The organism is Pseudomonas sp. RT4P38, assembly GCF_054897765.1.
This window is the reverse complement of sequence record NZ_CM142703.1, coordinates 1,203,608-1,260,247: the sequence shown is the minus strand read 5'-3', so window position 1 is coordinate 1,260,247 and position 56,640 is coordinate 1,203,608. Positions and strand designations below refer to the sequence as shown.

57 protein-coding genes (2 of these 57 only partly in view) are annotated in these 56,640 nt (G+C 59.5%); 24 read left to right on the top strand and 33 right to left on the bottom strand.

What is annotated here, in order from left to right:
- On the top strand, positions 1-796 hold the 3' portion of the coding sequence (locus ACYZT7_RS05780; protein WP_462040284.1) for a glycosyltransferase family 4 protein. 404 nt of this gene lie to the left of the window's left edge; 796 of the gene's 1,200 nt are visible here — the last part of the coding sequence; its start codon lies beyond the left edge, outside the window; its stop codon occupies positions 794-796.
- 99 nt (positions 797-895) lie between these two features.
- On the opposite strand, the gene ACYZT7_RS05775 is transcribed toward ACYZT7_RS05780, so the two are convergent.
- The 3 genes from ACYZT7_RS05775 to ACYZT7_RS05765 form a co-directional block, all read right to left on the bottom strand.
- A complete protein-coding gene (locus ACYZT7_RS05775; RefSeq protein ID WP_462040283.1) occupies positions 896-1,999 on the bottom strand; it encodes an NADH:flavin oxidoreductase in 1,104 nt (367 codons plus the stop codon).
- A gap of 198 nt (positions 2,000-2,197) precedes the next feature.
- Positions 2,198-2,680, bottom strand: a complete 483-nt coding sequence (locus ACYZT7_RS05770) for a glutathione peroxidase (protein ID WP_449643766.1) — start codon at positions 2,678-2,680, stop codon at positions 2,198-2,200.
- Positions 2,681-2,803: 123 nt separating this feature from the next.
- Entirely contained in the window at positions 2,804-3,289 is a 486-nt protein-coding gene (locus ACYZT7_RS05765) for an FKBP-type peptidyl-prolyl cis-trans isomerase (protein ID WP_007901600.1), read from the bottom strand.
- Between ACYZT7_RS05765 and ACYZT7_RS05760 the strand changes: the two genes are divergently transcribed.
- Genes ACYZT7_RS05760 through ACYZT7_RS05750 form a run of 3 tightly spaced genes read left to right on the top strand, consistent with a single transcriptional unit; the run spans position 3,258 to position 6,662 of the window.
- Positions 3,258-3,596, top strand: a complete 339-nt coding sequence (locus tag ACYZT7_RS05760) for a DUF3565 domain-containing protein (RefSeq protein ID WP_462040282.1) — start codon at positions 3,258-3,260, stop codon at positions 3,594-3,596. The genes ACYZT7_RS05765 and ACYZT7_RS05760 overlap by 32 nt on opposite strands.
- Before the next feature lie 60 nt (positions 3,597-3,656).
- Positions 3,657-5,756, top strand: a complete 2,100-nt coding sequence (gene pta / locus ACYZT7_RS05755; protein WP_282375127.1) for a phosphate acetyltransferase — start codon at positions 3,657-3,659, stop codon at positions 5,754-5,756.
- Complete coding sequence (locus ACYZT7_RS05750) at positions 5,757-6,662, top strand: acyltransferase (RefSeq protein WP_462040281.1); 906 nt, start codon at positions 5,757-5,759, stop codon at positions 6,660-6,662.
- Positions 6,663-6,818: 156 nt separating this feature from the next.
- Here the strand turns inward: ACYZT7_RS05750 and cysN are convergent, their stop codons facing one another.
- The 3 genes from cysN to ACYZT7_RS05735 all read right to left on the bottom strand — a co-directional run bounded on the left by cysN (position 6,819) and on the right by ACYZT7_RS05735 (position 10,550).
- Entirely contained in the window at positions 6,819-8,717 is a 1,899-nt protein-coding gene (gene cysN / locus ACYZT7_RS05745) for a sulfate adenylyltransferase subunit CysN (RefSeq protein ID WP_462040280.1), read from the bottom strand.
- A 9-nt stretch (positions 8,718-8,726) separates the two neighbouring features.
- Entirely contained in the window at positions 8,727-9,644 is a 918-nt protein-coding gene (gene cysD / locus ACYZT7_RS05740; RefSeq protein ID WP_283182974.1) for a sulfate adenylyltransferase subunit CysD, read from the bottom strand.
- A gap of 147 nt (positions 9,645-9,791) precedes the next feature.
- On the bottom strand, positions 9,792-10,550 hold the full coding sequence (locus ACYZT7_RS05735; RefSeq protein WP_462040279.1) for a Nif3-like dinuclear metal center hexameric protein: 759 nt from the start codon (positions 10,548-10,550) through the stop codon (positions 9,792-9,794).
- Positions 10,551-10,652: 102 nt separating this feature from the next.
- Between ACYZT7_RS05735 and algW the strand changes: the two genes are divergently transcribed.
- From algW to ACYZT7_RS05720, 3 genes are all read left to right on the top strand, one after another.
- Positions 10,653-11,813, top strand: coding sequence for a Do family serine endopeptidase AlgW (algW, locus tag ACYZT7_RS05730; RefSeq protein ID WP_462040278.1), 1,161 nt, complete (start codon positions 10,653-10,655; stop codon positions 11,811-11,813).
- Between the two features lie 86 nt (positions 11,814-11,899).
- Positions 11,900-14,005 carry a TonB-dependent siderophore receptor gene (locus tag ACYZT7_RS05725; protein ID WP_462040277.1) on the top strand — a complete coding sequence of 702 codons (2,106 nt, stop codon included), beginning with the start codon at positions 11,900-11,902 and terminating at the stop codon, positions 14,003-14,005.
- A gap of 12 nt (positions 14,006-14,017) precedes the next feature.
- Positions 14,018-14,737 (top strand): DUF4198 domain-containing protein, encoded by a 720-nt coding sequence (locus tag ACYZT7_RS05720; protein ID WP_462040276.1) that lies wholly within the window; start codon positions 14,018-14,020, stop codon positions 14,735-14,737.
- A 124-nt stretch (positions 14,738-14,861) separates the two neighbouring features.
- Here ACYZT7_RS05720 and hisC read toward each other — a convergent pair whose 3' ends face one another.
- From hisC to ACYZT7_RS05670, 10 genes are all read right to left on the bottom strand, one after another.
- Positions 14,862-15,914 (bottom strand): histidinol-phosphate transaminase, encoded by a 1,053-nt coding sequence (gene hisC / locus ACYZT7_RS05715; protein ID WP_462040275.1) that lies wholly within the window; start codon positions 15,912-15,914, stop codon positions 14,862-14,864.
- A gap of 2 nt (positions 15,915-15,916) precedes the next feature.
- Positions 15,917-17,254, bottom strand: a complete 1,338-nt coding sequence (gene hisD / locus ACYZT7_RS05710; RefSeq protein ID WP_462040274.1) for a histidinol dehydrogenase — start codon at positions 17,252-17,254, stop codon at positions 15,917-15,919.
- A 124-nt stretch (positions 17,255-17,378) separates the two neighbouring features.
- Positions 17,379-18,014: an ATP phosphoribosyltransferase gene (gene hisG / locus ACYZT7_RS05705; protein ID WP_007901570.1), complete on the bottom strand. Its 636-nt coding sequence runs from the start codon at positions 18,012-18,014 to the stop codon at positions 17,379-17,381.
- A gap of 127 nt (positions 18,015-18,141) precedes the next feature.
- Positions 18,142-19,407 (bottom strand): UDP-N-acetylglucosamine 1-carboxyvinyltransferase, encoded by a 1,266-nt coding sequence (gene murA, locus ACYZT7_RS05700; RefSeq protein ID WP_046045865.1) that lies wholly within the window; start codon positions 19,405-19,407, stop codon positions 18,142-18,144.
- A gap of 22 nt (positions 19,408-19,429) precedes the next feature.
- Positions 19,430-19,669, bottom strand: coding sequence for a BolA family protein (locus ACYZT7_RS05695; RefSeq protein WP_007912386.1), 240 nt, complete (start codon positions 19,667-19,669; stop codon positions 19,430-19,432).
- A gap of 114 nt (positions 19,670-19,783) precedes the next feature.
- On the bottom strand, positions 19,784-20,089 hold the full coding sequence (locus tag ACYZT7_RS05690; protein WP_449643234.1) for an STAS domain-containing protein: 306 nt from the start codon (positions 20,087-20,089) through the stop codon (positions 19,784-19,786).
- Positions 20,086-20,742, bottom strand: coding sequence for an MlaC/ttg2D family ABC transporter substrate-binding protein (locus ACYZT7_RS05685; protein ID WP_462040273.1), 657 nt, complete (start codon positions 20,740-20,742; stop codon positions 20,086-20,088). The genes ACYZT7_RS05690 and ACYZT7_RS05685 overlap by 4 nt, the downstream gene beginning before the upstream one ends.
- 11 nt (positions 20,743-20,753) lie before the next feature.
- A complete protein-coding gene (mlaD, locus tag ACYZT7_RS05680) occupies positions 20,754-21,221 on the bottom strand; it encodes an outer membrane lipid asymmetry maintenance protein MlaD (RefSeq protein WP_282375100.1) in 468 nt (155 codons plus the stop codon).
- Positions 21,221-22,018 carry a lipid asymmetry maintenance ABC transporter permease subunit MlaE gene (gene mlaE, locus ACYZT7_RS05675; protein ID WP_008150745.1) on the bottom strand — a complete coding sequence of 266 codons (798 nt, stop codon included), beginning with the start codon at positions 22,016-22,018 and terminating at the stop codon, positions 21,221-21,223. The genes mlaD and mlaE overlap by 1 nt, the downstream gene beginning before the upstream one ends.
- Positions 22,018-22,827 (bottom strand): ATP-binding cassette domain-containing protein, encoded by an 810-nt coding sequence (locus ACYZT7_RS05670; RefSeq protein ID WP_059403257.1) that lies wholly within the window; start codon positions 22,825-22,827, stop codon positions 22,018-22,020. Before ACYZT7_RS05670 ends, mlaE begins: the two co-directional genes overlap by 1 nt.
- Positions 22,828-23,103: 276 nt before the next feature.
- On the opposite strand from ACYZT7_RS05670, the gene ACYZT7_RS05665 reads away from it, so the two are divergent.
- From ACYZT7_RS05665 to ACYZT7_RS05620, 10 genes are all read left to right on the top strand, one after another.
- The gene (locus tag ACYZT7_RS05665; protein WP_462040272.1) at positions 23,104-24,078 is read left to right on the top strand and encodes a KpsF/GutQ family sugar-phosphate isomerase; all 975 of its coding nucleotides are present in this window, start codon (positions 23,104-23,106) and stop codon (positions 24,076-24,078) included.
- Positions 24,078-24,602: a KdsC family phosphatase gene (locus ACYZT7_RS05660; RefSeq protein WP_282375095.1), complete on the top strand. Its 525-nt coding sequence runs from the start codon at positions 24,078-24,080 to the stop codon at positions 24,600-24,602. The genes ACYZT7_RS05665 and ACYZT7_RS05660 overlap by 1 nt, the downstream gene beginning before the upstream one ends.
- A gap of 7 nt (positions 24,603-24,609) precedes the next feature.
- Positions 24,610-25,182 carry an LPS export ABC transporter periplasmic protein LptC gene (gene lptC, locus ACYZT7_RS05655; RefSeq protein ID WP_462040271.1) on the top strand — a complete coding sequence of 191 codons (573 nt, stop codon included), beginning with the start codon at positions 24,610-24,612 and terminating at the stop codon, positions 25,180-25,182.
- Positions 25,169-25,717, top strand: a complete 549-nt coding sequence (lptA, locus tag ACYZT7_RS05650) for a lipopolysaccharide transport periplasmic protein LptA (protein WP_449643231.1) — start codon at positions 25,169-25,171, stop codon at positions 25,715-25,717. The genes lptC and lptA overlap by 14 nt, the downstream gene beginning before the upstream one ends.
- A complete protein-coding gene (lptB, locus tag ACYZT7_RS05645) occupies positions 25,717-26,442 on the top strand; it encodes an LPS export ABC transporter ATP-binding protein (protein WP_282375090.1) in 726 nt (241 codons plus the stop codon). The genes lptA and lptB overlap by 1 nt, the downstream gene beginning before the upstream one ends.
- A gap of 183 nt (positions 26,443-26,625) precedes the next feature.
- The gene (locus tag ACYZT7_RS05640; RefSeq protein ID WP_282375089.1) at positions 26,626-28,119 is read left to right on the top strand and encodes an RNA polymerase factor sigma-54; all 1,494 of its coding nucleotides are present in this window, start codon (positions 26,626-26,628) and stop codon (positions 28,117-28,119) included.
- Between the two features lie 73 nt (positions 28,120-28,192).
- On the top strand, positions 28,193-28,501 hold the full coding sequence (gene hpf, locus ACYZT7_RS05635) for a ribosome hibernation-promoting factor, HPF/YfiA family (protein ID WP_007941242.1): 309 nt from the start codon (positions 28,193-28,195) through the stop codon (positions 28,499-28,501).
- A gap of 12 nt (positions 28,502-28,513) precedes the next feature.
- A complete protein-coding gene (gene ptsN, locus ACYZT7_RS05630; RefSeq protein WP_449643230.1) occupies positions 28,514-28,978 on the top strand; it encodes a PTS IIA-like nitrogen regulatory protein PtsN in 465 nt (154 codons plus the stop codon).
- A gap of 2 nt (positions 28,979-28,980) precedes the next feature.
- Positions 28,981-29,838 carry an RNase adapter RapZ gene (gene rapZ / locus ACYZT7_RS05625; protein ID WP_462040270.1) on the top strand — a complete coding sequence of 286 codons (858 nt, stop codon included), beginning with the start codon at positions 28,981-28,983 and terminating at the stop codon, positions 29,836-29,838.
- Positions 29,839-29,853: 15 nt separating this feature from the next.
- A complete protein-coding gene (locus ACYZT7_RS05620; protein ID WP_462040269.1) occupies positions 29,854-30,129 on the top strand; it encodes an HPr family phosphocarrier protein in 276 nt (91 codons plus the stop codon).
- Positions 30,130-30,137: 8 nt separating this feature from the next.
- On the opposite strand, the gene ACYZT7_RS05615 is transcribed toward ACYZT7_RS05620, so the two are convergent.
- The 6 genes from ACYZT7_RS05615 to pmbA all read right to left on the bottom strand — a co-directional run bounded on the left by ACYZT7_RS05615 (position 30,138) and on the right by pmbA (position 35,377).
- Positions 30,138-31,031 carry a ZIP family metal transporter gene (locus tag ACYZT7_RS05615; protein ID WP_462040268.1) on the bottom strand — a complete coding sequence of 298 codons (894 nt, stop codon included), beginning with the start codon at positions 31,029-31,031 and terminating at the stop codon, positions 30,138-30,140.
- A gap of 30 nt (positions 31,032-31,061) precedes the next feature.
- Positions 31,062-31,673, bottom strand: a complete 612-nt coding sequence (locus ACYZT7_RS05610; RefSeq protein WP_462040267.1) for a superoxide dismutase — start codon at positions 31,671-31,673, stop codon at positions 31,062-31,064.
- Positions 31,674-31,675: 2 nt separating this feature from the next.
- Positions 31,676-32,104, bottom strand: coding sequence for a hypothetical protein (locus ACYZT7_RS05605; RefSeq protein ID WP_462040266.1), 429 nt, complete (start codon positions 32,102-32,104; stop codon positions 31,676-31,678).
- Between the two features lie 26 nt (positions 32,105-32,130).
- Positions 32,131-33,507, bottom strand: coding sequence for a class II fumarate hydratase (locus tag ACYZT7_RS05600; protein ID WP_462040265.1), 1,377 nt, complete (start codon positions 33,505-33,507; stop codon positions 32,131-32,133).
- A complete protein-coding gene (locus tag ACYZT7_RS05595) occupies positions 33,500-33,895 on the bottom strand; it encodes a FagA protein (protein ID WP_462040264.1) in 396 nt (131 codons plus the stop codon). The genes ACYZT7_RS05600 and ACYZT7_RS05595 overlap by 8 nt, the downstream gene beginning before the upstream one ends.
- Positions 33,896-34,030: 135 nt before the next feature.
- Positions 34,031-35,377 carry a metalloprotease PmbA gene (gene pmbA / locus ACYZT7_RS05590; protein ID WP_462040263.1) on the bottom strand — a complete coding sequence of 449 codons (1,347 nt, stop codon included), beginning with the start codon at positions 35,375-35,377 and terminating at the stop codon, positions 34,031-34,033.
- Between the two features lie 108 nt (positions 35,378-35,485).
- Between pmbA and yjgA the strand changes: the two genes are divergently transcribed.
- Complete coding sequence (yjgA, locus tag ACYZT7_RS05585; protein ID WP_347803536.1) at positions 35,486-36,010, top strand: ribosome biogenesis factor YjgA; 525 nt, start codon at positions 35,486-35,488, stop codon at positions 36,008-36,010.
- A 48-nt stretch (positions 36,011-36,058) separates the two neighbouring features.
- Here yjgA and tldD read toward each other — a convergent pair whose 3' ends face one another.
- The 8 genes from tldD to mreB form a co-directional block, all read right to left on the bottom strand.
- Positions 36,059-37,501 (bottom strand): metalloprotease TldD, encoded by a 1,443-nt coding sequence (gene tldD, locus ACYZT7_RS05580; RefSeq protein WP_033058018.1) that lies wholly within the window; start codon positions 37,499-37,501, stop codon positions 36,059-36,061.
- A 5-nt stretch (positions 37,502-37,506) separates the two neighbouring features.
- The gene (locus tag ACYZT7_RS05575) at positions 37,507-38,367 is read right to left on the bottom strand and encodes a carbon-nitrogen hydrolase family protein (protein ID WP_462040262.1); all 861 of its coding nucleotides are present in this window, start codon (positions 38,365-38,367) and stop codon (positions 37,507-37,509) included.
- Positions 38,368-38,450: 83 nt separating this feature from the next.
- Positions 38,451-42,254, bottom strand: a complete 3,804-nt coding sequence (locus tag ACYZT7_RS05570) for a YhdP family protein (protein ID WP_462040261.1) — start codon at positions 42,252-42,254, stop codon at positions 38,451-38,453.
- A gap of 75 nt (positions 42,255-42,329) precedes the next feature.
- Positions 42,330-43,787 carry a ribonuclease G gene (gene rng / locus ACYZT7_RS05565; RefSeq protein ID WP_449643221.1) on the bottom strand — a complete coding sequence of 486 codons (1,458 nt, stop codon included), beginning with the start codon at positions 43,785-43,787 and terminating at the stop codon, positions 42,330-42,332.
- Positions 43,788-43,844: 57 nt separating this feature from the next.
- Positions 43,845-44,441 (bottom strand): Maf family protein, encoded by a 597-nt coding sequence (locus tag ACYZT7_RS05560; protein WP_462040260.1) that lies wholly within the window; start codon positions 44,439-44,441, stop codon positions 43,845-43,847.
- A 43-nt stretch (positions 44,442-44,484) separates the two neighbouring features.
- Positions 44,485-44,976: a rod shape-determining protein MreD gene (gene mreD, locus ACYZT7_RS05555; protein ID WP_461968548.1), complete on the bottom strand. Its 492-nt coding sequence runs from the start codon at positions 44,974-44,976 to the stop codon at positions 44,485-44,487.
- Positions 44,976-46,088, bottom strand: a complete 1,113-nt coding sequence (gene mreC / locus ACYZT7_RS05550) for a rod shape-determining protein MreC (protein WP_462041744.1) — start codon at positions 46,086-46,088, stop codon at positions 44,976-44,978. The genes mreD and mreC overlap by 1 nt, the downstream gene beginning before the upstream one ends.
- 142 nt (positions 46,089-46,230) lie before the next feature.
- Complete coding sequence (mreB, locus tag ACYZT7_RS05545) at positions 46,231-47,268, bottom strand: rod shape-determining protein MreB (RefSeq protein ID WP_002555108.1); 1,038 nt, start codon at positions 47,266-47,268, stop codon at positions 46,231-46,233.
- 214 nt (positions 47,269-47,482) lie between these two features.
- Between mreB and gatC the strand changes: the two genes are divergently transcribed.
- The 6 genes from gatC (at position 47,483) to ACYZT7_RS05515 (ending at position 52,645) form a co-directional block, all read left to right on the top strand.
- A complete protein-coding gene (gene gatC, locus ACYZT7_RS05540; RefSeq protein WP_008026876.1) occupies positions 47,483-47,770 on the top strand; it encodes an Asp-tRNA(Asn)/Glu-tRNA(Gln) amidotransferase subunit GatC in 288 nt (95 codons plus the stop codon).
- A 16-nt stretch (positions 47,771-47,786) separates the two neighbouring features.
- Positions 47,787-49,238, top strand: coding sequence for an Asp-tRNA(Asn)/Glu-tRNA(Gln) amidotransferase subunit GatA (gatA, locus tag ACYZT7_RS05535; protein WP_462040259.1), 1,452 nt, complete (start codon positions 47,787-47,789; stop codon positions 49,236-49,238).
- A gap of 10 nt (positions 49,239-49,248) precedes the next feature.
- Positions 49,249-50,694, top strand: a complete 1,446-nt coding sequence (gene gatB, locus ACYZT7_RS05530) for an Asp-tRNA(Asn)/Glu-tRNA(Gln) amidotransferase subunit GatB (RefSeq protein ID WP_462040258.1) — start codon at positions 49,249-49,251, stop codon at positions 50,692-50,694.
- 87 nt (positions 50,695-50,781) lie between these two features.
- The gene (locus tag ACYZT7_RS05525; protein WP_462040257.1) at positions 50,782-51,156 is read left to right on the top strand and encodes a septal ring lytic transglycosylase RlpA family protein; all 375 of its coding nucleotides are present in this window, start codon (positions 50,782-50,784) and stop codon (positions 51,154-51,156) included.
- A gap of 50 nt (positions 51,157-51,206) precedes the next feature.
- The gene (locus ACYZT7_RS05520; protein WP_462041743.1) at positions 51,207-52,268 is read left to right on the top strand and encodes a calcium/sodium antiporter; all 1,062 of its coding nucleotides are present in this window, start codon (positions 51,207-51,209) and stop codon (positions 52,266-52,268) included.
- Entirely contained in the window at positions 52,265-52,645 is a 381-nt protein-coding gene (locus ACYZT7_RS05515) for a carboxymuconolactone decarboxylase family protein (protein WP_462036457.1), read from the top strand. Before ACYZT7_RS05520 ends, ACYZT7_RS05515 begins: the two co-directional genes overlap by 4 nt.
- 132 nt (positions 52,646-52,777) lie before the next feature.
- On the opposite strand, the gene ACYZT7_RS05510 is transcribed toward ACYZT7_RS05515, so the two are convergent.
- From ACYZT7_RS05510 to ACYZT7_RS05500, 3 genes are all read right to left on the bottom strand, one after another.
- Positions 52,778-53,719 carry an AEC family transporter gene (locus ACYZT7_RS05510; RefSeq protein ID WP_462040256.1) on the bottom strand — a complete coding sequence of 314 codons (942 nt, stop codon included), beginning with the start codon at positions 53,717-53,719 and terminating at the stop codon, positions 52,778-52,780.
- A 183-nt stretch (positions 53,720-53,902) separates the two neighbouring features.
- Positions 53,903-55,456: a galactarate dehydratase gene (gene garD / locus ACYZT7_RS05505; protein ID WP_462040255.1), complete on the bottom strand. Its 1,554-nt coding sequence runs from the start codon at positions 55,454-55,456 to the stop codon at positions 53,903-53,905.
- 11 nt (positions 55,457-55,467) lie between these two features.
- On the bottom strand, positions 55,468-56,640 hold the 3' portion of the coding sequence (locus ACYZT7_RS05500) for an MFS transporter (RefSeq protein WP_462041742.1). Its footprint extends 285 nt past the window's final position; only the last 1,173 of its 1,458 coding nucleotides appear in the window; its start codon lies beyond the right edge, outside the window; the stop codon is at positions 55,468-55,470.

The following is a 56,640-nucleotide window of genomic DNA, read 5'->3' as shown; positions in this document are numbered from 1 at the left end:
GTACTCCAGCCAATATGGGTTTGGATTGCTGACACGTTTGCTGACTCACTATCTGCGCTGGTTTCACAATCGCTCGACCCTGACCCTGGTGCCCAGCGTCAGCCAGCGGCTGGAACTGGAGCGCCGGCATTTCGAGCGTCTGGCGTTGCTGTCGAGAGGGGTCGATAGCCAGTTGTTTCACCCGACCAAACGGATTAACGCCCTGCGTGAGAGTTGGGGGGTGGGTAACGACGACATTGCTGTCATCCACGTAGGACGCCTGGCACCGGAGAAAAATCTGGGCCTGCTCAAGCACAGTTTCGACGCGCTGAAAGCGACTTATCCACAGCGAACAATAAAATTGATCGTGGTCGGCGACGGCCCGCAACGAGCGGCACTTGAGAAGGAACTGCCCGAGGCGATTTTCTGTGGTTCACAACGCGGCGAAGCCCTGGCCAGTCACTATGCATCGGGGGATGTGTTTCTGTTTCCGAGCCTGACCGAGACTTTCGGCAACGTGGTGCTTGAGGCGCTGGCTTCGGGCTTGGGTGTGGTGGCTTACGATCAAGCGGCGGCGGCTCAGCACATCCGCCATGGCTACAACGGTGTGCTGGCGATGCCGGGGGACGAAGAGGCGTTCTGCGATGCGGCGTGTTGGCTGCTGGAGAAGCGCGAAACCTTGCGCTGCGTGCGGCTTAATGCGCGTCAGCATGCGAGTCGTCAGGGTTGGGCAGCGATTATCGAGCAGTTTGAAGGGCAGTTGCGCGGGGCTTGTGCTGGGGAACAGGTGGTTCCTGGTGCAGCGACATTGCCCTGAATTCTTTGGCTATATCAAGTAAGTCATCGCGAGCAAGCTCGCTCCCACAGTCGAATGTGGGAGCGAGCTTGCTCGCGATAGCGTCGGTGCAGTCGCTGCTTAAACCAGGGTCATCAACGCCTCACGGCTGAACGGCAGGATGTCTTCTTCCCGGCCATCGCGCACTTTCTGCGCCCAGTCCGGGTCCACCAGCAGCGCACGACCTACCGCCACCAGATCGAACTCATCATTGTTCAAACGCTCCAGCAGTTTTTCCAGACTGGCCGGCTGCGCGATCTTGTCGGTGTTGACCATGAACTGCAGGAACTCGCCGTCCAGGCCGACACTGCCCACCGTGATGGTCGGCTTGCCAGTGAGCTTGCGGGCCCAGCCTGCCAGGTTCAACTCGGAACCGTCGAATTCCGGCTCCCAGAAACGACGTGTCGAGCAATGGAAAATATCCACGCCGGCGTCGGACAACGGTTTGAGGAATTCGCCCAACGCTTCGGGTGTTTGCACCAGACGCGCGGTGTAATCCTGCTGCTTCCATTGGGAGAAACGAAAAATAATCGGGAAGCCTTCGCCGACCGCTGCACGCATCGCCTGGATCAGTTCAATGGCGAAACGCGAACGGTTGGCCAGGCTGCCGCCGTATTCGTCGGTGCGCTGGTTGCTGCCTTCCCAGAAGAACTGGTCCACGAGGTAGCCGTGGGCACCGTGGATTTCCACGCCGTCCATGCCGATGCTCTGGGCATCTTTGGCGGCCTGGGCGAACGCGGCGATAACGTCCTGGATATCTTGTTGGGTCATGCCGTGAACCACGACCTGACCGTCCTTCAATTTCTCCGACGGGCCATAACCCGGCACGCTGGCGTCGGGCTCGGTGCCGATGCGGCGCACGCTGCCGACATGCCACAGCTGCGGAACGATCTTGCCGCCTTCAGCATGAACCGCGTCGACCACTTTCTTCCAGCCGGCCAGCGCTGCTTCACCGTAGAAGTGCGGCACGTTTGGGTAGCCGTTGGAAGCCTTGTGGTCGACGGTGGTGCCTTCGGTGATGATCAGACCGACGCCTGCGGCGGCGCGACGACGGTAGTACTCGATCACTTTGGAATTGGGAACGCCACCCGGCGAAAACGAGCGGGTCATCGGCGCCATGACGACGCGAGTCGGCAGTTCGAGGGTGCCGAGGTGGAACGGTTTGAACAGGACTTTGACGGGCATGGGACGCTCCACGGGACATAGATTATGACGGTGATAATATGGAGAGTTGCCAGCCTTGAACAGCACTATTGATTTAAGTGATTTAGGATCAAAAGACAGTAGGAGCGAAGCTTGCTCGCGAAGGCGTCAGGTCAGTCGATATCAATGTTGAATGACATGACGCCTTCGCGAGCAAGCTTCGCTCCTACAGAGGGGGGTTCAGCTCAGCGCTTTTTCGATCGCCTGAACGACAGACGGATCGTCTGGAGGTGTGCGTGGCGAGAACCGCGCCAGCACACGCCCGTCCTTGCCCAGCAGGAATTTTTCGAAGTTCCAGGTAATGTCACCGGGAAATTCAGCGCCCTCGCCCGCCAGCAGACGGTACAGCTGATGACGATCGTGACCGTTGACTTCCAGCTTGCTGGACAACGGAAACGTCACGCCATAGTTGAGGTTGCAAAACTCCTGGATCTCTTGCTCAGTACCCGGTTCCTGCCCGGCAAACTGGTTGCACGGCAAGCCCAGCACGCTGAAGCCTTTGTCCTTGTATTGCTGGTAGAGGTTTTCCAGCGCCGCGTATTGTGGGGTCAAGCCACATTTTGAGGCGACGTTGACCACCAGCACGACGTTCCCTTTAAAAGGCGCCAGCGGTAGCTCCTGACCATCCAGGGCTGTCAATTTAAGGTCGTGAAAAGCACTCATGACGTACTCCAAATTCCCGTGTTCTTCTCGAAACAGCCACTTGGCGGTGTCACCAGGGACAGCCGCGGACTAAAAAGGCGCCCTCGGGCGCCTCTCCAGTTCTCGAAAGCTTAGCGCAGAAAATCAGTGGTGATGGCCACCTTCGCCATGGACGTGACCATGAGCGATTTCTTCCTGGCTGGCGTCACGGATGTCGATGATCTTGACCTGGAAATTCAGGCGCTGACCAGCCAACGGGTGGTTGCCGTCGACGGTGACATCGTCGCCGTCCAGATCGCGAATGGTGACGATCTGCATCTGGCCGTCTGGAGCGGATGCGTGGAACTGCATGCCCACTTCCAGCTCGTCGACGCCTTCGAACATGCTGCGGCTCAACGTGCTGACCAGTTCGGCAGCGTATTCGCCATAGGCATCTTCAGGTTCTACGGCAACCGTCAGTTCGTCACCGACTGCTTTGCCTTCCAGAGCCTTTTCCAGGCCCGGAATAATGTTACCTGCGCCTTGCAGGTAGACCAGCGGCGCGCCGCCGGCGGAGCTGTCGATGACCTCACCAGCGTCGTTGGTCAGGGTATAGTCGATGGAGACAGCCTTATTGGCGGCGATCAGCATGGGGCGAGACCTTTTGCATAAGAATGAAGAATGGCCAAGTTTAGCGAAGCAATCGTCCGAAAGCGAACACAACCCGGACAGACGGAACGCGGCGAAAGGCTCGACGGTCACAGGTTTCCATCAGGATGAGGACGGGCACTGGGTGGCCGAGCTTTCCTGCGGTCACACCCAGCACCTGCGCCACCAGCCACCCTGGCAATCGCGCGCCTGGGTGCTGGACCCCGCGCAACGTATTGAACAAATAGGCCGGCCCTTTGATTGCGGTTGGTGCGCACAAGGCTCGGTTAGCGATAACCTTGGCGACTGAATTTCGGTAGATCGTCAGACATAGATGATCGCCACTGCCATGCACCTCCAGAGAATTCGCATGCAAACTTTTTTTATCGCACCCACCGATTTTGGTGTGGGTCTGACCTCCATCAGCCTCGGGCTGGTACGTACCCTTGAGCGAGCCGGCCTCAAAGTCGGCTTTTTCAAACCGATTGCCCAGCCGCATCCGGGTGATACAGGGCCTGAACGCTCCACCGAACTGGTGGCGCGCACTCACGGCTTGAAGCCGCCTCAGCCTCTCGGTCTGGCACACGTCGAACGCATGCTCGGCGACGGTCAGCTGGATGAGCTGCTCGAAGAAATCATCACCCTCTATCAGCAGGCGGCCGTCGGCAAAGATGTGCTGATCGTCGAAGGCATGGTCCCGACCCGCAGCGCCAGTTATGCCGCGCGGGTCAATCTGCATTTGGCCAAGAGCCTCGACGCTGAAGTGATCCTGGTCTCGGCGCCGGAAAACGAAGTGCTGACCGAACTGTCTGGCCGAGTGGAATTGCAAGCGCAGTTGTTCGGCGGCCCGAAAGACCCGAAAGTCCTCGGTGTGATCCTCAACAAAGTCAAAACCGACGAGAGCATGGAGGCCTTCGCTTCGCGCTTGAAAGAGCATTCGCCGTTGCTGCGCAGTGGCGATTTCCGTCTGCTGGGTTGCATCCCGTTCCAGCCGGAATTGAACGCCCCGCGCACCCGCGACGTCGCCGACCTGATGGGCGCGCAAATTCTCAATGCCGGTGATTACGAAACCCGGCGCATGACCAAAATCATCATCTGCGCCCGCACCATGCGCAACACAGTGGAGCTGCTCAAGCCCGGCGTGTTGGTGGTAACGCCCGGTGATCGCGACGACATCATCCTCGCCGTCAGCCTCGCGGCCATGAACGGCGTGCCCCTGGCCGGCCTGTTGCTGACCAGCGACACCCTGCCCGACCCGCGCATCATGGACCTGTGCCGTGGCGCGTTGCAGGCTGGCCTGCCGGTGTTGTCGGTGAGCACTGGCTCCTATGACACCGCCAACCAGTTGAACGGTTTGAACAAGGAAATCCCGATCGACGACCGCGAGCGTGCGGAAATCATCACCGATTTCGTCGCCAGCCATCTGGACGCGAACTGGCTGCACCAGCGCTGCGGTACGCCACGGGAAATGCGCTTGTCGCCCGCCGTGTTCCGCTATCAATTGATTCAGCGTGCCCAGGCCGCCAACAAGCGCATCGTTCTGCCCGAAGGCAGCGAGCCGCTGACGGTGCAAGCCGCGGCGATCTGTCAGGCGCGTGGCATCGCTCGTTGCGTGTTGCTGGCGAAACCTGCGGATGTCGAAGCCGTCGCCCGCGCCCAAGGCATCGAGTTGCCGCCGGGGCTGGAAATTCTCGACCCGGACCTGATCCGCGAGCGCTACGTCGAACCGATGGTCGCCCTGCGCAAAAGCAAAAGCCTCAACGCGCCGATGGCCGAGCAGCAACTGGAAGACACCGTGGTGATCGGCACCATGATGCTGGCGCTGGATGAAGTCGACGGCCTCGTGTCCGGGGTCATTCACTCCACCGCCAACACCATCCGCCCAGCCCTGCAACTGATCAAGACCGCGCCGGGCTGCACGTTGGTGTCTTCGGTGTTCTTCATGCTCTTTCCCGAGGAAGTGCTGGTCTACGGCGACTGCGTGATGAACCCGCACCCGAGCGCCAGCGAACTCGCCGAGATCGCGCTGCAAAGCGCCGACTCGGCCGCCGCATTCGGCATCACCCCACGCGTGGCGATGATCAGCTACTCCAGCGGTGAATCGGCCAGCGGCGAAGAAGTCGAGAAGGTTCGCGAAGCGACATTGCTCGCCCACGAACAACAGAACTCGCTGTTGATCGACGGCCCGTTGCAGTACGACGCCGCCGCCAACGAAACCGTCGCCCGGCAACTGGCGCCGAACAGCCAGGTCGCCGGTCGCGCCACAGTGTTCGTATTCCCCGACCTGAACACCGGCAACACCACCCACAAAGCCGTGCAGCGCAGTGCCGATTGCGTCAGTCTCGGCCCAATGCTGCAAGGCCTGCGCAAACCGGTGAACGACCTGCCGCGTGGTGCGCAAGTTGACGACATCGTTTACACCATCGCATTGACCGCGATTCAAGCTGCCAACCGACCTTTGGACCTTTAAATGCTGGATTCCCTACCTGCACCGCTGCGAGGCGTGATTGCCTCGTTGTTGTTGGCACTGAACACGATTGCCTGCTGCACACCGCTGTTCATCGTTGCGATTTTCAAACTGTTGCTGCCCTTCCCCGCCGCCCAGCGCTTTACCGATTGGCTGATGGGCCACATCCACGAAGCCTGGATCAGCAACAACAAAGCGTGGATGGACTTGCTCGGGCACACGCGCTGGAAGCTCAGCGGCCTCGAAAGCCTGGACTATCAGCACTCATATTTGATCACCAGCAACCACCAGAGCTGGGTCGACATCATGGTGCTGCAGTACGTGCTGAACCGCCGCATCCGCCCGCTAAAGTTCTTCCTCAAACAGGAACTGATCTGGGTACCGGTGATTGGCCTGGCGTGGTGGGCACTCGGTTTTCCGTTCATGAAACGCTACTCCAAGGCCTATCTGGAAAAGCACCCGGAGAAGAAAGGCAAAGACCTGGAAACCACCCGCAAGACGTGCGACAAGTTCCGCAATAACCCGGTGGGGATTTTCAACTTCGTCGAAGGCACACGCTTCACCGAAGCCAAGCATGCGCAGCAGAAATCACCGTTCCGCCACTTACTCAAACCGAAGGCCGGCGGCATTGCGTTTGTGCTGGACGCCATGGGTGAGCAGTTGGAAGCCATCGTCAACGTGACCATCCACTATCCGGCCGGGCGCCCTGGTTACTGGGATTTGCTCTGTGGGAATGTGAAGGATGTGGTGGTGCACTTTCAGGAACTGAAGATTCCGCCGCAGTTCATCGGCAAGAACTACGACCAGGATGGGGAATATCGACTGCAGTTTCAGGGCTGGATTAATCAGCTGTGGGAAGACAAGGATGCGCTGCTTGCGCAGATGCATCGTGAGTATCCAACCAAGTAATCAGGTGCCTGTGCCGGCCCCTTCGCGGGCAAGCCTCGCTCCTACAGGAATCTCGCAATCGGTAGGAGCGAGGCTTGCCCGCGAAGGCGTCCGACCAGACACAAAAAAACCCGCCGATGATCACTCATCGGCGGGTTTTTTGTTAACGGCTAACGCTTAGATCGCGCCACGCTTACGCAGCAGATCCAGCACTTGCTTGACGCTTTCTTCCAGCGACAGCGACTGGGTGTCGACCACGAGGTCGGCGTCCAGCGGCACGTCGTACGGGAAGGAATCGCCCGGGATGTTATCCCCGGCCGCCGCGTACAGGCCTTGTGGATCACGCTCGGCACAGACCGTCGGAGAGGCCTGGACGTAGACCGTCAGCAGACGCTCCTTGCCGATCAGGTCCTTGGCCTGCTCACGACCTTCGGCACTCGGCGCAACGAAGGCGGCCAAGGTCAACAAACCGGCTTCGTTGAACTGACGGGCAACATGCGCCGCGCGACGCCAGTTCTCGGTACGCCCGGCGCGGTCCTGTGGCAGACCTTTGTTCAGGTCGTGTCGCAGGTTCTGACCATCGAGTACAAACACCGCACGGCCCATGTCGAACAGCTTGCGTTCAACCGCGTAAGCCAGGGTGCTTTTGCCGGCGCCCGACAAGCCGCTGAACAACACGGTGGCCGGTTGCTGGCCGAAACGCTGGGCGCGTTCTTCGGTGGCGACGTGAGCCAGTTTGCCGTGATGCGTGCTGGTGCCATGGCTCAATGGCTGAGCGATGATCATGCCGGCCGCAACGGTGCCATTGGTCAAACGATCGATGACGATGAACGAACCGGTGGTGCGGTTGCTCGCGTAGCCGTCCAAAGCGATGGCTGCGTCGAGGCTGATCTTGACCCGACCGATTTCGTTCAAATGCAACGAACTGGCCGGACCTTCTTCGAGGGTGTTCACGTCAACGCGGTTGACGATGCTGGTGATCGAACCCGGCACGTAAGTGGTGGCGCGCTTGATGTCGTATTTCTTGCCCGGCAGCATCGGCTCTTCGGCCATCCACACCAGCATGGCGTCGAAGGCATCAGTCACTTGCGGCTGGTTATCGGCGTGCACCAGCAAGTCGCCGCGGGAGATGTCGATCTCGTCTTCCATGGTCAGCGTGACGGCCTGACCTGGACCAGCGTGCTCCAGCTCACCTTCGAAGGTAACGATGGATTTCACGCGGCTGCTCTTGCCCGACGGCAGCACAACGACTTCGTCGCCCTTGTGCACGACGCCGCTGGCCAGGGTACCGGCGAAACCACGGAAGTTCAGGTTTGGACGGTTGACGTACTGCACCGGGAAACGCAGGTCGGTGTAGTTGCGGTCGTTGGCGATCTCGACGGTTTCAAGAATCTCCATCAGCGACTGGCCGGTGTACCACGGCGAGCGCTCGGACTTGTTCACCACGTTGTCGCCCTTCAGCGCCGACATCGGCACGAAGGCCATGGTGGTCGGTTTGAACGCGATACCTTCAGCGAACTTCAAGTAATCGGCCTTGATCGACTCGAAGACTGTTTCGTCGAAGCCGTTGAGGTCCATCTTGTTGATGGCGACAACGATGTGCTTGATGCCGAGCAACGAGGCAATGAAGCTGTGGCGACGGGTCTGGGTCTGCACGCCGTAGCGGGCGTCGACCAGGATGATCGCCAGGTCACAGGTGGACGCACCGGTGGCCATGTTGCGGGTGTACTGCTCATGGCCAGGGGTGTCGGCGATGATGAATTTGCGTTTGGCGGTGGAGAAATAACGGTAAGCGACATCGATGGTGATGCCCTGCTCCCGCTCGGCCTGCAGGCCGTCGACCAGCAATGCCAGGTCGATGTCATCGCCGGTGGTGCCGACTTTTTTCGAGTCGCGGGTAATGGCTTCCAGGTGATCTTCGTAGATCATTTTGGAGTCGTGCAGCAGGCGCCCGATTAGGGTGCTCTTGCCGTCGTCGACGTTGCCACAGGTAAGAAAGCGCAGCATTTCCTTGCGTTCGTGCTGGCCCAGATAGGCGAGGATGTCCTCGCTGATCAACTCAGATTGATGCGACATGACAACCCCTTAGAAATAACCCTGACGTTTCTTTTCTTCCATCGAGCCGGCGCCATCGTGATCGATGACTCGGCCCTGGCGTTCGGAAGTTCGCGTCAGGAGCATTTCCTGAATGATGTCGGTCAGGCTGATGGCCTCGGATTCGACCGCACCGGTCAACGGGTAGTCGCCGAGTGTACGGAAACGGACCTTCTTCTTGACGATACGCGCCTTGTCTTCATCGCTCAGGTGATTGAGCAGGCGTTCGTCGTCGATCATGATCCAGGTGCCATTCATCTCGATGACGTCGCGCTCGGCGGCGAAATACAGCGGCACAATCGGGATGCCTTCGAGGTAGATGTACTGCCAGATGTCCAGCTCGGTCCAGTTCGACAGAGGGAACACGCGGATCGATTCGCCCTTGTTGACCTTGCCGTTGTAAACGTTCCACAACTCGGGACGCTGGTTTTTCGGGTCCCAGCGGTGCTTGGTGTCGCGGAAGGAATACACGCGCTCTTTGGCACGGGATTTCTCTTCGTCGCGACGGGCACCGCCGAAAGCGGCATCGAAACCGTACTTGTCGAGGGCCTGCTTGAGGCCTTCGGTTTTCATGATGTCGGTGTGCTTGGCGCTGCCGTGGGTCAGCGGGTTGATGCCCTGCGCGACGCCATCGGGATTCACGTGCACGATCAGGTCCAGGCCGAGTTCTTCGACCATGCGGTCGCGGAACGCGTACATTTCCTTGAACTTCCACCGGGTGTCGACGTGCATCACCGGGAACGGCAGTTTGCCCGGGAAGAATGCTTTGCGCGCAAGGTGCAGCATCACGGCGGAGTCTTTACCGACGGAGTACAGCATCACCGGGTTATCGAACTCGGCGGCGACCTCGCGGATGATGTGGATGCTTTCGGCCTCCAGCTGTTTCAGATGCGTCAGTTTGTCGACCATGGCTACTCACGAAAACGATCTTATGGACGGCCAGCGGGCCGTGTTCGAGCGGGGAATGCTAGCACAGCGACCTCTTCTAATCAGGACGCCGACTAGATCGAAAGGGTATATGAATATACCCCCTCGTTTGGGCTGCGATCCCGTAGGTCAGATGGGGTTCGGGCAATCGATGAAGATGTGCTCAAGGGCAAAACGCCGCGCCAGATAATCCCCCAACGCCTGAACGCCATAGCGCTCGGTGGCATGGTGGCCGGCGGCGATGAAGCTGATGTTGTTTTCCCGGGCGCTGTGGAAGGTCTGCTCGGACGCCTCACCGCTGAGGTACAAGTCGACGCCAGCCAGCACGGCCTGATCGATGTAACCCTGACCGCCACCGGTGCACCAGCCAACGCGGCGGATCATCTCGCTGCCTTCAATCAGTAACGGCTCGCGTCCCATGACTTCTTGTACGCGACGGGCAAAATCGCGGGGCGTCACTGGCTCGTTCAATGAACCGACCAGGCCGACAACTTTAAGGTTGTCCGGGTCCAGCGGGCCTTCGACGGTGATGTCCAGCTGACGTGCCAGCTGCACGTTATTGCCGACTTCCGGGTGCAGATCCAGCGGCAGATGGTAGGACAACAGGCTGATCTCGTGCTTGAGCAGGGTTTTTAACCGACGCTGCTTCATGCCGGTGATGCACGGATTCTCACCCTTCCAGAAGTAGCCGTGATGCACCAGCACCAGATCGGCGTTGGCTTCCACCGCGGCGTCGAGCAGCGCCTGGCTGGCGGTGACGCCACTGACGATGCGCATCACCTGCGGCCTGCCTTCGACCTGCAACCCGTTGGGGCAGTAATCGGCAATCTTTGCACTGCTAAGGTAACGGTCGGCTTCTTCGACCAGGGTGCTCAGGGCGACGGCCATAAAAGACTCCTAAATATCCCGTTCAGAGGCACGCTTCGCCTCGTATAATGCGCGACATTATGGGCGGTCTCATACCGCCTGCAACCTCTCAGGACGTGCTTAATGCTTAAGGCGCTGCGTTTTTCCGGCTGGCCGCTGTTGGCCGGCGTGCTTATCGCTCTATTGATAATCCAGCGTTACCCGCAGTGGGTCGGGCTCCCAAGCCTCGACGTCAACATGCAGCAAGCCCCGCAAACCACCACGATGCAACAAGGCCCCGTGTCCTATGCCGACGCGGTGACCACGGCGGCGCCGTCGGTGGTCAACCTGTACACCACCAAAGTCATCAACAAACCGAACCATCCACTGTTTGAGGACCCGCAGTTCCGCCGCTTCTTCGGCGACAACTCGCCCAAGCAGAAGCGCATGGAATCGAGCCTCGGCTCCGGCGTGATCATGAGCCCGGAAGGTTACCTGCTGACCAACAACCATGTGACCAGCGGCGCCGACCAGATCGTGGTGGCGCTCAAGGACGGTCGTGAAACCTTGGCCCGTGTAATCGGCAGCGACCCGGAAACCGACCTTGCGGTATTGAAAATAGATCTGAAAAACCTGCCATCGATCACGGTCGGGCGTTCCGACAACATCCGCATCGGCGACGTAGCCCTGGCTATCGGTAACCCGTTCGGCGTGGGCCAGACCGTGACCATGGGCATCATTAGCGCCACCGGGCGTAATCAGCTGGGCCTGAACAACTACGAAGACTTCATCCAGACCGACGCCGCGATCAACCCAGGCAACTCCGGCGGTGCGCTGGTGGATGCCAACGGCAACCTGACCGGCATCAACACGGCGATCTTCTCCAAGTCCGGCGGCTCCCAGGGCATCGGTTTCGCGATCCCGGTGAAACTGGCCATGGAAGTGATGAAGTCGATCATCGAGCATGGCCAGGTCATTCGCGGGTGGCTCGGTATCGAAGTGCAGCCGTTGTCTCAGGAGCTGGCGGAATCTTTTGGTCTGTCGGGGCGTCCGGGCATTGTGGTCGCGGGAATTTTCCGCGACGGGCCGGCGCAGAAGGCCGGCCTGCAATTGGGCGATGTGATTCTCAGCATTGACGGCGAGCCGGCTGGCGATGGGCGCCGCTCGATGAACCAGGTCGCGCGGATCAAACCGACCGACAAGGTCACGATCCAGGTGATGCGCAACGGCAAAGAGCTCAAGCTGACCGCAGAGATCGGTTTGCGTCCACCACCGGCGCCAGTTAAAGAGAAAGAAGAAGACTAACGCTGGCCCGAGACTATCGGGCTAACAGCAGACATTCTCATTAGACATGTTATATTGTTTCAATATCTATATTGGAACAACATAACATGTCGTCTCGAACAATGGCTTCCGTGGCAAGTCTTGCCCTCGGCCTGCTGGGGGATCCGGTCTTCGCCGAAGAGTCCGGCACCCTCGAACTGGACGCCATCAGCGTCACCTCCGACTACGAATCGCCCACCGGCCCGGTCAAGGGTTACCGCGCTACGCATTCTTCCAGCGCGACCAAAACCGACACCGCGATCCGCGATATACCGCAATCCATCAGCGTCATTCCCGTCAGTGTGCTTAACGATCTGGGCAGCACCAGCGTCGAGCGTGCCCTCGATTTTGCTGGCGGCGTGTCGAAGCAGAACAACTTCGGCGGCCTGACGCTTTATGAATACAGCGTGCGCGGCTTCACCACGTCGGAGTTCTACAAGGATGGCTTCAGCGCCAACCGTGGTTACCCGAGCACGCCGGACGTGGCCAACATCGAGCGCATCGAAGTGCTCAAAGGCCCCGCCGCCAGTCTCTATGGACGTGGCGATCCGGGCGGCACGGTAAACATCGTCACCAAGAAACCCCAGCCCGAAGCCTTCACCACCCTGCAAACCAGCGCCGGCAGTTGGGATCGTTATCGCACCGCGCTGGACATCAACACGCCGCTGGATGACGACGCCAACGTGTTGTCTCGAATCAACCTGGCCGTCGAGGACAACCACAGCTTTCGTGATCATGTGAACAGCCAGCGAGTGTTCGTCGCGCCCTCCTTCAGTTGGCAACTGAACCCGGACACCAACCTCTTGGTGGAGAGCGAATTCGTGCGTCACAGTTCCACGTTCGATCGCGGCATCGTCGCGCCTAACAATAAATGGAGTGGCGTTTCTCGCTCGACTTTCCTAGGCGAACCCAACGATGGCGACATTGATAACCACAACAACAGGCTGCAAGCTGCGCTCGAGCATCATCTCAACGACAGCTGGAAATTGCGTCTGGCCAGCCATTACAAGGAAGGCCAACTCTGGGGTTACGCCTCGGAAAATCGCCCGCTGAATGCCGACGGCCACACCGTCAATCGACGTTATCGCGAGCGCGATACCAATTGGCACGACAGCATCACCCAGCTCGAATTGCGCGGTCTGTTCGACCTCGGTAGCTGGCAGCACGAACTGCTGATTGGCAGCGAGTACGAGAACTTCCGCAAAAACGAACGGGTCACGACCATTGCCGGCGGTCCCTACGCCATCGATATTTATCAGCCTGTCTACGGCCAGCCGAAACCCAACGGCACGCGCTCCGGCACGAATTTTTTTGAACACGTCGAAAGCCAGGCGCTGAACCTGCAGGATCAGATCGTCTTCACCGACAAACTGCGCGGCATGCTCGGTGCACGTTTCGAACACTTTGAGCAAAGCATCGATGATCACAGCCGCGGCGCCACCAGCCGCCAGAACCACGACGCGTTGACCCAACGGGCTGGCCTGCTCTACCAACTGACACCCGAAGTGGGGTTGTTCGCCAACGCCTCCACTTCGTTCAAACCGAACAACGGCCTGGATTCCGCTGGCAAATCCTTCGACCCGGAAGAAGGCGTCGGTTATGAAGTCGGGATCAAGAGCGAATTGTTCGACGATCGTCTGAGTACCACCCTCGCCGCCTTCCAGATCGAAAAGGAAAATGTCCTGGCGCTCGACCCGAGCACCGACTCCAGCCGCGCCATGGGCAAGGCCCGCAGCCAGGGATTCGACCTGCAAGTCACCGGGCAAGTGACTGACGCCGTGCGGGTGATCGGTGCCTTCGCCTACATCGACGCCGAGGTCACCGAGGGCGACAAGGTGATTCCCACAGGCAGCCGAATCCTAGGCGTCGCCCAACGCAGCGGCAGTCTGCTGGGGGTTTATGAATTTCAGGACGGCCATTTGCGCGGTTCGGACCTTGGCGCAGCGTTCACTTATGTCGGCGATCGTTCGGGTGAAGCCGGCGGCGAATTCGAATTGCCGGCTTACCACACCGTCGACCTGCTAGCCCATTACGAGGCCAGCGAAAATGTCACCGTGGGCCTGAACCTGAACAACCTTTTCGACGAGAAATACTACGAGCGCTCCTACAGCAACTACTGGGTCAACCCCGGCGAGCCGCGCAATTTCACCGTCAGCCTGACACTCAATCTGTAAAAGGACGTCACCATGCAACACCTCAAACCTCTGGCACTGCTCGGCCTGCTTTTCGCCACCCAGGTCTCAGCCCATGGCCTCTGGACCGAACAACGTCGCGGCAATATCGAAGTGATTTACGGCCACGGTGCCGAAGACAACGCCTTCAAGGCGCAGAAAATCAGCGGCGCCTGGGCGTATGACGTCAGCGGCAAAATGATCCCGGTGACCGTGCAGCGCTTGGCTGATCACGCACGTCTGCAACCGCTGAAGCCGCCCGCCGTGATGGCGGTGGCGTTGGACAACGGCATGTGGTCGCAGACGGCGGATAAAAAATGGATCAACGAAGGACGCAGCAAAGTGCCAGGGGCCATCGAGTCGACGCAGACCTTCAAATACAGCCTGGCGATTTATCAGCCGGGGGCGAAGTTGCCGAAGCTTGATCAGATGAAATTGCTGATTCTGCCGGAGATTGATCCGCTGACGGTCGGGCCGGGCAAGTCGTTGCCGGTTCGAGTGCTACTGGATGGCAAACCAGCGGCGGGTGTGAAGTTGATTGGTGACTATCGCAGCGCGCCGAACACGTTGAGCACCGAGACGGATAAGGACGGCCGGGCGCAGGTGGTAGTGCGAAATGAGGGGTTGAATGTGATTTCGGCGCAGATGGAGATTGTGCTGAAGGACAATCCGGATGTGGCGACCCGCGGGGTGTTTAGTTCGTTGACGTTCCTCGGCGAAGCGCATCACGAATAAAAGCCCCCCCAAAACAACTGTGGGAGCGAGCTTGCTCGCGATGAGGCCATAACATTCAGCATCTATGTTGAATGTCAGACCGCCATCGCGAGCAAGCTCGCTCCCACAGGATCGGGGGGTATCTTTAGAGGTCGCCGAGGCCGTCGATCAACGCCTGGTTCTGCTCCGGTGTGCCAATCGAAATCCGCAGGAACTGGGCAATCCGCTCCTGCTTGAAGTGCCGAACGATCACGCCTTGCTCGCGCAACTTCGCCGCCAGTCCTGCCGCATCGTGTTTCGGATGACGCGCAAAAATGAAGTTCGCCGCTGACGGCAACACTTCAAAGCCCTTCGCTTCCAATTGCGCAACGACCTTTTCACGATGCTCGATGACCAACCGGCAGGTCTTGTCGAAGTACTCACGATCTTCAAACGCTGCGGCTGCACCAACATTCGCCAGACGATCCAGCGGATAGGAGTTAAAGCTGTTCTTGATCCGCTCCAGCGCCTCGATCAGGTCCGGATGCCCCACCGCCAGCCCCACCCGCAGGCCGGCCAGTGAACGGGACTTGGACAGGGTCTGGGTCACCAGCAGGTTCCGATAACGGTCCACCAGGCTGATCGCCGTCTCACCACCGAAGTCGATGTAAGCCTCATCGACCACGACCACCGAATCCGGGCTGGCCTTGAGGATTTGCTCTACGGCATCCAGCGACAACAGGCAACCCGTCGGTGCATTCGGATTCGGGAAGATGATCCCGCCGTTCGGCTTGGCGTAGTCCGCCGGGTTGATCTGGAACTGCTCGTCCAGCGGCACCGCGTCGAAGGTGATGCCATACAAGCCGCAGTAAACCGGATAGAAGCTGTAGCTGATGTCCGGGAACAGCAGCGGCTGATCGTGTTGCAGCAAACCGTGAAAGATGTGCGCCAGGACTTCATCGGAACCGTTGCCGAGGAACACCTGATTGCCCTGCACGCCGTAATACTTGGCGACCGCTTGCTTGAGCAGGTCGCTGTTGGGGTCCGGGTACAGACGCAAGCTGTCATTCAGTTCGGTCTGCATGGCCGCCAAGGCTTTTGGCGATGGGCCGTACGGGTTTTCGTTGGTGTTGAGCTTCACCAGTTTCGCCAGCTTCGGCTGCTCGCCCGGCACGTAAGGCACCAGATTCTTGACGAACGGGCTCCAGAATTTACTCATGTTCAGTTCCCCTGCCCTTGCGGAAAATCTTCGTCAACGATGCGGTATTCGGCGCTACGGGCGTGCGCAGTCAGCGACTCGCCACGGGCCAGCACGGAAGCGGTTTTGCCCAGTTCGGAGGCACCCTGCTCGGAGCAGAAGATGATCGACGAGCGTTTCTGGAAGTCGTAAACACCCAGTGGCGAAGAGAAGCGCGCGGTGCCGGACGTCGGCAACACGTGGTTAGGACCAGCGCAGTAGTCGCCCAGGGCTTCGGACGTGTGACGGCCCATGAAGATCGCGCCGGCGTGACGAATCTGCGGCAACCAGGCCTGCGGATCGGCAACCGACAACTCCAGATGTTCTGGCGCAATGCGATTGGCCACTTCGATGGCTTGGTCCATGTCACGAACCTTGATCAGCGCGCCACGACCGTTGATCGAGGTTTCGATGATCTCGGCGCGCTCCATGGTCGGCAGCAATTTGGCGATGCTCGCTGCAACCTTGTCGAGGAACTCGGCGTCCGGGCTGACCAGAATCGCTTGGGCGTCTTCGTCGTGCTCGGCCTGGGAGAACAGGTCCATGGCAATCCAGTCCGGATCGGTCTTGCCGTCGCACACCACGAGGATCTCGGAGGGGCCGGCGATCATGTCGATGCCGACCTGGCCAAACACGTGGCGCTTGGCCGTGGCGACATAGATGTTGCCCGGACCGACCACCTTGTCGACCTTCGGCACGCTTTCGGTGCCGTAAGCCAACGCAGCGACCGCTTGAGCGCCGCCGATGGTAAACACGCGGTCGACGCCAGCGATGCAAGCTGCGGCCAGTACCAGCTCGTTGATTTCACCACGAGGAGTCGGCACCACCATGACCACTTCGGTCACGCCGGCCACCTTGGCCGGAATTGCGTTCATCAGAACCGAGGAAGGATAAGACGCCTTGCCACCCGGTACATACAGGCCGGCGCGATCCAGCGGCGTGACCTTCTGGCCCAGCACGGTGCCGTCGGCCTCGGTATAGCTCCAGGAATCCTGTTTCTGTTTCTCGTGGTAGCTGCGTACTCGAGTCGCGGCTTTTTCCAGCGCTTCACGCTGAGGCACGGTGATTCGGGTCAGGGCCAGTTCCAGACGTTCGCGAGGCAAGATCAGGTCCGCCATGGACGCGACTTGCAGGCCATCGAACTTCTGAGTGAACTCCACCAGCGCCGCATCGCCACGCTCACGCACGGCCTTGATGATGTCCAGCACTCGCTGATTGACCGAGTCGTCAGACACACTTTCCCAGCTCAGCAGATGATCCAGATGATGTGCGAAATCCGGGTCAGCAGCGTTGAGTCGGCGAATTGCAGTCGGTGCGGTCATAGCGAGAGCCTCATAGGAATGGCGAAAACTCAGGTACCCGAAGCTACCATCGATCCGCTTGGGCACCTGAGAATTCTGGCTATGAGGCGGATAGACGGGCGCGACTTAACGTCGCGCAGGTAAATCAGCCGCGGTGTCGAGACTCCACTGCCTTGCGCAGGGTGTCGATCAACGCCTGGATACGGGCGTGCTGCATTTTCATCGAAGCTTTGTTCACGATCAGCCGGGAGCTGATGTCGGCAATGAAATCCTGGGGTTCCAGGCCATTGGCGCGCAGGGTGTTGCCGGTGTCGACCACGTCGATGATCTTGTCCGCAAGACCGATCAGCGGCGCCAGTTCCATCGAGCCGTAAAGCTTGATGATGTCGACCTGGCGGCCCTGTTCGGCGTAGTAGCGCTTGGCAACGTTGACGAACTTGGTCGCCACCCGCAAACGGCCCTTGGGCTCGACATCGCCGACACGACCGGCGGTCATCAGCTTGCAGAGGGCAATTCGCAGGTCTAAAGGCTCATACAAACCTTGGCCGCCATATTCCATCAGCACATCTTTACCGGCGACGCCCAGGTCAGCGGCACCATGCTCGACGTACGTCGGCACATCGGTGGCGCGCACGATCAGCAGCCGCACATCGGCCTGAGTCGTGGGGATGATCAGCTTGCGGCTTTTGTCCGGATTCTCGGTCGGCACGATGCCCGCTTCAGCCAGAAGCGGCAGGGTGTCGTCAAGGATGCGGCCCTTGGACAGTGCGATGGTCAACATGGGAAACGTCAGTCCTTATCAAGGTACTCATGCCCGGTCGCAAATGGCGCCGGACACACATCGAGCCGGAAACCGGCTCGACTTCAACAAATCAACGGGCGCGTCCCTGCGCCCATGCAGCAGAAAACTAGCCCGGTACGCGGCGGATCTTGGCGCCGAGCATCTGCAGTTTCTCTTCGATGCACTCGTAACCACGGTCGATGTGGTAGATGCGGTCGATCAGGGTGTCACCTTCGGCGATCAGCGCCGAGATCACCAGGCTGGCCGAAGCACGCAGGTCGGTGGCCATCACTGGCGCGCCCTTGAGCTTTTCGGTACCGGTGACGATGGCAGTGTTGCCTTCGACCTGAATCTTAGCGCCCATACGGTGCAGTTCGTAAACGTGCATGAAGCGGTTCTCGAAGATCGTCTCGATCACGGCACCGGTGCCTTCGGCAATGGCGTTGAGGGAGATGAACTGCGCTTGCATGTCAGTCGGGAACGCCGGGTACGGAGCGGTCCGCACGTTAACGGCTTTTGGCCGCTTGCCGTGCATGTTCAGCTCGATCCAGTCTTCACCGCAGGTGATTTCGGCACCCGATTCCTTGAGTTTCTCAAGAACGGCTTCGAGGATGGTCGGATCGGTGTCCTTGACCTTCACACGACCGCCGGTCACAGCGGCTGCGACCAGGTAAGTGCCGGTCTCGATACGGTCAGGCATCACTTTGTAAGTGGTCGGGTGCAGACGCTCGACGCCATCGATGGTGATGGTGTCGGTGCCGGCGCCAGTGATCTTGGCGCCCATGGCGATCAGGAAGTTCGCCAGGTCAATGACTTCAGGTTCGCGAGCGGCGTTTGCCAGAACGCTGCGGCCCTTGGCCAGAGCGGCCGCCATCATGATGTTTTCGGTACCGGTCACACTGACGGTGTCGAAGAAGAAGTGCGCACCGCGCAGGCCACCTTCAGGTGCCTTGGCCTTGATGTAGCCGCCTTCGACGTCGATGACCGCGCCCATGGCTTCGAGGCCACGAATGTGCAGGTCAACCGGACGCGAACCAATGGCGCAACCGCCAGGCAGTGCGACTTCGGCTTCACCAAAACGCGCAACCATCGGGCCCAGCACCAGGATCGACGCACGCATGGTTTTAACCAGTTCGTACGGTGCGATCAGGGTCTTGATGGTACGCGGGTCGATTTCGACGCTGAGTTTCTCGTCGATCACCGGCTCAATACCCATGCGACCGAACAGCTCGATCATGGTGGTGATGTCGTGCAGGTGCGGCAGGTTGGCAACGGTAACCGGGCCATCGCACAGCAGGGTTGCAGCCAGGATCGGCAGGGCAGAGTTCTTTGCCCCGGAGATGCGGATTTCGCCATCAAGACGAACGCCACCGGTAATAATCAATTTATCCATAAGAATCTCGACGCCCTTGGGCTCAGGTGCGCTCGGCCCAGGCCGCGCTGCTGAAAAATTTCATAGTGACCGCATGGATGCTGCCATCGGTGATCCATGGGTTCAAATGGGCATAGATCTGCTGCTGACGCTTCACCGGGCTCAACGCCGCCAGTTCATCGCTAATCACGTTCAGCTGAAAGTTGCAGCCTTCGCCCTCGACTTCTACTAGGGTTCCTGGCAGCTTTCCTTCAAGGAAGCTCTTCACTTCTACGGCCTGCATGCTCAACCTCAATCGGCGCCCTGTGCGCGCGGGTCGGACATCATACAAAAAAGCCCCGCGCCTGCGAACCCCGCGAAGCAGGACTCTGACGGGGGGCTTCTTTATTGATGCTGGTTAGGGATGCGCCAACAGCTCGGTCAATTCGCTGACCTGAGCTATTTCGCGCATGTCTTCTGGCATTCCACGGATGCTCAGCGCCTTGCCGGCCTCCTCTGCATCACGCATGAAGCACAGCAGCAGCGACAAGCCGACACTGCTGGACTTCAACACCGCCGAGCAATCGACCACCAGTGCAGCGGCCTTGCTGGACTTGATCAGCGCCTGCCCCTGCTTGCGCAAGCCCGGGCCGGTGCGGTAATCCAGCATGCCGCTCAGCGTCAGCTCGCCGGATTCGCTCATGCGAATGGCCGATACACTCATTGAGCTTGCGTCTCTGTGGTTTGCTTCTGGCTGGCGTCCTTGGCTTTGGCGACTTCTCCGGCCCAACCATTGATGGTCTTGTCCAGGTCGTTGCCATTGCGCTGCATCGCATCAGCGAACTGATCACGGAACAGCTTGCCGATGTTGATGCCGTTGATGATTACGTTGCGCAGCTTCCACTCGCCATTGATCTTTTCGAGCGTGTAAGACACAGGATAGACCGCGCCATTGCTGCCTTTGACCGTCATGGCAACGCTTGTACGGTCTCCGGACTCATCCTTGGCAGGGTCGACGACGATCCCCTGATTGTTGTACTCGAGCAAAGCGTTGCCATAGAACTGGAACAGACCCTTTTTGAAGTTTTCTTCAAAGGTCTTCATCTGCGCAGGCGTGGCTTTGCGTGAATACTTGACCGTCATGATGCTTTTGGAAATGCCCTCGGCATCCACCACAGGTCCGACGATGGTGTTCAGCGCCGTATAAAAGTCTTGCGGGTCTTGCTTGTACTTCTCTTTATTGGCCGACAGATCGGCAAGTAACCGAGTGGTGGTGTCCTGCACGATATCGTGCGCCGAGGGCGCTGCCACAGCGTTAGCCATCAACGGCAGGGCCGCGAGTAATACCAACAGGCCACGTCGCAAGGTAGAGATCATTCAAAAGCTCCTCATTTGGCGTCTTTACTAACGGTATTGAGCAGAAATTTACCGATCAGGTCCTCAAGTACCAGCGACGACTGCGTGTCGTGGATGGTTGAACCATCCTTGAGCAAGGTTTCTTCCCCGCCCACGCTGAGACCGATGTACTTCTCGCCCAACAGACCAGCGGTCAGGATAGATGCAGTGGAGTCAGTCGGCAGGTTATCTACGCGCTTTTCCAGCTGCATGGTCACTCGACCGGTGAAACTGTCGCGGTCCAGATCGATCGCCGTGACCTTGCCGATGGTCACACCGGCCATGGTCACTTTAGCTCTGACAGTCAAACCGGCGATATTGTCGAAATACGCATAAGTTTTATAAGTATCGGTGGTTGCGCTCGGGGACAGACCACTCACCCGCAACGCCAGCAACAGCAAAGCCAGGATGCCAGCCAGCAAGAAAAGGCCGACACCGATTTCCAGGGTGCGGTTTTGCATCAGAAATCTCCAAACATCAAGGCGGTCAGAATAAAGTCCAGGCCAAGTACAGCCAAAGAGGCATACACCACGGTCTTGGTAGTGGCACGACTGATCCCCTCGGAAGTGGGTTCGCAGTCATAGCCTTGGAATACGGCGATCCAGGTCACGACAAAGGCGAAAACGATGCTTTTGATGATGCCGTTGAGCACATCATCAGCAAAGGTCACGCTGTTCTGCATGTTGGACCAGTAGGAACCTTCATAGACACCCAGCCAGTCGACGGCCACCCACGAACCACCCCAGATTCCCACCACGCTGAAGATCATCGCCAGCACCGGCAGGGAAATGAAGCCGGCCCACAGGCGCGGGGCAATGATGTACTTGAGCGGGTCGACACCAATCATTTCCAGACTGGACAACTGCTCGGTGGACTTCATGTTGCCGATTTCGGCAGTCAAGGCCGAACCGGCGCGCCCGGCGAACAACAATGCCGTGACCACGGGGCCCAGTTCGCGCAACAGCGTCAGCGCAACCATCTGGCCGACCGCCTGCTCCGAACCGTAGCTGGATAGAATATTGAAGCCTTGCAGCGCCAGCACCATGCCGATGAATACCCCGGAGACCACGATGATCACCAGGGACATCACGCCCACTGAATGCAGTTGCTTGATCAGCAGGCCAAAACCGCCACCAATGCCACCACGACCGAGCAAGGCATGAAACAGGAATATCGCCGAACGGCCGAACACCCCCAGCACGTCAATGCCAGAGTGGCCGAACCGGCGAACCCGCTCTATTAGTGAAATCTTGCGCATCAACGCTTCCCCAGAAGATCTGCGCGGTAATCCGTCGCTGGAAAGTGATAGGCGACTGGACCGTCCGGCTCACCTGTCATGAATTGACGGATGCGTGGCTCCTGCGAGTTCATCAGTTCCTCGGGAGTACCCTGCCCCAACACCTGGCCTTCGCCGACGACATAGATGTAATCGGCGATGCTCGCGGTCTCGGCCAGGTCGTGGGAGACCACGATACTGGTGATGCCCAGCGCATCGTTGAGCAGGCGGATCAGGCGCACCAGCACGCCCATGGCGATGGGGTCCTGGCCGACAAAGGGCTCGTCATACATGAGGATTTGCGGATCGAGGGCAATCGCCCGGGCCAGAGCGACACGACGCTTCATGCCGCCGGACAACTCGTCAGGCATCAGGTCGATGGCGCCACGCAAGCCCACGGCCTGCAATTTGAGCAGGACAATGTCCCGGATCATTTCTTCCGGCAGTTCGGTATGAACGCGTAGCGGAAAGGCAACGTTCTCGAACACATCGAGATCGGTGAACAGTGCACCGCTCTGAAAAAGCACGCCCATGTGCTTGCGCGCATCGAACAGATCACTGCGCGACAGCTTCGGCAGGTTCTGCCCGTTGACCCAGACTTCGCCTTTGGTGGGCCGCAACTGTGCACCCATCAGCCGCAACAGCGTAGTCTTGCCACAGCCGGAAGGCCCCATGATGCCGGTAACCTTGCCGCGCGGGATACGTATATCGACGTTATTGAAAATGCTGCGCGCACCGCGCTTGAAGGTCAGTCCCTTCAGCTCGACCGCGTAGGCTTTATCGGCACTCATCTAAACTCCTTGCGATGCAGCCTCTCACTCGGACGCCTGACTTTCTGACGAAAGCACATACCTCCCGGGCAGGCCGAACTGGCGGCGAACTATATCACTGCAAAGGCCAAGCGCCCAAGGCCCACGCCGGGCCATGTTCAGCAACATGACAAGGTAAAAGCTTCTATTCAGGGGTATTCGGTAACAGGGAATGACAAAGCGCGACGAACTTGCGTGAGGGTTTCGAGCATTACCGTTATAATCGCCGACTTTTCATCAGGCTATACGATTTCTGACATGAGCCAATCCAGCGATCTGATTCAATCTGCCCAACGCACCATCCGCCTCGAATTGGAAGCCGTACAAGGCTTGCTGCCCCGTATCGACGCAGATTTCGTACGCGCTTGCGAGATGATTCTGGCCAGCAAAGGCCGCGTGGTCGTGGTCGGCATGGGCAAGTCCGGGCACATCGGCAGCAAGATCGCCGCCACCCTGGCCAGCACCGGCACCACGGCCTTTTTCGTGCACCCGGCCGAAGCCAGCCACGGCGACATGGGCATGATCACCCGCGACGACATCATCCTGGCGCTGTCGAACTCCGGCTCCACCAATGAAATCGTTACCCTGCTGCCACTGATCAAGCGTCTGGGCATTCAATTGATCAGCATGACCGGCAACCCTGAATCACCACTGGCGAAGGCTGCCGAGGTCAACCTCAACGTGCGCGTCGAGCACGAAGCCTGCCCGCTTAACCTGGCACCGACCTCGTCGACCACTGCCGCGCTGGTCATGGGCGACGCCCTGGCCGTTGCGCTGCTGGAAGCCCGCGGCTTTACCGCTGAAGATTTCGCCTTTTCCCATCCGGGTGGCGCGTTGGGCCGACGCCTGCTGCTGAAAGTGGAAAACGTCATGCACGCCGGGCAAGAGCTGCCGCAGGTTCAGCGCGGCACCCTGCTCAAGGACGCGCTGATGGAAATGACCCGCAAGGGCCTGGGCATGACGGCGATCCTCGAAGCCGATGGCAAACTCGCCGGGATCTTCACCGACGGCGATTTGCGTCGCACTCTGGACCGAACCATCGATATCCACCACGCGACCATCGACGAGGTCATGACTATTCACGGCAAGACTGCCCGTCCCGAGATGCTCGCGGCCGAGGCTCTGAAAATCATGGAAGACCATCGAATCAACGCGCTGGTGGTGGTGGACAAGGAGGACCGACCGATCGGCGCCTTCAACCTCTCCGATCTGCTGCGCGCAGGAGTAATGTGATGAGCACCGACCTGTTGCAACGCGGCAAGAACATCAAGCTGGCGATTTTCGACGTCGATGGCGTACTGACCGACGGACGCCTGTACTTCCTCGAAGACGGCAGCGAATTCAAGACCTTCAACACCCTCGACGGACAAGGCATCAAGATGTTGATGGCAGCCGGTGTGCAGACCGCTATCATCAGCGGCCGCAAGACCCCGGTGGTCGAGCGACGAGCGAAGAACCTCGGCATTCCACACCTGTACCAGGGGCGCGAAGACAAACTGGTGGTGCTCGACGAGCTTCTTGCCCAACTCAACCTAAGCTATGAGCAAGTCGCCTATCTCGGCGACGACCTGCCGGACCTGCCGGTGATTCGCCGCGTCGGCCTGGGCATGGCGGTGGCCAACGCTGCCAGTTTCGTCCGTGAACACGCCCACGGCATCACCCAGGCTCGTGGTGGCGAGGGTGCCGCTCGCGAATTCTGCGAATTGATCCTGCGCGCCCAGGGCCGCCTCGATGCGGCCAACGCCGCGTACCTGTGAGCCAACTATGCTGAGTAAAACGATTCGCAAATTCCTGGTATTCGGTTGCATCGCAGCGATATTCGCGGCGGTCGGCTACTGGAACATCAGCCCGGAACGCTTCCTCGACCAGCCAGTGGCAAAGGTCGATGAAACCGCGATCGACTATTACGCGGTCAACGCCCACAGCGTGCAGTACCTGCCGGACGGTAAACTGCAATACGAAATGACGTCCGACAAGGTTGAACACCTGAAGGCGACCGAAGTGACGCTGTTGACCAATCCCGACCTGAACCTGTTCCGCGGCACCGAGTTTCCCTGGCACGTCCAGAGCGAGCACGGCGAAGTGAACCCCGACGGCACTCAGGTCGAACTGATCGACTCGGTGCGCATCACGCGTTTCGACGAGAAAAACCGCAAGACGCTGATTACCACCACCCGCATGACAGTGTTCCCGCAGCAGCAATATGCGCAGACCGATCAACCCGTTAGAATCGACGGCGCTGGTGGTGTCTCGACTGGCAAGGGAATGAAGGCGTATTTGAAAGAAAGCAGGATACACCTGCTATCGAACGTAAGAGGACAGTATGAGGCTCGTTAAAACCCTCCCTATTTTGCTCGGCCTGAGCGCAGCACTGGGAAGCGTGAGCGCCTGGGCTCTGCCGGACGATCAACAGCAGCCTATCCGCATCCAGGCGGACGATGCCCAACTGGACGACAAGAACGGCATTGCCACCTATAAAGGTGACGTGATCATCACCCAGGGCTCGATGAAGGTCACCGGCAATACTGTGACCATGACCCGCACCCCAGCCGGCGATATCGACGTAGTGACTTCGGTGGGCAACCTCGCCTACTTCGAGCAACTGCAAACGGCAGGCGATACAAAGCCGGTTCAAGGCTATGGCGTCACTATCCAGTACCACGCCTCGCAAGACCGTGTCGTGCTGATCGACCGCGCCAAAGTCATCGACAAGGACGGCAACGTGACCCAGGGCGAGAAAATCGTCTATGACACCAACAAAAAGCTCGCCAGCGCCGGTCGCGCTACGGGCAGTAAGGTCACCGAGTCGCGTCCGCGGATCGACATGGTGATCCAGCCGAAAAAGAAAACCGAAGAGCAAAAGGCCCCGTAATGGCAACTCTGAAAGCTCAGCATCTGGCCAAGAGCTACAAGAGCCGTCAGGTCGTGCGCGACGTCAGCCTGTCGATCGACAGCGGTCAGATCGTCGGCCTGCTGGGTCCCAACGGCGCCGGCAAGACCACCTGTTTCTACATGATTGTTGGCTTGGTACAGGCCGATCAGGGCCGCGTACTGATTGACGATCTGGATGTCAGCCACCAGCCCATGCACGGTCGTGCGAAGGCCGGTATCGGCTATCTTCCGCAAGAAGCATCGATCTTCCGCAAACTCTCGGTAGCCGACAACATCATGGCAATCCTCGAGACCCGCAAGGAGCTCGACAAGACCGGTCGTCGCAAAGAGCTGGAAAGCCTGCTGCAGGAATTCCACATCAGCCACATCCGCGACAACCTCGGCATGAGTCTGTCCGGCGGTGAACGCCGCCGCGTGGAAATCGCCCGGGCACTGGCGACCAACCCGAAATTCATCCTCCTCGACGAACCGTTCGCCGGCGTGGACCCGATTTCGGTGGGCGACATCAAGCAGATCATCTATCACCTCAAGGCCAAAGGCATTGGCGTATTGATCACTGACCACAACGTCCGTGAAACCCTGGATATCTGCGAAACCGCTTACATCGTCAACGATGGCCAACTGATTGCCGAAGGTGACTCTGCCACCATCCTGGCCAACGACCTGGTCAAGGAAGTGTATCTGGGCCATGAGTTCCGCCTGTAAGCACTGAGGTGCCTGGCTAGTCGACCGAGCGCTAGTCTCGATAAAAATGAATACTTTTTTATTGTTACAGCGCTCTAGGCAAACGTTGCAGTTTCAGGCATATAATTTGCTTATGTTTGGCGCTCCGGCGCCCTGTAGTGGATGGCGCATGTGCGCCGGCGAATAAGGTGTTAAGCCCCTGCCATGAAACCATCGCTAGTCTTGAGAATGGGCCAGCAGCTGACGATGACACCGCAGCTGCAACAGGCCATCCGCCTGCTCCAATTGTCGACCCTGGACCTGCAACAGGAAATCCAGGAGGCCCTGGAGTCCAATCCGATGCTCGAACGCCAGGAAGAAGGCGACGACTTCGATAACGCCGACCCCTTGGCCGACAAAGCCGAACAGCCTCCCAACGCCGATGTTTCGGAACCCTCCTACCAGGAAACCGCCCCGACTGTAGACAACCTCGAGGAAGGTGACTGGAACGAGCGCATTCCCAACGAACTGCCCGTCGACACCGCGTGGGAAGACGTCTACCAGACCAGCGCCAGCAGCCTGCCGAGCAACGATGACGATGAGTGGGATTTCACCACCCGTACATCGGCCGGCGAAAGCCTGCAAAGCCACTTGCTGTGGCAACTGAACCTGGCACCGATGTCCGACACTGATCGCCTGATTGCCGTGACCCTGATCGACTGCATCAACAATCAGGGCTACCTGGACGAAACCCTCGAGGAGATTCTCGAAGCCTTCGATCCGGAACTGGACATCGAACTGGACGAAATCGAAGCCGTCCTGCACCGCATCCAGCAATTCGAACCCGCTGGCATCGGCGCCCGTAACCTGGGTGAATGCCTGCTGCTGCAATTACGTCAGTTGTCCGCCAAGACCCCTTGGCTGGTCGAGGCCAAACGCCTGGTCACCGATTACATTGACCTGCTCGGCAGCCGCGACTACAGCCAGCTGATGCGTCGCATGAAGCTCAAGGAAGATGAGCTGCGCCAAGTGATTGAACTGGTCCAGAGCCTCAACCCGCGCCCAGGCTCGCAAATCGAGTCCAGCGAAGCCGAATACGTCGTTCCCGACGTGATCGTACGCAAGGACAACGAGCGCTGGCTGGTGGAACTGAACCAGGAATCCGTGCCGCGACTGCGGGTCAATGCTCAATACGCTGGTTTCGTGCGCCGCGCCGACACCAGCGCCGACAACACCTTCATGCGCAATCAGTTGCAAGAGGCCCGCTGGTTCATCAAGAGCCTGCAAAGCCGCAACGAAACCCTGATGAAAGTAGCCACTCAGATCGTCGAGCATCAGCGCGGCTTTCTTGAATACGGCGACGAAGCCATGAAACCGCTGGTCCTGCATGACATCGCCGAAGCGGTGGGCATGCATGAGTCGACGATTTCACGGGTGACCACGCAAAAGTTCATGCATACCCCACGAGGCATATATGAACTGAAATACTTTTTCTCGAGCCACGTCAGCACCTCCGAGGGCGGTGAATGCTCGTCCACGGCGATCCGCGCGATCATCAAAAAACTGGTTGCCGCGGAAAATCAGAAAAAGCCGTTGAGTGACAGCAAGATCGCTGGTTTACTGGAGGCACAAGGCATTCAGGTGGCTCGCCGCACCGTCGCCAAGTACCGCGAATCCCTCGGGATCGCGCCTTCGAGCGAACGCAAGCGGTTGATGTAGAGCCACGCCACAGCGTTCCAGCGGCAGGCATTTCTGCCTGCCGCTTTATGCACTGGCAACGAAGGAGAGCTGTATGCAAGTCAACATCAGTGGACACCAACTGGAAGTGACCGAACCTCTTCGCACCTACATCGGCGAAAAACTCGAACGATTAGAGAGGCATTTCGACAAGATCACCAACGTGCAAGTCACGATGACGGTCGAAAAGCTCAAGCAGAAAATCGAAGCCACGCTGCATATTCCCGGCAATGAAGTGGTCGCAAACGCGGAGCATACCGATATGTACGCGGCGATCGACGCACTGACCGACAAGCTGGATAAACAACTCAAAAAGCATAAGGAAAAGACCCAAAGCCTCCTCCAGGGCGCGACCGGTCGTTAACACTCCCAACCCATGATCCGACTTGAAAGCATCCTGACCCCCGGCCGTTCCCTCGTGAACGTGCCGGGCGGCAGCAAAAAGAAAGCCCTCGAGCAAATTGCCAACCTTATCCACCGCGAAGTGCCGGATCTGGAGATGCAAGATGTCTTCGAGGCTCTGATTGCCCGTGAAAAACTCGGTTCGACCGGTTTTGGCAACGGCATCGCCATCCCCCACTGTCGCCTGAAGGGCTGCAACTCGCCCATCAGCGCCTTGATGCACCTCGACGCCCCCATCGATTTCGACGCCATCGACGGTGCTCCGGTTGACCTGCTGTTCGTTCTGCTGGTCCCGCAAGCTGCCACCGATGCGCACCTGGAGCTACTGCGCCAGATCGCCAGCATGCTCGATCGCAAGGAAGTGCGCGAAAAACTGCGCAGCGCTCCGAGCAATGAAGCCTTGTATCAGGTTGTCCTGGACGAGCAAAACGGTCACTAATCATGCGTTTGATCATCGTCAGTGGCCGCTCCGGCTCAGGTAAAAGTACCGCCCTCGATGTACTCGAGGATAACGGCTACTACTGCATTGACAACCTTCCCGCCGGCCTGTTGCCGGAGCTGGCCGAACGCGCGCTGATTCACACCGAGCTGGCACAACCGCTGGTTGCCGTGTCCATCGATGCGCGCAACTTGCCAAGTCACTTATCGCGGTTTCCCGAGCTGCTGGAAGAAGTGCGCAGCCGGCATATCCAGTGTGATGTGCTTTATCTGGACGCCGACGAAGAAACCTTGCTCAAACGCTTCTCGGAAACCCGCCGGCGCCACCCGCTGAGCAATGCCAATCGTTCGCTGGCGGAAGCGATCAACGATGAGACCGCCTTGCTCGGGCCGATTGCGGACCTCGCCGACCTCAAAGTAAACACCACCAACCTGAACCTGTATCAGCTGCGCGATACCATCAAGCTGCGCCTGCTGAACCAGCCGGAACCCGGTACCGCGTTTCTGGTGGAGTCTTTTGGTTTCAAGCGTGGCATGCCGGTGGACGCCGATCTGGTGTTCGACGTGCGTTGCCTGCCCAATCCCTATTGGAAGCCGGAGTTGCGCGATCATTCCGGGCTCGATCAACCGGTCGCCGATTACCTGGCGGCCCAGCCGGATGTCGAAGAGATGTACCAGGACATTTCCACGTACTTGCTCAAGTGGCTGCCACGCTTCGCCGCCAGCAACCGTGCTTACGTCACCATTGCCATTGGCTGCACCGGCGGACATCACCGCTCCGTCTACCTGACCGAACGTCTGGGCCAGGCCCTACAAAAAACCCTGAAGAACGTCCAGGTTCGCCACCGCGACCTCAGCTAAAGGATTCACACCGCGATGCCTGCTCTGGAAATCGAAATCATCAACAAACTGGGCCTGCATGCCCGTGCTTCTGCGAAATTCGTCGGCGTCGCCGGCGAATTCAAGGATTGCACGATCCGGGTCGGACGTACTCCCGAGTCCATGGTAGACGGAAAAAGCATCATGGCGATGATGATGCTCGCTGCCGGCAAGGGAACAATAGTTCACCTGAGTACCGAAGGTGAGCAAGCTGACGAAGCCTTGCAGGCGTTGGTGGATTTGATCAAGGACTACTTCGGCGAAGGTGGTTAAGCACTCGCCTAGGCGAGCGCTGTATCCATCACCATCATCAAACAAAACCCGATCAGCAGCCCAAGACTTGCAAGTTTGTCGTGACCATTGCGGCGCGACTCGGGAATGACTTCATGGGTGACGACCAGCAACATTGCCCCGGCCGCCAGTGCCAACCCCAAGGGCAACAACAATTCCGCCAGGCTAACCAGCCAAGCGCACAACAGCGCGAAGACCGGTTCGACCAGACCTGATGCAGCACCGATCAGGAACGCCTTGACCCGCGACATGCCTGCCCCGGCCAAGACCAGCGCGATCACCAGACCTTCCGGCACATCCTGCAAAGCGATGCCCATGGCCAGGCTATCAGCGTCGGGCATGCCACCACCCGCCGACACACCAACCGCCATGCCTTCGGGGATGTTGTGGGCAATGATCGCAAACAAAAATAACCAGATTCGCGGCGGGATGACCGGTCGTTCCAGCGTGCCTACGAGCATTTCCGGCGACGCACCTGACACCTTGCGATCAACCAGGAACAATCCAAATGCACCCAGCATGATGCCGAAACTGATCAGTCCGCTGGCCGCCCAAGGCGTCAGCCCCAGGTTTTCAGCGGCTGAGATCCCGGGAACGATCAACGAAAACGCTGTCGCCGCGAGCATCACCCCGGCCCCGAAGCCAAGCAGTGAATCACTGACCGCCTGGGGCATCCGCCGAATCACCAGCACAGGCACCGCACCCAAGGCAGTGCCCAAGGCGCAGATTGCCCCGCCTTGCAGCGCACGCAGCAGTTTCGGCTCAAGGTCCAGCCATGCCAGCCCCTGGACAACCAATAACGTCATGCCCGCCAGCAGTAACAGCGATCCGAATGCGTAACGAAACATTCGTCCACTTCCGATCGCCAGTGTTTCAGTGCCCATAGCCAGCCTTGGATTGTTTTTGTAGAAGCCTTAAACCAGTGCAGCCTGATAGCGCGTAGCGACTTCAGGCCAATTGATCACGTTGTAGAACGCGTTGATGTATTCCGGGCGGCGGTTCTGATAACGCAGGTAATACGCATGCTCCCAAACATCCAGGCCGAGGATTGGCGTATTACCCTTCATCAACGGGCTGTCCTGATTACCGCTGCTTTCAACGACCAACGTCTTTTGCGGCGTCACACTGAGCCAGGCCCAGCCGCTGCCGAAACGCGTCAGCGCGGCTTTGGTGAAGGCATCCTTGAAACTGTCGAGGCCGCCGAGCTGTTCTTCAATTGCGCTTGCCAATTCACCTTCAGGTTTGCCGCCGCCGTTGGGCGCCATCACTTCCCAGAACAGCGAATGATTGGCGTGACCGCCGCCCTGATTGACTACTGCCGCGCGAAGTTTTTCCGGCAATTGCTGGATGCTGGCCACCAGTTTTTCCACCGGCCACTCGGCAAACTCGGTGCCTTCGACCGCAGCGTTGAGGTTGTTGATGTAGGTCTGGTGGTGCTTGGTGTAGTGGATTTCCATGGTCTGCGCATCGATGTGCGGTTCCAGGGCGTCGTAGGCGTATGGCAAGGCAGGCAGCGTAAAAGCCATTATCAACGAACTCCATGATGTAGAGGCGTAGGCGATACGGCATCGATATGCAGCAAACGATGGGTGCGCGGATACTCGCCGTGTTCGCTGATGAAATTCAGCAGTTCGACGTAGGTCTTGCTGCTCTGGCGCAACGCTGCTTCGCGCAGGGCCGGTGCCAGTCGTGGGTCCTGCATGGTCTGCAACAACCGCTGATGGATGGCGCACAAGTATTCGGCACTCTCCTCCGGCTGGTTCAGACGCAAGTGAAGATCTGCCAGGTTGTGATGGGAAATCACGCAGGCCGCCACCGCCTCGTCGGCATCCGCCCAGCGCTCGAACAACACCTGAGCCAAGGCCAATGCCTGCAAGTAAGCCTCGCGGGCATCGACCAATTCGCCCAGCATGAAACAGCGATTAGCCCTTTCGATCGTGCGTTTCCAGTGCTCCATGTGAGCCTCCAAAGCGGTTGCGGTGATTACACGCCGCCTGCGGTGAGCTTTTCCGGGTCCAGCAAAACCTCAAGCTGGCTGCGGGTCAGGTCGGTGTGTTCCAGAGCCACATCGATCACCGGACGGCCTTGCTGATAGGCCTGCTTGGCGATCTCTGCGGCTTTTTGGTAACCAATGATCGGGTTGAGTGCGGTGACCAGGATCGGGTTGCGCGACAGCGCTTCCTTGAGCCTGGCCTCGTTGACCTTGAAGCTGGCGATGGCCTTTTCACCCAGCAGATAGCTGGAGTTGGCCAGCAACTCGATGCTGCTCAGCAGGTTATGGGCGATGATCGGCAGCATCACGTTCAGCTCGAAATTGCCCGACTGACCGGCGATGGTAATGACCGTGTCATTGCCGATGACCTGAGCGGCAACCATGGCGGTCGCTTCCGGGATCACCGGGTTGACCTTGCCAGGCATGATCGAAGAACCCGGCTGCAAAGCTTCGAGTTCGATTTCACCAAGGCCTGCCAGCGGGCCGGAGTTCATCCAGCGCAAGTCGTTGGCGATTTTCATCAGAGAAACCGCCGTGGCCTTGAGCTGACCCGAAACACTGACTGCCGTGTCCTGGGAGCCGATCAGTGCAAACAGATCCTTACCCGGTTTGAATTGCACCTGGGTCAGCTTGCTCAGGTGCTCACTGAAACGCGCCGCGAATTGCGGATGAGCATTGATTCCGGTGCCCACTGCCGTGCCGCCCTGAGCCAGGGATTGCAGACTCGGCAGCAGATCTTGCAAATGAACGATGTTGGCCTTGAGCTGCTGCGCCCAACCGTTGAGCACCTGACTCATGCGCACCGGCATGGCGTCCATCAAGTGGGTGCGGCCGGTTTTGACGTGGTGATGAACCTCTTCGGCCTTGCGCTCGATCACCTGTACCAGACGCACCAGCGCCGGCAACAATTGCTCGTGCAACGCAAGCGCAGCACTGACGTGAATGGTGGTCGGGATGATGTCGTTGCTGCTTTGGCCGCAATTGACGTGATCGTTGGGGTTCACCGGTTCACCCAGCAGACGGCTGGCCAGGGTGGCGATCACTTCGTTGGCGTTCATGTTCGAACTGGTGCCGGAACCGGTCTGGAAGATATCCACCGGAAAATGCTGCATGAAGTCGCTTTGGAGCAGGCCCAGTGCCGCATCGACGATGGCTTTGCCCTGGGATTCGCTGATTTGTTTGAGTTCGACGTTGGCTCGGGCAGCGGCGGCTTTGGCCAGGATCAGCGCGCGGATGAACTGCACCGGCATCGGTTCTCCACTGATCGGGAAGTTATCCACAGCACGCTGGGTCTGTGCGCCGTAGAGGGCGTCCACTGGCACTTGAAGCTCGCCCATGCTATCGCGTTCGATACGAGTTTTACTCATCGGGAAATCCTTGCACCAGTTCTATGAGAGGAATCGAGGGCTGCAACTCGCAGGTCGCCAGTTGCCAGGTGTAGCTCTGCCAGCGCTTGAGGCGGCATTTACACAGAGAGAGGCGCTCCAGATCGCGCAACGGGCGCCAGGACTGGTCCAGACAAAAGGTGCGCCAGTGCCAGGGCAGTGCGACATCGGCGGCGGTGTCGAGCAACAAACGCAAAGAAGTTTCGGCGATGGTCCAGGGAGACGTTGCCGTGCAGCAGGCGAGATACCGACCTTCGGCCAGGTAATGTTCGATCAGACGAGGCTCGTCAGGGTCCATTGCGCAACGGATCTGGCGACTCATCCAGCGCCAGCTTTCGAGGTAAGGCTGCTCGTGCAAGGCAGAACTCATGATCCGGGCTCATTCGGTAATGAGATTTATTATTAGATGATAATGAGAAACAAAACAACCTCGAGAAAATCAACGCACAAAAAAGGCGCGCCGCCCAACGATGGGTGACGCGCCTTTTTGCGTAACGGTTAAGCGTTAGCTACCCGCCACCGTCATCCGCTCGATCAGCACCGAACCTGTACGAATGTTGCTGCGCAGTTCCAGGTCATTACCGACGGCAACGATCTGTTTGAACATGTCACGCATGTTGCCGGCGATGGTCACTTCCTGAACCGCAAACTGGATTTCGCCATTCTCGACCCAGAAACCCGCCGCGCCTCGGGAGTAATCGCCAGTGACCATGTTCAGGCCCTGGCCCATCAACTCAGTCACCAGCAGGCCGCGGCCCATGCGTCGCAACAAGGCTCCCTGGTCTTCGTCGCCATGGGTGACGAACAGGTTGTGCACCCCGCCGGCATTGGCAGTGCTCGGCATCCCGAGCTTGCGGCCGGAGTACGTGCCGAGAATGTACGACACCAACTCGCCTTTTTCGACGAACGGTTTGGCGTAGGTCGCCAAACCGTCGCCATCGAACGCCGAACTGCCCATGGCGCGCATCAGGTGCGGACGCTCATCGATGGTCAGCCATTCCGGGAACAGCTTCTGCCCCAGCGTGCCTTCAAGGAACGACGATTTGCGATACAGACTGCCACCGGAAATCGCCGAAAGGAAACTGCCGAACAAACCACCGGCCAGTTCCGCGGAAAACAGCACCGGCACTTCGCAGGTCGGTACCGGACGCGCACCCAGACGGCTCGCCGCCCGTTGCGCGGCACGCTGGCCGATGCTCACCGGGTCGGCCAGCAAGTTGCCCTGACGGTTCACGTCGTACCAGTAATCGCGCTGCATCTGGCCATCGGCCTCGGCAATCATCACGCAGCTCAAGCTGTGACGGGTCGACGCGTAGCCGCCGATAAAACCATGACTGTTGCCGTAAACGCGGCAGCCCTGGTGGGTGCTGAGGGTGGTGCCGTCGGCGTTCTTGATCCGACTGTCGGTGGCAAACGCCGCCGCTTCACAGGCCAGGGCCTGCTCGATGGCTTGTTCCGGGGTGATGTCCCATTGATGGAACAGGTCGAAATCCTGCAGATCCTTGGCCATCAGCGCGGCGTCCGCCAGGCCCGAAGCTTCGTCTTCGGAAGTGTGCTTGGCGATGGCCAATGCGGCGGCGACGGTTTCGCGAATCGCCTCCGGACCGCTGGCGGACGTGCTCGCCGAGCCCTTGCGCTGGCCAGCGTACAAGGTGATGCCAAAACCCTGATCGCGGTGGAATTCGACGGTTTCGACTTCACGCTGACGCACCGTGGTGGACAGGCCCTGCTCCAGGGACACCGCCACTTCACAGGCACTGGCACCCTGGCGCTTGGCTTCAGCGATGATCTGCTCGACTTGTTCTTGCAGTGCCGGCAACGCTTGTGGGCCGACGCTTTCAACTGCACTCATGCTGTTCTCCACTCAAATTCTGCTTTCGGCTGGGGCCTTCGAGCGACCGGGCCGGACAAGCGGCCCCCGACTGGTTATCATGGCGGCGTTTCTTTGCGGACTGCCACCATGGTTGATTCTTACGACGACTCCCTCGATACGGGAGAAAAAAGCAAATCCCAGGTTAAACGCGAGCTTCATGCTCTGGTTGACCTTGGCGAGCGCCTTACAACGCTCAAGCCTGACTTGCTGGCAAAGCTGCCGTTGACCGACGCTTTGCGCCGGGCTCTGGGCGATGCCTCCAAGCACACCGCGAATATCGCGCGTAAACGGCACCTTATGTTCATCGGCAAACTGATGCGCGATCAGGACACTGACGCCATTCTGACTCTGCTCGATCAACTCGATGCCTCCACTCGGCAGTACAACGAACGTTTCCATGGCCTGGAACGCTGGCGCGATCGCTTGATCGCGGGCGACGATGCGGTCCTGGAGAAGTTCGTGGTCGACTACCCGGAGGCTGATCGTCAGCAATTGCGCTCCCTGATCCGTCAGGCCCAGCACGAACTGGCGACCAACAAGCCACCGGCATCGAGCCGTAAAATCTTCAAGTACATCCGTGAGCTGGACGAGACTCAACGCGGTTTGCGTTAAATCTCGAATCGGGTGAGCTGCATTGCAGTTCACCCGAAGCTCCATTCGTCAAGATCCTGTGCCACCCACAGTGATCGCATCGATTTTCAGCGTTGGCTGGCCGACACCCACCGGCACCGACTGCCCATCCTTGCCACACGTCCCCACGCCGCTGTCCAGCGCCAGATCGTTACCGACCATCGACACCTTGCTCATGGCCTCCGGCCCGTTGCCGATCAACGTCGCGCCTTTGACCGGGGCAGTGATTTTGCCGTCTTCGATCAGGTACGCCTCGCTGGTGGAGAACACGAATTTGCCGCTGGTGATGTCCACCTGACCGCCGCCGAGGTTGGCGCAGTAGATGCCCCGCTTCACCGAGGCGATGATTTCTGCCGGGTCGCTTTCGCCAGCCAGCATGTAGGTGTTGGTCATGCGCGGCATCGGCAGGTGCGCGTAGGATTCGCGGCGACCGTTACCGGTACGGGCCACGCCCATCAGGCGGGCGTTGAGTTTGTCCTGCATGTAGCCTTTGAGTACGCCGTTTTCGATCAGCGTGGTGCACTCCGTCGGCGTGCCTTCATCATCGACACTCAGGGAGCCGCGACGACCGGCCAGCGTGCCGTCATCGACGATGGTGCAAAGCTTGGACGCAACCATCTCGCCCATGCGGCCGCTGTAGGCGGAACTGCCCTTGCGGTTGAAGTCGCCTTCCAGGCCGTGGCCGACCGCTTCGTGCAGCAACACGCCGGACCAGCCCGAACCCAGCACCACCGGTAATGTACCGGCCGGCGCAGGGATGGCTTCGAGGTTGACCAGAGCCTGACGCAACGCTTCACGGGCATAGCCCATGGCACGGTCATCGCTGAGGAAATAGCGGTAATCGGTACGACCGCCACCGCCATGACCGCCGCGCTCACGGCGACCGTTCTGCTCGACGATCACGCTGACATTGAAGCGCACCAACGGCCGTACATCGGCGGCCAGGCCGCCATCAGTGGAAGCCACGAGGATTCGCTCCCAGACGCCGGCCATGCTCACGGTGACTTGCTGGATACGCGGATCGAGGGCGCGAGTCGCGACGTCTATGCGTTTGAGCAATTCGACCTTCTCGGCACGGGTCATCACTTCCAGTGGGTTGTCCGGCCCGTACAACTGGGCGACATCCTGAGTGGTGAACGCTTGCACCGTGCCGTTCTGCCCGGCGCGGGAGATCGAACGCGCGGCACGGGCCGCAGCGCCAAGGGCTTCGAGGGTAATGGCATTGCTGTAGGCAAAACCGGTTTTCTCACCCGATTGCGCTCGCACACCGACACCTTGGTCGAGATTGAAGCTGCCTTCCTTGACGATCCCGTCTTCCAGCGCCCAGGATTCGGAGATCTGCCCCTGGAAATACAGGTCGGCGGCATCGATGCCCGGGCCGGCCAAATCGCCGAGCACACCTTGCAGGCTCTCGATCGTTACGCCGCCGGGCGCCAAGAGGTGTTCACTGACTGAGGACAACAACTCGCTCATATGCTTTACGCCTTAAATTCGTCGTTCCGGGCAGGTCGCTGTGCGCCCTGCGAGAAAAAGCGCCGGTGACTGGACACCGGCATCCGCGCCCGGATGGACGCCTGTTCGCTGCTATCGCGTTCGGCCAGCAGCACGGCCTCACCTTGGTCCTGCTGCGCCAACACACGTCCCCACGGGTCGATGATTGCCGCATGACCCCAGGTTTCTCGCGGCCCCGGATGGGTTCCACCCTGAGCGGCCGCGAGCACATAACATTGAGTCTCGATGGCCCGCGCGCGAATCAATACATCCCAATGCGCCTCGCCGGTCACCGCGGTAAAGGCCGACGGCGCGGTAATCAACTGCGCACCGGCAGCGCGTAATTCGCTGTACAGCTCCGGGAAACGCAGGTCGTAACACACGGTCAGCCCGACTCGACCGACGGGCGTGTCCGCCACCACCACCCCACTGCCATAAGCATAGTCATCGGATTCGCGATAACGCCCGCGATTGTCCGCCACATCGACGTCGAAGAGGTGCAATTTGTCATACCGTGCAACGGTTTCGCCGTGGTCATCCACCAGCAGCGAGCAGGCGTGCACCTTCGCCATCGGCTGGTCTACCGGCGGCAACGGCAACGTGCCGGCCACTATCCATAACTTGAGGTCGCGGGCGGTCTGTTTCAACCATGGCAGGATCGGGCCTTCGCCCGACGCCTCGGCGCGGCCGATGTCGCCAATGTCGCGACGGCCCATGGCGGCGAAGTTTTCCGGCAGAACGGCGAGCTGCGCACCACCGGCCGCGGCCTGCTCAAGCAGACGACGGGCCTGGGCCAGGTTGGCCAGCACATCGCTCTGGCTGACCATTTGAATCACCGCTACAGACATGGCGCGCTTCCTTCATCGCTTTTTATAAGGGTAGGCCGCCATGCTACTCCATAGGCTTGAGGAGTGTGTTTTCAAAAAGAGAGTCAAAAAGGCTTGTCGAAGGTGATTTTCGGCTCTTTCCATGGCCCCTTGACGGTGTATTGGACGCTAGCGAAACGCGCCACACGGTCACCGATCAGCTTATCGATCAGGAACAGCGCACCGCCGATAGCCGGTGCACCGACGATCAGCGCGGCAATCGGCAGGTTGTTGGTCACCGGCAACGTCACCAGCAACTTGGCATCGATCTTATCGCCCACCAGGTCCAGCGTCCCGTTGAGTTCGATGTTGCTCGACGGACCGGTCAGCCGGATCGGCTCACGCGTCACGTATACGCCGTTGGTCCCGACCAGCAGGCCTTTGACCCGGTCGTAACTCAAACCTTTGCCGAACAGATCGGAGAAGTCCAGACGCAGCCGGCGGCCAATGGAGTTGAAGTTCAGCAAGCCAAACACGCGCAACGCCTGGGCGCTGCCCTCGACCTCAACGAACTGGCCTTTATTCAGCGAAGCATCGAGGGTTCCAGAGAAGCGCTTGGTGGCCAGCCATGCTGGCGAACCAGGCCAGCGACCATCGACATCCATATGAAATTCTTCACTGGTGACACTCGGCGCAAAGCCCCAGCCCTTCAATACATCGGCGAGATTCTTGCCGCTGATCCGGCCCTTGTACCAACTGCTGCTGGAACCGGGCGTACCTTCCCAACCGCCGCTGCCCTGCAGGAGAATGCCCTTGAGGCCCAGATCCAGCGTATTAAACGCAATGCCTTTGGCGATCGGACGGACTTTCAGATACCAGGCCCCGACGAGGTCCTTGCCCTGGAACAGCTGATTGATGGTGATATCCAGTGCCGGGATCTTCGTCGGATCCACCGAGGCCAGCGGATCCGGCGAGTTTTCGTCGGCCAGGACCGTCGGGTCTGGCGCCGGCAAACGTACGTATTGCAGATTGATCGCAATCGGCGCGGCTTTCGCATCGGGGATGCTGGCGCTGCCCTTGACCTGTTGGCTGTCGAGTTGCAAGGCCCACGCGGTCGGTTTGCGGTTCAACTGCACCGACGCCTGATCGAGCGTGGTACCGATACCGCTGAGCTTTCCAATCTTGAAATCCGCACCGCTGAGCAACTGTTTGGCGTTGCCGCCCGGATCCTGGCCGGCGTACTTGTCTACCAGGTCCTTCCAGGGGCGGACATCCAGCTCCGACAGCACACCGCGCACCCGCAGGCCTTTGGCGCCGGGTAGCACGGCATTACCGCCACCCAGGAACAACTCGCCACGACCGTCGGCAAAATTGCCGGGCGGTGCCGCAAACGTAAAGTTAGCCAGCTCACCATAATTGACCCAGTAGCGCCGCTCCGCCCCCTGCAGGGTCATGCGGAACGTGGTGTCGCGGCCGACGTCGGGCGCCATGCCGAACGGCGCCGGCAAATCGATTGCTACACCCTTGAGGTTGGAGCTGACCATCAATTGACTGTCGGCACCCTCAAGGTTCAGTTGCAGTTGATAAGGGATCACACCGGACACTGGCAACGGCTGCGTAACACTCAGCCAGTCAGTCAGTTTCTTGACCTCGACCTGCCCCGAAGCGGTGACGCGAGTCTTGAGGTTGCCGGGGCCGCCATCGGCGTAAATCTGTGCGGTGACAGGTTTGTCGAAGGCGCGTGCGGTGATGTTTTTCCCGCTCAACCCCTTGGTGCTGTCGAAACGGAAATCGCCCTTGAGCTGAGTCAGTTCCAGGGTTGGCTCGGCCAGTTTCAGACGGGCTTTGGCGGTCTTGAAGTCGACGAGGATCTTCGGCTGCTCGCCTTTGACCAGCGGAACATCCAGTTTCAGTTTGCCCCGCAGATCGCCCTCGCCTTCCCAACCGGCAAAGGTGGCTGCGGTGCCGATCGGCGCTTCCTGGAGAATCTTCAGGCCATCGCCCAACCCGCCAGCGAATCCGCCGTCGAGGAACAGGTGGACGTTTTGCCCCGCTGGCACATGAGGAATATTGACGTAAATGTCGCTGACCTGGGTATTGAGCAACTGTCCCTTGCTGGCCAGTACCCGCACACCGCTGTCTTCAACAAACACGTCACCCGTGACCTTGCTGACAGGTGGCCAGCCTGGCTGGAAGGCCAGTTCGGCATCGTGAACCTTGAAGAACAGGCTGATGCTGCGGGCAGTCTCGGCGGCACCGTGGTTCAGCGAACCCTGGTACTGGAAGAACCCTTCGTCCACCGCACCTTTGAGAATTGCCGTACGCAGCCATTCGTCCAGCGCCGGGCTGAGCATTTGTGGCAGGTACTTGGCGGTGTATCGACCGTCGCCGTCCACCAGACCGACCCGCAGGTCCATGTAGTCTTCCTGGGTGTGATCGAAATGCAGGCGGATCAGAAAGTCGCCGGCAATCTTGCCTTCTTCACCCAGTACCTTCAGGTACGGCGCGATCAAGGTGAAGGCATCTTTGTCGAGCTTCCAGGTCAGCCGGGCATTGGCCTGAATGTACTGCCATGGCTTGGCGAAGATCGGGTCCAGGTGCAAGGAAAAATCCTTGCTGTCCATGCGCAGCTCGCCACCGCCCAGATCACCGCTGATGCTGCCACTGACATTTCGCGCCGCCGGAGCGCCGTGATAGGCATCGAAGCCGACCCGATCCAGGTTGGCGGCAAAGCCGAACTTGCTGTCGTCGGTGGCATTGGGCCGGAAGTCGATCAGAACGTTGCGCAGGCCACCTGTCACTTTGAGTCGCTCGACGGCCGTGGCAACGCCTTTGGGCAGCGGCCCCAAGGCATTCAGTAACGGGGTGATCGGGGTGAGGTCGAGGCGATCGGCTTGCAGATGCCAAAGCTCTTCAATCTTGTCGGTAGCCACGCTTTGTTTGAGTTGCAGATGCGTTTCCCAGCGGGTATCACCGAGGTTCATGGCCAGGGAATCCAGGGTCACCAGGACACCTTCGGCACCGCGCTGGAAATAGCCGTTGAGCGCCAGATTATGGATCTGGATCGGCTTGCGCTCGGCGTAGGCACCGTTGAGTTGCGGCGCGTTCAAGCGTATCGCACCCCTTTGCAGGGCGCCCTTGCCCCAGCTCACCCAGAGCTCGCCACCGGCCTTGATCTCGGAGAAATTCCATTGCTGGGTCAGGCGCTCAGGCAACCATTTCGACCAGTCGCTTTGCGGCAGGCTCAGATAGGCATCCGCTTCACCGTCCTTCCACTCGCTGGCGCGTAGACGGGTGCGCACACTCATGGCCACCGGTTGGCCGTCGGGCAGGGTCAGGCGAACGTCGAGTCGCTGACGCGACGCCCCGGTTTTCAGATTCAGGCCGACGTAAGTCAGGGTCAGGGGCTGCTCTTGCAGTGGCTGCAAAGTGACTTGGCTATCGAGTACCGACAGTTGCTGAACCATCTGCATGCGATTGAGCAATTGTGCAGGATCCAGCGGCTGATCCTGCTGCACCGGCAAACCTTCAAGTGCCCAATGGCCGTCCTCGCCTTCCTTGAGGCTGATCTTCAGGCCGCTGAGTTCCAGGTGAGCGATGCGCACTTCGCGAGCCAGCAGGCTGGCCCACAGATCCGGCACCACGCGAACCTGATCCAGACGCAGGGCATTGGCGCCCTCGCCGACCATGACATCGTGAGCCAGCATCATCGGCGCAAAGCCGCTCCAGTTGCCTTCAAGTTCACCGATATTCAGCGGCATGCCCAAGGCAGCACTGGCTTTGGCTTCGACTTCGGCACGGTACTCGGCCACCAGCGGCGTCAGCTCTCGGCCGAGGCTGACGTATAACGCCATCAATACCAATACCAACGCGCACAGGCCCAGCCCCCAACGGGTCAAAGCGGCCAAAATGCGTGTCAGACGTTCCATGTCAGTTGGCTCCCATGGCAAAAATACTGCAAAAAGCTGAAGCCAGCCGTTCTAGCAGGGGTGAAATACAGCGATTCAGAGCAGCACCACGTCGTATTGTTCCTGGGAATACATGGTTTCCACCTGGAACCGAATGGTGCGCCCGATAAAACCTTCGAGCTCGGCGACATTGCCCGATTCTTCATCGAGCAGGCGGTCGACCACTTTCTGGTTTGCCAATACACGATAGCCTTCCGCCTGATAGGCGCGAGCTTCCCGGAGGATTTCGCGGAAAATCTCGTAGCAAACGGTTTCCGGAGTCTTGAGCTTGCCGCGACCCTGACAGCTGCTGCACGGCTCGCACAGCACTTGTTCGAGACTTTCGCGGGTGCGCTTGCGAGTCATCTGCACCAGGCCCAACTCGGTGATGCCGATGATGTTGGTCTTGGCGTGATCGCGCTCCAGTTGCTTCTCGAGTGTGCGCAGCACCTGACGCTGGTGCTCTTCATCTTCCATGTCGATGAAATCGATGATGATGATCCCGCCCAGGTTGCGCAGGCGCAGCTGACGAGCGATGGCGGTGGCCGCTTCGAGGTTGGTCTTGAAGATGGTTTCTTCGAGGTTGCGATGACCGACGAACGCCCCGGTGTTGACGTCGATGGTGCTCATGGCTTCTGCCGGATCGACCACCAGATAACCGCCGGACTTCAACGGGACTTTGCGTTCCAGGGCTTTCTGGATCTCGTCTTCGACGCCGTACAGGTCAAAGATCGGCCGTTCACCCGGGTAATGCTCAAGACGATCGGCGATTTCCGGCATCAATTCGGCGACGAACTGTGTGGTTTTCTGGAAGGTTTCCCGGGAGTCGATCCTGATCTTCTCGATCTTCGGGCTCACCAGGTCACGCAAGGTGCGCAGCGCCAGGCCCAGATCTTCGTAGATCACACTGGGTGCGCTGATGGTTTTGATCTGTTCGTTGATCTGATCCCAGAGACGGCGCACGTAGCGGATGTCCATGAGGATTTCATCGGCGCCGGCACCTTCGGCGGCGGTACGCAGGATGAAGCCACCGGCCTCTTTGATGCCTTCTTTGGCCACGCAATCGGTGACCACTTGCTTGAGTCGATCGCGCTCGGCTTCGTCTTCGATCTTCAACGAAATACCGACGTGCGCAGTGCGTGGCATGTACACCAGATAACGCGACGGAATCGACAGCTGAGTCGTCAGGCGTGCGCCTTTGGAGCCAATCGGGTCCTTGGTGACTTGCACCACCAGGCTCTGGCCTTCGTGAACCAGAGCGCTGATGCTCTCCACCGCTGGGCCTTCGCGCAGGGAAATTTCCGAGGCATGAATGAACGCGGCGCGGTCCAGACCGATGTCGACGAATGCCGCCTGCATGCCCGGCAATACCCGCACGACCTTGCCTTTATAGATGTTGCCGACGATCCCGCGTTTTTGCGTGCGCTCGACGTGGACCTCTTGCAGGACACCGTTTTCAACCACCGCCACGCGCGATTCCATCGGCGTGATGTTGATCAGGATCTCTTCACTCATGGCAGGGTCTCGTTCAGGCATGTTCACGATAATGGCCGCATCTTGTCAGTACGACGCTCAACGCGCGTTAAGGGTTTGCCAACAGGGTATGCCGAAATGGCCGAGCAGCTCAGCGGTTTCGCACAGCGGCAACCCGACCACCGCCGAGTAACTGCCATTGAGGCCGGCGACAAACACTGCGCCGAGCCCTTGAATGCCGTAGCCGCCGGCCTTGTCCTGCGGCTCACCGCTGGCCCAGTAGGCCACCGCTTCATCACGACTGATGTTGCGAAAACGCACCAGACTGCGCACGACCCGAGACTCGCAACGCTCACCCTCTCGCACCGCAATCGCCGTCAGGACTTCATGTTCACACCCGGACAACATCATAAGCATGGCGCACGCCTCGGCTTCATCAACCGGCTTGCCGAGAATTTTTCCGCCCAGCACCACGGCGGTGTCGGCGCCCAGCACGCAAAAATCTGTGTCGGACACGACGGTCCTGCGCCCGGCCTCGGCTTTGCCGCGCGCCAGGCGCTCGACATAGGCCGACGGGGATTCATCTTTTAAAGGGGTTTCATCGATGTCCGCACTGATGGCGCAGAACGGCACGCCGATCTGCGTGAGCAGTTCACGCCGACGCGGCGAGCCTGAGGCGAGGTAAACAAGTTTCATCAAGACATCTCCCTGTCGAGGTGTGGGCAAATGCCTGACCGAATTAATTGATTTTGTAGCGTCGACGCAAACCGCGCAAACCGTAGCTGATCCACGGCCACAGCAATGCACTGACCAGGGCCGGCAAGACCAGCGCCAGCGTCGGCTGACGGTTGCCGGTCAGGGCGCTGAGCCATAGTTGTACAAGCTGCGCGAGGCCGAAGATCACCAGGATCACCAGGCTCTGTTGCCACATCGGGAACATGCGCAGGCGCTGTTGCAGCGCCAGAACCAGATACGTGATCAGCGTCAGGATCAACGCGTTCTGACCCAGCAGCGTGCCATAAAGCACGTCTTCGGCCAGGCCCAGGGACCACGCGGTGACCATCCCGACTTTCTGCGGCATGGCCAACGCCCAGAACGCCAGCAACAGGGCCAGCCACAGCGGACGGAGGATTTCCATGAATTGCGGCAGCGGCGAAACGCTGAGCAGCATGCCGATGGCGAAGGTCAGCCAGACGATCCAGCCGTTTCGGGATGCAGTAGCACCAACCATTATTCTCGTCCCCCAGTGGTAGCCGGCGCAGAGACAGGCGGTTTGGCAGCAGGCTTCACGGCAGCGGGTAGTGTCGCGGGCGGCTTGGTAGCGGCAGGTTTTGCGGCAGCAGGTTTGGCCGGGGTGGCAGCAGCGGGGGGAGCGATCGGAGCCGCTGGTGCAACTGGCGCAGCAACCGCAGCCGGGACGAGGGCAGGCTTGGGCACGGTCGCTGGAATGATGGGTCCACCACCGTGCTGGTCCAGAGCCTCTTGAGCCTGGGCGGCTTCGTTGGCGCGCTCTTCGGCTGTGCGGCCGTCGGTGAACACCAGCAGCAGGTAACGGCTGCGGTTCAAGGCGGCGGTTGGCACGGCACGCACAATGGCGAACGGCTGACCGGAATCGTGAATCACTTCCTTGACCGTCGCCACCGGGTAACCCGCAGGGAACCGCTGACCCAGACCGGAGCTGACCAGCAGATCGCCCTCTTTAATGTCGGCAGTATCCGCCACATGACGCAGCTCCAGGCGTTCCGGGTTGCCGGTGCCGCTGGCAATCGCCCGCAGGCCGTTGCGGTTCACCTGCACCGGAATGCTGTGAGTGGTGTCGGTCAGCAGCAGCACACGAGAGGTGTACGGCATCAACTCGACCACCTGACCCATCAGGCCGCGGGCATCGAGCACCGGCTGACCAAGGACCACACCGTCACGCTCACCTTTATTGATGATGATGCGATGGGTGAAGGGATTGGGGTCCATGCCGATCAACTCGGCCACTTCGACCTTCTCGTTGACCAGTGCGGAGGAGTTGAGCAACTCGCGCAGCCGAACGTTCTGCTCGGTGAGGGCGGCAAGCTTTTGCATGCGGCCCTGCAACAGCAGGTTTTCGGTTTTGAGTTTTTCGTTTTCGGCGACGAGCTCGGTTCGGCTGCCAAATTGGCTGGACACACCCTGCCATAGCCGCTGCGGCAGGTCGGTGATCCAGTAGGACTGCATCAGCACCAGCGACATTTGGCTACGCACTGGCTTGAGCAGTGTGAAGCGGGCATCGACCACCATCAGCGCGACCGATAGCACGACCAGCACCAACAAGCGCACGCCCAGTGAAGGCCCTTTGGTGAAAAGCGGTTTAATAAGCCGCTCCTCCCAGGCAAATGTTCTCGTTATTCATACGGCATCAAACCGGCCTGGATGCAGACTGACAGAAGATAAACGCCAACAGGCAGCACTGCAAAGTGCTGCCTGCGCGCCAACAGCATAGATGCGACCGGCGAAATCACTCGCTGGAAAGCAGGTCCATGGTGTGTTTATCCATCATTTCCAATGCACGGCCACCGCCGCGAGCAACGCAGGTCAGCGGGTCTTCGGCAACGATCACCGGCAGACCGGTTTCCTGGGCCAGCAACTTGTCGAGGTCACGCAGCAAGGCGCCACCACCGGTCAGCACCAGACCACGCTCGGCGATATCGGAAGCCAACTCCGGAGGCGATTGCTCCAGCGCACTTTTCACAGCCTGAACGATGGTTGCCAGGGACTCTTGCAGAGCTTCCAGCACTTCATTGGAGTTCAGGGTGAATGCGCGTGGAACGCCTTCGGCCAGGTTACGGCCACGAACGTCGACTTCGCGAACTTCGCCGCCAGGGTAGGCCGTACCGATTTCCTGCTTGATGCGCTCGGCCGTAGATTCGCCGATCAGGCTGCCGTAGTTGCGACGCACGTAAGTGATGATCGCTTCGTCGAAGCGGTCGCCGCCAACCCGTACGGACTCGGCGTAAACCACACCGTTCAGGGAGATCAGCGCGATTTCAGTGGTACCACCACCGATATCGACAACCATCGAGCCGCGAGCTTCTTCAACCGGCAGGCCGGCACCGATCGCAGCAGCCATTGGCTCTTCGATCAGGAACACTTCACGGGCACCGGCACCGAGGGCCGATTCACGGATGGCACGACGCTCAACCTGGGTGGATTTGCACGGAACGCAGATCAACACACGAGGGCTAGGCTGCAGGAAGCTGTTTTCGTGAACCTTGTTGATAAAGTACTGCAGCATCTTTTCGCAAACGCTGAAGTCGGCGATCACGCCGTCCTTCATCGGACGAATGGCAGCAATGTTGCCCGGCGTACGCCCGAGCATGCGCTTGGCCTCGGTGCCGACAGCGACGACACTTTTCTGGTTACCGTGTGTCCGAATAGCCACAACCGAGGGCTCATTCAGGACGATACCGCGCTCGCGCACGTAAATAAGGGTGTTGGCAGTGCCCAGGTCAATGGAAAGATCGCTGGAAAACATGCCACGCAGTTTCTTGAACATGGGAAAGGGACCCTAGGCAACGCGTGGGTAAAAAAGTGCGGCAAACTCTAACAACGACAGGGATTTTGGGCAAGGCGCCAATATGTTAAATTGGCCGCTTTTCTGTGCACCAACCCCCACAATCGCGGCCTTATGACCGTAGAAATGCGGTAGTGTTCCGACAATCTAACACACGGATAGCATCCGTTCTGTTTTCCTTCCACTGGAGAATCCCATGACGCTTGAACGCTCCGACGTGGAAAAAATCGCTCATCTGGCCTGTCTGGGCCTTAATGATGCCGATCTTCCACACATCACTTCGGCCCTGAACAGTATTCTGGGGCTGGTCGACGAAATGCAGGCGGTCAATACCGACGGTATCGAGCCGCTCGCCCACCCACTGGAAGCCAGCCAGCGCCTGCGTGCAGACGTCGTGACCGAGACCAATCATCGCGAGGCCTATCAGTCCATCGCACCAGCGGTCGAAAACGGCCTGTACCTGGTTCCGAAAGTCATCGACTAAAGGGAAAGAGCCTGCAATGCATCAATTGACTCTGGCCGAGATCGCCCGCGGACTCGCCGATAAAAAGTTTTCTTCCGAAGAGCTGACCAAAACCCTGCTGGCGCGTATCGTCCAGCTCGATCCGCAGCTCAACAGTTTTATCAGCCTCACCGAGGACCTGGCGCTCCAGCAGGCGAAAGCCGCTGACGCACGCCGCGCCAAGGGTGAGAGCGGCGCCCTGCTCGGCGCGCCGATCGCGCACAAAGACCTGTTCTGCACCCAGGGCATCCGCACCAGCTGCGGTTCGAAGATGCTCGACAACTTTAAAGCACCGTACGACGCCACTGTCGTTGCCAAGCTGGCCGCTGCCGGGGCCGTGACCCTGGGCAAGACCAACATGGACGAATTCGCCATGGGTTCGGCCAACGAGTCGAGCTACTACGGCCCGGTGAAAAACCCGTGGAACCTTGAATACGTACCGGGCGGTTCGTCCGGCGGTTCGGCGGCTGCGGTTGCCGCGCGCCTGCTGCCTGCGGCCACCGGCACCGACACGGGCGGCTCGATCCGACAGCCCGCCGCACTGACCAACCTCACCGGCCTGAAACCGACGTACGGCCGTGTTTCTCGATGGGGCATGATCGCCTACGCCTCCAGCCTCGATCAGGGCGGCCCGTTGGCTCGAACGGCCGAAGACTGCGCGATCCTGCTGCAAGGCATGGCCGGTTTCGACCCGCAGGATTCCACCAGCATCGACGAGCCCGTGCCTGATTACAGCGCCGGCCTTAACGGTTCGCTGCAAGGCCTGCGCATCGGCGTGCCGAAGGAATACTTCAGCGCCGGTCTCGACCCGCGTATTGCCGACCTGGTCATGGCCAGTGTCGAAGAGCTGAAAAAGCTCGGCGCCGTAATCAAGGAAATCAGCCTGCCGAACATGCAGCACGCGATCCCTGCGTACTACGTGATCGCGCCGGCAGAAGCCTCTTCCAACCTGTCGCGTTTCGACGGCGTGCGTTTTGGCTACCGCTGCGAAGATCCGAAAAACCTGATCGACCTGTACAAGCGTTCCCGTGGCGAAGGTTTCGGCCCGGAAGTGCAGCGTCGGATCATGGTCGGTGCCTATGCGCTGTCGGCCGGTTACTACGACGCCTACTACCTGAAGGCCCAGAAGATTCGTCGCTTGATCAAGAACGACTTCATGGCAGCCTTTAATGAGGTCGACATCATCCTCGGCCCAACCACGCCGAACCCGGCCTGGAAGCTCGGCGCCAAGAACAGCGACCCGGTTGCTGCTTACCTGGAAGACGTCTACACCATCACCGCCAACCTCGCCGGCCTGCCGGGCTTGTCCATGCCTGCTGGTTTCGTCGATGGCCTGCCGGTGGGCGTGCAATTGCTCGCCCCGTATTTCCAGGAAGGTCGCCTGTTGAACGTTGCCCATCAGTATCAGAAAAACACTGACTGGCACACCCGCACCCCAACCGGCTTCTGAGGAGAAACACATGCAATGGGAAGTCGTGATCGGGCTGGAGATTCACACCCAGCTCACCACCCGGTCGAAAATCTTTTCCGGTAGCTCCACCACGTTTGGTTCCGAGCCGAACACCCAGGCCAGCCTGGTTGACCTCGGTATGCCTGGCGTTTTGCCGGTGCTGAACCAGGAAGCGGTGCGCATGGCGGTGATGTTCGGTCTGGCGATTGATGCCGAGATCGGCCAGCACAACGTGTTCGCCCGTAAAAACTATTTCTACCCGGACCTGCCCAAGGGATACCAGATCAGCCAGATGGAATTGCCGATCGTTGGCAAGGGTCACCTGGACATCGCCATGGACGACGGCACGATCAAACGTGTCGGCGTCACCCGTGCGCACCTGGAAGAAGACGCCGGTAAAAGCCTGCATGAAGAGTTCACCGGTGCCACCGGCATCGACCTGAACCGCGCTGGCACGCCGCTGCTGGAAATCGTTTCCGAGCCTGACATGCGCAGCGCCAAGGAAGCCGTGGCTTACGTCAAGACGGTCCACGCGCTGGTGCGTTACCTCGGCATCTGCGACGGCAACATGGCCGAAGGCTCGCTGCGTTGCGACTGCAACGTGTCGATCCGTCCGAAGGGCCAGGTTGAATATGGCACTCGCTGCGAGATCAAGAACGTCAACTCGTTCCGCTTCATCGAGAAGGCGATCAACAGCGAAGTGCAGCGTCAGATCGAACTGATCGAAGACGGCGGCAAGGTGATCCAGCAAACCCGCCTTTACGATCCGAACAAGGACGAAACCCGTCCGATGCGCAGCAAAGAGGAAGCTAACGACTACCGCTACTTCCCCGATCCGGACTTGCTGCCGGTGGTCATCGAAGACTCGTTCCTCGACGACGTGCGCGCCACCCTACCGGAATTGCCACCGCAGAAGCGCGAGCGCTTCCAGGCGCAGTTCGGTCTGTCGGTCTACGACGCCAGCGTCCTGTCCACCAGCCGCGAGCAAGCCGATTACTTCGAGACAGTCGTGAGCATCGGCGGCGACGCCAAGCTGGCGGCCAACTGGGTCATGGTTGAATTGGGCAGCCTGTTGAACAAACAGGGCCTGGACATCGATCAGTCGCCGGTCTCGGCCGAGCAATTGGGCGGCATGCTGCTGCGCATCTCCGACAACACCATCTCCGGCAAAATCGCCAAGGTGGTCTTTGAAGCCATGGCCAACGGCGAAGGCAGTGCGGACGAGATCATCGACAAGCGCGGTCTGAAGCAAGTGACCGACACGGGTGCGATCTCTGCGGTGCTCGACGAGATGCTCGCGGCCAACGCCGAACAAGTTGAACAATACCGCGCGGCAGACGAAGCCAAGCGCGGCAAGATGTTCGGCTTCTTCGTCGGCCAAGCCATGAAAGCCTCCAAAGGCAAGGCCAACCCGCAACAGGTCAACGAACTGCTGAAAAGCAAGCTCGAAGGCTGATGAGAATGGAGCCAGCACTCAAAACTGGCTCTGATCCCTGTGGGAGCGAGCTTGCTCGCTCCCACATTCGTATGTGGAAACCTTCGAATGAAACGCTTCCTCAGTGCCTGCGCCCTGCTCTCTTTGCTGGCCGGTTGCGCCAGCACCGATGCCATCGATCCACACGGCTACAACAAGACTGGTGTTGCCTCTTATTACGGCGCCAAACACCAAGGTAAACGCACCGCCAGCGGCGAGCGTTTCAACAAGAATTCCCTGACCGCCGCCCACCGTCAGTTGCCCTTTGGCACGCGGGTGAAGGTCACCAATCTGAATACCGACAAATCCTGTGTAGTGCGCATCAACGATCGCGGGCCATATACCCGTGGACGGCTGATCGATGTTTCACACGAGGCCGCCGAACAACTGGGTATGCTCAGAAGTGGCACCGCACGGGTTCGCGTGCAAGCCCTCGACGACTGACAGATGGAGTGCCGACCATTTTCGGACTTGCCGATTTACCCCTGATCAGCGTGATTGAATTGCTCAGCGGCTTGCTGTTGCTGATCGCCGGCGCCGAGCTGATGGTGCGTGGCGCCGTGCGCTTCGCCGCGCGCCTGCATGTACGACCGCTGATTATCGGCCTGACCATCGTCGCCCTTGGCAGCAGCGCACCGCAGATGGCGGTCAGTCTGCAAGCCACCCTGGCGCAGAACGCCGACATCGCCGTCGGCAGCGTGATCGGCAGTAGCATCTTTAACATTCTCGTCACCCTCGGACTCTCGGCGATGATCATTCCGCTGCGGGTTTCACGGCAACTGGTGCGCCTGGATATTCCGCTGATGATCGGCGCCAGCCTGCTGGTATTCGTATTGGCCTGGAACGAAGAACTGACCCGCGCCGACGGCGTGATGCTGCTGGCGGCACTGGTGCTGTATCTGGGCCTGCTGCTGCGCCAGTCGCGGCACTCGGCCCGCCCGCAATCGACGACCCATGAAGTCCCGCAAGCACCCTGGATCAGCAGTTTGCTGATGATCGTCAGCGGATTGGCGATGCTGGTCTACGCCGGGCACTTGCTGTTGGGCGCGGCGGTTTCGGTCGCGACCGACCTCGGGCTGTCGGAGCGGATCATCGGCCTGACCATCGTTGCTGTCAGTACCTCCCTGCCGGAACTGGCCACCTCGTTGATTGCCGCCTTGCGCGGTCAGCGCGACATCGCCGTGGGCAACGTGATCGGCAGCAACCTGTTCAACCTCTTGGGCGTGTTGGGCTTCACCGCGTTGATCGCGCCGTCGCCGCTGTCGGTATCGCCCAACGCCCTGGATTTCGACTTGCCGGTAATGCTCGGCGTCGCGGTGTTGTGCCTGCCCGTGTTCTATTCCGGATACCGGGTGACCCGCGCTGAAGGTCTGATGTTTTTGGGTTTGTATCTGGCTTACGGTCTGCACGTGGTGTCGTTCACCACCGGCATGCCGCTGGCCGGCAAGCTTGAACACCTGATGCTGTTTTTTGCCCTGCCGGCGCTGGTGGCGTTTTTGCTGTTCACGTCGCTGCGCGCCTGGCGCCGCCAACACCACAAGAGTGAACTGCCATGACCGATGATAGAAAGCCTGGCGTTGAAGTACGCCGCCAAGTGATGGGCGACGCCTTCGTCGACCGAGCACTGGGCAATGCCACCGAGTTCACTCAACCGCTGCAGGATTTCGTCAACGAGCACGCCTGGGGCAGCGTCTGGAACCGCGAAGGCCTGCCATTGAAAACCCGCAGCCTGATCACCCTCGCCGCGCTGACCGCGTTGAAGTGCCCGCAGGAATTGAAGGGTCACGTGCGTGGTGCGCTGAACAATGGCTGCACCGTGGAAGAGATTCGTGAAGCGCTGCTGCATTGCGCGGTGTATGCCGGTGTACCGGCGGCCATCGATGCGTTTCGGGCGGCGCAGGAAGTGATTGATAGCTACCAGAAGCCGGAGTAAGCCGCCGGCATTTCCGTTGCCAGGTCTACCGCCATCGCGAGCAAGCTCGCTCCCACATTATTTGGAATGCATTCCCCTGTGGGAGCGAGCTTGCTCGCGATGAGGCCCTGAAGAACACCGCAAATCCCAGGGCTAAATCCACTCGCCCCACTGCAACAGGAAGATCCCGATGTTGGTGGTGACCGCCGCCATCAACGTGGTGATCACGATGATCGCCGCCGCCAGTTCATGATTGCCATTGGCCTGACGGGCCATGACAAAACTGGCCGCGGCGGTCGGGCTGCCGAAGTACAGGAATAGAATCCCCAACTCCGCACCACGAAAGCCCCAGAGCCACGCACCCAGTGTCGCCAGAACCGGCAGGCCGATCATCTTCACCAGGCTTGAGCTCAGCGCCATGTTGCCGCTTTTGCGCAGTGCCGCCAGCGACAACGTGCCGCCGATACAGATCAACGCCAATGGCAGGGTGGTTTGCGCCAGATATTGGCCGGACGTCTCCAGCCATCCCGGCAAGCTGATCTTGAAGTAGGCAAACGGCGCCGCCACAAACACGCTGATGATCAGCGGATTGACCATCACGCTTTTGCAGATGCTCCAAGGGTCGGACTTGATCACCGGGCTGTACACCGCCAGCACAATGGTCGAGAGCGTGTTGTAGAGCAGTATCACCAACGCCGCGAGAATCGCCCCGAGGGAAATCCCGTAGTCGCCGTACATGCTCGCTGCCAGTGCGAGGCCGATCACCCCGTTGTTGCCGCGAAATGCGCCTTGGGTGTAAATCCCCCGGTCTTCCCGCGGGCACTTCCAGATCGCCCAGCCCCAGGCGATGGCGAAACTCGCCAGGGTGGCGAGCGAGAAATAAATCAGCAGCGCTGGTTGCAACGCAGCATGCAGGTCGGCATGCAGGATGCCCAGAAACAGCAACGCCGGCATGGTGACGTTGAACACCAGGGCCGACGCAGTGTGGATGAAGTTGTCGTTGATCCAGTCGATACGCTTGAGCAGCACACCCAGAAACAACATGGCAAACACCGGCGCGGTGATGTTCAGGGTTTCGAGGAAGATAGCCAGCATGCCGGGGGTAACCTTGGGTGAGCGTCGTTAGGGGGCTAATGATAAGCCACCAAGTCCTCCGGCGTCTGTTAGACCGCCTTCGCGGGCAAGCCTCGCTCCTACAGTTTTAAGTCGTTCGCGGAAAATACGTACGACACAATCCTGTAGGAGCGAGGCTTGCCCGCGAAGAACGATAACGTGGTATCAGGTGATGGGTGCAGGGTTAAACAACGTGATGTCGTTATGCAGCTTGTGCTTCTCCGCCCAGGTTTGTTTCTTGCCGCTAGCCACGTCCAGGTAGTAGTGAAACAACTCCCAGCCAAGGTCTTCAATCGAGGCCCGCCCGGTCGCAATCCGCCCGGCATCGATGTCGATCAGGTCCGGCCAACGCTGCGCCAGTTCGGTCCGGGTCGACACCTTCACCACCGGCGCCATCGCCAGCCCATAAGGGGTACCACGTCCGGTGGTGAACACATGCAGATTCATCCCCGCCGCCAATTGCAACGTCCCGCAGACAAAATCACTGGCCGGGGTCGCACAGAAAATCAGCCCTTTGCGCTTGAAGCGCTCGCCAGGGCCAAGCACCCCATTGATCGCGCTGCTGCCGGATTTGACGATCGAGCCCAGGGACTTCTCGACAATGTTCGACAACCCGCCCTTCTTGTTCCCCGGCGTGGTGTTGGCGCTGCGATCCGCTTCACCCTTGGCCAGGTAACGGTCGTACCAGTCCATTTCCCGCACCAGTTCCTGAGCCACTTCCTCGGTTTCCGCACGGGACGTCAGCAAATAAATCGCGTCGCGCACTTCGGTGACTTCGGAAAACATCACCGTCGCGCCCGCCCGCAGCAACAGGTCCGAGGCATAGCCCAACGCCGGGTTGGCGGTGATGCCGGAAAACGCATCGCTGCCGCCGCACTGCATGCCGAGAATCAGCTCGGACGCCGGCACCGTTTCCCGGCGACGCTGATCGAGTTTCTTCAAACGGGTCTCGGCCAACGCCATGATCTGCTCGATCATTTCAATGAAACCGTGACTTGAATCCTGCAAGCGGTACAGCCACGGATCGCTCAAATCCACCGAGCTGTCGTTCTCGTGCATCACCTGCCCGGCCTGCAATTTCTCGCAGCCCAGGCTGATCACCAACGCTTCGCCACCCAAATTCGGGTTACGCGCCAGGTTGCGCACGGTACGGATCGGGATGTACGCGTCAGTCGCGGTAATCGCCACGCCGCAGCCGTAGCTGTGGGTCAGTGCGACCACGTCATCGACGTGCGGATACTTGGGCAACAACTCGTCCTTGATGCGCTTGACCGCATGATCGAGCACGCCAGTGACGCACTGAACCGTCGTGGTAATCCCCAGAATGTTGCGCGTGCCGACGGTGCCGTCGGCGTTGCGATAACCCTCGAACGTAAAGCCTTCCAGCGGTGCCTGCGCCGCCGGCACTTCGGTGGACAGCGGCAAACTGTCCAGCGGTGGCGCAGTGGGCATGCGCAGTTGATCTTCCTTGACCCAGCTGCCGCGCGCAATTGGCTGCAACGCATAGCCAATGGTCTGGCCGTAACGAATCACCTGACCGCCCTCAGGAATATCTTCGAGGGTGACCTTGTGACTCTGTGGCACGAAATCCACGGTGACCAGGCCGTCCGGAAATTCGGTACCGGCCGGCACGCCCTGGTCATTGACCACAATCACGACGTTGTCCCGCTCGTGCAGGCGGATATAGCGCGGCGAGTCGGAATGTTCAATCAACTGCATGACGCCGCTCCTCAGGAATGCGCTTCAGATAATTTATTGTTCGTTTCAGGGCCACTGACTGGCGGCTCTTTGAGGACCACACGTTTGATCGGACCCACGATCACCAGGTAGCTGAACACTGCGACCAGTGCGTTGCAGCCGACAAACACCAGGGCCCACTTGAACGATCCGGTGGAGCTGATGATGTAACCGATCACGATTGGCGTGGTGATCGAAGCGATGTTGCCGAAGGTGTTGAACAAACCACCGCTGAGACCGGCGATCTGCTTAGGCGACGTGTCAGACACCACGGCCCAACCCAGCGCGCCCACGCCTTTACCGAAGAACGCCAGCGCCATGAAGCCGACGACCATCCATTCAACATCGACATAGTTGCAGGCCACGATGCTGCTGGAGACCAGCAAACCAGCAATGATCGGCGCCTTCCGAGCGAAGGTCAGGGAATGCCCCTTGCGCAGCAGGTAGTCGGAAATCACGCCGCCGAGCACACCACCGATGAAGCCGCAGATCGCCGGCAACGAGGCAATGAAACCGGCCTTGAGGATGGTCATGCCGCGTTCCTGCACCAGGTACACCGGGAACCAGGTCAAGAAGAAGTAGGTGATGCCATTGATGCAGTATTGGCCCAGATACACGCCGAGCATCATGCGGTTGGTCAGCAACTGGCGGATGTAGTCCCACTTCGGACCGTCGGCCTTGGCGTCTTTGCCTTTGTCCTGGTCCATGTCGACCATGCCGCCGTTATCCGCGATGTGCTTGAATTCGGCGTCATTGATCATCGGATGCTGACGCGGGCTGTAGATCACCTTCAGCCAGATCCCCGAGAAGATGATGCCGATCACGCCCATGACGATAAACACGTGCTGCCAGCCGAAGCTGTAGACGATCCAGCCCATCAGCGGTGCAAACAGCACCGTGGCGAAGTATTGCGCCGAGTTGAAAATCGCAGACGCCGTACCGCGTTCAGCGGTCGGAAACCAGGCAGCCACAATGCGTGCGTTACCGGGGAAGGATGGCGCTTCGGCCAGGCCCACCAGAAAGCGCAGCATGAACAGCGCAACCACCGCCGTGGACACGCCGAACTCGCCGACATAGCCCTGCAGCACGGTGAACAGCGACCAAGTGAAAATGCTTAACGCGTAGATTTTTTTCGAGCCGAAACGGTCCAGCAACCAACCACCGGG

Coding starts and splice junctions, on each gene's coding strand:
- ACYZT7_RS05615 (WP_462040268.1), bottom strand. CDS start 31,031: ATGGGCACTGAAACACTGGCGATCGGAAGTGGACGAATGTTTCGTTAC.
- ACYZT7_RS05765 (WP_007901600.1), bottom strand. CDS start 3,289: ATGCTGATCGCCGCCAATAAGGCTGTCTCCATCGACTATACCCTGACC.
- pmbA (WP_462040263.1), bottom strand. CDS start 35,377: ATGAGTGCAGTTGAAAGCGTCGGCCCACAAGCGTTGCCGGCACTGCAA.
- rng (WP_449643221.1), bottom strand. CDS start 43,787: ATGAGTGAAGAGATCCTGATCAACATCACGCCGATGGAATCGCGCGTG.
- mlaD (WP_282375100.1), bottom strand. CDS start 21,221: ATGCAAAACCGCACCCTGGAAATCGGTGTCGGCCTTTTCTTGCTGGCT.
- ACYZT7_RS05640 (WP_282375089.1), top strand. CDS start 26,626: ATGAAACCATCGCTAGTCTTGAGAATGGGCCAGCAGCTGACGATGACA.
- pta (WP_282375127.1), top strand. CDS start 3,657: ATGCAAACTTTTTTTATCGCACCCACCGATTTTGGTGTGGGTCTGACC.
- ACYZT7_RS05570 (WP_462040261.1), bottom strand. CDS start 42,254: ATGGAACGTCTGACACGCATTTTGGCCGCTTTGACCCGTTGGGGGCTG.
- ACYZT7_RS05685 (WP_462040273.1), bottom strand. CDS start 20,742: ATGATCTCTACCTTGCGACGTGGCCTGTTGGTATTACTCGCGGCCCTG.
- ACYZT7_RS05605 (WP_462040266.1), bottom strand. CDS start 32,104: ATGGAGCACTGGAAACGCACGATCGAAAGGGCTAATCGCTGTTTCATG.
- ACYZT7_RS05595 (WP_462040264.1), bottom strand. CDS start 33,895: ATGAGTTCTGCCTTGCACGAGCAGCCTTACCTCGAAAGCTGGCGCTGG.
- ACYZT7_RS05525 (WP_462040257.1), top strand. CDS start 50,782: ATGAAACGCTTCCTCAGTGCCTGCGCCCTGCTCTCTTTGCTGGCCGGT.
- algW (WP_462040278.1), top strand. CDS start 10,653: ATGCTTAAGGCGCTGCGTTTTTCCGGCTGGCCGCTGTTGGCCGGCGTG.
- garD (WP_462040255.1), bottom strand. CDS start 55,456: ATGCAGTTGATTGAACATTCCGACTCGCCGCGCTATATCCGCCTGCAC.
- ACYZT7_RS05750 (WP_462040281.1), top strand. CDS start 5,757: ATGCTGGATTCCCTACCTGCACCGCTGCGAGGCGTGATTGCCTCGTTG.
- ACYZT7_RS05735 (WP_462040279.1), bottom strand. CDS start 10,550: ATGGCCGTCGCCCTGAGCACCCTGGTCGAAGAAGCCGACCGTTACCTT.
- hisC (WP_462040275.1), bottom strand. CDS start 15,914: ATGAGTAAATTCTGGAGCCCGTTCGTCAAGAATCTGGTGCCTTACGTG.
- gatC (WP_008026876.1), top strand. CDS start 47,483: ATGACGCTTGAACGCTCCGACGTGGAAAAAATCGCTCATCTGGCCTGT.
- cysN (WP_462040280.1), bottom strand. CDS start 8,717: ATGTCGCATCAATCTGAGTTGATCAGCGAGGACATCCTCGCCTATCTG.
- ACYZT7_RS05510 (WP_462040256.1), bottom strand. CDS start 53,719: ATGCTGGCTATCTTCCTCGAAACCCTGAACATCACCGCGCCGGTGTTT.
- lptC (WP_462040271.1), top strand. CDS start 24,610: ATGCTGAGTAAAACGATTCGCAAATTCCTGGTATTCGGTTGCATCGCA.
- lptB (WP_282375090.1), top strand. CDS start 25,717: ATGGCAACTCTGAAAGCTCAGCATCTGGCCAAGAGCTACAAGAGCCGT.
- tldD (WP_033058018.1), bottom strand. CDS start 37,501: ATGAGCGAGTTGTTGTCCTCAGTCAGTGAACACCTCTTGGCGCCCGGC.
- hpf (WP_007941242.1), top strand. CDS start 28,193: ATGCAAGTCAACATCAGTGGACACCAACTGGAAGTGACCGAACCTCTT.
- ACYZT7_RS05775 (WP_462040283.1), bottom strand. CDS start 1,999: ATGCCCGTCAAAGTCCTGTTCAAACCGTTCCACCTCGGCACCCTCGAA.
- gatA (WP_462040259.1), top strand. CDS start 47,787: ATGCATCAATTGACTCTGGCCGAGATCGCCCGCGGACTCGCCGATAAA.
- ACYZT7_RS05725 (WP_462040277.1), top strand. CDS start 11,900: ATGTCGTCTCGAACAATGGCTTCCGTGGCAAGTCTTGCCCTCGGCCTG.
- mlaE (WP_008150745.1), bottom strand. CDS start 22,018: ATGCGCAAGATTTCACTAATAGAGCGGGTTCGCCGGTTCGGCCACTCT.
- ACYZT7_RS05610 (WP_462040267.1), bottom strand. CDS start 31,673: ATGGCTTTTACGCTGCCTGCCTTGCCATACGCCTACGACGCCCTGGAA.
- gatB (WP_462040258.1), top strand. CDS start 49,249: ATGCAATGGGAAGTCGTGATCGGGCTGGAGATTCACACCCAGCTCACC.
- ACYZT7_RS05660 (WP_282375095.1), top strand. CDS start 24,078: ATGAGCACCGACCTGTTGCAACGCGGCAAGAACATCAAGCTGGCGATT.
- rapZ (WP_462040270.1), top strand. CDS start 28,981: ATGCGTTTGATCATCGTCAGTGGCCGCTCCGGCTCAGGTAAAAGTACC.
- lptA (WP_449643231.1), top strand. CDS start 25,169: ATGAGGCTCGTTAAAACCCTCCCTATTTTGCTCGGCCTGAGCGCAGCA.
- ACYZT7_RS05575 (WP_462040262.1), bottom strand. CDS start 38,367: ATGTCTGTAGCGGTGATTCAAATGGTCAGCCAGAGCGATGTGCTGGCC.
- ACYZT7_RS05690 (WP_449643234.1), bottom strand. CDS start 20,089: ATGAGTGTATCGGCCATTCGCATGAGCGAATCCGGCGAGCTGACGCTG.
- ACYZT7_RS05760 (WP_462040282.1), top strand. CDS start 3,258: ATGGAGACAGCCTTATTGGCGGCGATCAGCATGGGGCGAGACCTTTTG.
- ACYZT7_RS05600 (WP_462040265.1), bottom strand. CDS start 33,507: ATGAGTAAAACTCGTATCGAACGCGATAGCATGGGCGAGCTTCAAGTG.
- cysD (WP_283182974.1), bottom strand. CDS start 9,644: ATGGTCGACAAACTGACGCATCTGAAACAGCTGGAGGCCGAAAGCATC.
- mreB (WP_002555108.1), bottom strand. CDS start 47,268: ATGTTCAAGAAACTGCGTGGCATGTTTTCCAGCGATCTTTCCATTGAC.
- ACYZT7_RS05670 (WP_059403257.1), bottom strand. CDS start 22,827: ATGAGTGCCGATAAAGCCTACGCGGTCGAGCTGAAGGGACTGACCTTC.
- ACYZT7_RS05720 (WP_462040276.1), top strand. CDS start 14,018: ATGCAACACCTCAAACCTCTGGCACTGCTCGGCCTGCTTTTCGCCACC.
- yjgA (WP_347803536.1), top strand. CDS start 35,486: ATGGTTGATTCTTACGACGACTCCCTCGATACGGGAGAAAAAAGCAAA.
- ACYZT7_RS05770 (WP_449643766.1), bottom strand. CDS start 2,680: ATGAGTGCTTTTCACGACCTTAAATTGACAGCCCTGGATGGTCAGGAG.
- ptsN (WP_449643230.1), top strand. CDS start 28,514: ATGATCCGACTTGAAAGCATCCTGACCCCCGGCCGTTCCCTCGTGAAC.
- ACYZT7_RS05695 (WP_007912386.1), bottom strand. CDS start 19,669: ATGCAGGCCGTAGAAGTGAAGAGCTTCCTTGAAGGAAAGCTGCCAGGA.
- ACYZT7_RS05620 (WP_462040269.1), top strand. CDS start 29,854: ATGCCTGCTCTGGAAATCGAAATCATCAACAAACTGGGCCTGCATGCC.
- mreD (WP_461968548.1), bottom strand. CDS start 44,976: ATGGTTGGTGCTACTGCATCCCGAAACGGCTGGATCGTCTGGCTGACC.
- hisG (WP_007901570.1), bottom strand. CDS start 18,014: ATGTTGACCATCGCACTGTCCAAGGGCCGCATCCTTGACGACACCCTG.
- murA (WP_046045865.1), bottom strand. CDS start 19,407: ATGGATAAATTGATTATTACCGGTGGCGTTCGTCTTGATGGCGAAATC.
- ACYZT7_RS05560 (WP_462040260.1), bottom strand. CDS start 44,441: ATGAAACTTGTTTACCTCGCCTCAGGCTCGCCGCGTCGGCGTGAACTG.
- hisD (WP_462040274.1), bottom strand. CDS start 17,254: ATGACCGCACCGACTGCAATTCGCCGACTCAACGCTGCTGACCCGGAT.
- ACYZT7_RS05665 (WP_462040272.1), top strand. CDS start 23,104: ATGAGCCAATCCAGCGATCTGATTCAATCTGCCCAACGCACCATCCGC.
- ACYZT7_RS05515 (WP_462036457.1), top strand. CDS start 52,265: ATGACCGATGATAGAAAGCCTGGCGTTGAAGTACGCCGCCAAGTGATG.